Here is a 57318-nt window from a genome sequence, read left to right as displayed (position 1 = left end):
AACGGGTATCGCCCGCCAAAACCTTCCTGCCAGCTGTTCACCACCCGCTGTTGCCAGGCACCGTTAAGCGCCGCTGCGGCAGGCTCCATTACGCTCTGCCAGGCCTGATCCAGCGGTTCGTTGAAGGCGGCAGTGGCAAATCCGCTCCAGTCCTGACCGAGGCTGGCCGCCAGCAACGCTCCCCGGCTGCGGGAGATAGCTAGCACGCTGTCACGGCTGTTCAGTGCCTCTTGCATCAGGGCGAGCATCCCAGCCTGCGGGTCGCTGGCAGTCGTTACCTGCTGCAACATCAGACGCACCTGAGTAACTTGCAGCAGATAATCCTGCAGCGTCAGCCCACCGGGTGGTGCGCTGCCATTTTTTCCGTCTTCAGCAGGCATCAATGCCAGCAGCGGCGCGAAGGTCTGCGCCACCACGTCAGCGGGTTTGCTCTCCATACGGCTAATGCCGAAAACGCCTGCATCGCTGTCACCGATTACCAGCTGTTTTGCCGAATTCAGCAGCGACTCACCTGCGGTACGCCCCTCCTGGCCGACGCCCGCCTGCCAGCGCAGCAGTGTCAGCAACGGCGGCAACGGCGAGCGTTGGCTGTCGCCCAGCAGGCTTAGCTGGTCGAGTGTGTCGCTCAGCGTGGCACCCCGCTGCCACTGGATACTGTTAATGAACGCCAGCCACGCTGCTGCATAATCGGCGAAATAGCGTTCAGTGAGGCGGGTACGCAGGGCCTCCTCACTCAGCACCTTTACGGCGGCAGTTTTGCCGTCGTCCAGCACCCGGTCAGTTGTTATCTGACGGCTGGCGGCCACGCGGGCAATCAGCGAGCGCACGTCCTGTTCCCAGGCCTCGCGGGTGAAAATCCCCGGCAGGGTGGCGTCAGTGTAAAGCAGGCTGTCGCCATCACGTCCGGCCATCAGGTCGCTCAGGGAAACGGCGGCATGGTGCTTCATCGCCTGCTGCAGCACCGACTGGTAGAGCACGTTCTCACTGTTACGCAACCCTTTTTGACTGCGCAACAGCGTGCGTACGGCGGCCACCAGCGGCGCGTCCGCAGACTGACGCCAGTCGGGATGGTAAGGCAGCTCGCGGCTGTAAAATCCCAGCATATCAGTAGAGAGCATCAGCCATTCACCAGGCCGAATGCTGCTATCCGGCGCATGCCACAGCGGGGCCAGTGTCTGGTTAAGAAACGCGGGTTCTGCCTGCTCTGGCTGGGTCAGCATCAGGTACGCTTTCAGTTGGTCATAGGCTTCCGTCGCGCGGGTACGACGTGCCGGTGCATCCGCTGGCAGATCAGCATACTGACGCAACTGCGCAGTGAGTTCTGCCATGACAGGGATCAGCATCAGGCGCTGACTCTGCTGCTGCCAGGCAGACCACAGGCGGCGCAGTTCTCGGGAGTTCTGATCGAGCCCGAAGCGCAGCTGCAATGGCGTGCTTTCGCGGGCGCGGTACAGCAGTGTGTCGGTCCGGCGCTGCAGCTCACGCAACTGGTGTAACTGCTCCGGCGTTGCGGCAGGCGCGGTTATTTGTGCCAGTAGCGCACTGTTCTCGCGGATAAGGCGGGTATTCAGATACGCCGACACCAGCATGCCCGTGCACCATAGCGCCATCGCCAGCAGCAGGCCACGAAACAATCCGTCGCGCAGTGTCAGCCGGTCACGGCGGCCCCGGCGGATGCTGGCCTGATGCAGTACGCCGTACCATGCGTGCGACAAACTGCACTCCCGGTAACCGGCGTGCTGGCCCGGTGGCGCGGGCGGCATCACAAACAATCCAGCGAACAGGACGCCGCTTCGTAAGTTTGCAAGTGGCTGCAGGGTAACGGCCAGCGTCAGCAGCGTTCCCTCGCGAATGTCCTGTGCCAACTGCAGCAGCCAGCTCCAACGGCGGTTGTGCTGCACCTGCACCATGCCGTCGGTTAACAGCGCGGGGGCCAGCGCTTTCAGCTCGTCAGAAAGATTTGTCTGCGTACCGGGCGTCCAGCAGACGCCAGTGCTCTGACGCGGGCGGTCATATTGTTCGTGTTCATCCGCACGCTGTACCACGGCATAGACCGGCAGACGCCAGCCAAGGCGCTCTCCTGTGCGCTTCAGCTGTCGCCAGAGCGTGTGCTGCATCTGTTCATCGCGGGATGTCGCATCGGCAGCGTCCGTGACCCACACTACCGCATTGAGTGCGCGACGCCCGCGCTGGCGCTTCAGCCAGATAAGGTCCGCATCGGCTATCTGACCGGGTTCACCACACCAGAGCAGGATGCCACGCCAGCTCACCTGCCAGCGTTCTTCCATCAGCCCCGGCAGCAGGGCATCAACGTGTTCCGTCTGCCCGGTGACCAGCAGCCACGGTAGCCGTTTTTTGCGCCACAGCCAGAGGGACAGCGGATGTCGTTCACACAGCGGGCCAAAGACCCGTTCTGCTTCCTCTTCCTGCTTATCCGTCGGAAAACGCCAGGCCAGCAGCTGCACGGCAAAGCCAAAACGGGCCACCAGCAGCCAGAGCAGAATAATTCCGGCCTGCACAATCCAGACGGTAGCCGGGTCGGTGAACCATACCGGTGCCTGAACGTGGCACAGCGCCAGTAACAGCAGGGCAACCAGCAGCCAGAACAGTGAAGCCATTTTACTCATGAGAGGATACGTCCGGGTTCAGCCATTCATCGTCCAGGCGGTAGTGCCAGAGTTTCAGCGCCAGCGGCACGGCAAACGTCAGCAGCAGGGCATAAAAGATAAATCCCCCCGCCAGCCACGGCCACAGGGCCAGGCGAACGGAGGGAGGCGGCAACAGGCCGAACAGAGTAACCAGACAGGCGGAAGCCCCAAGCCATGCCAGCGGATAGCGGGAAATCCTGTCCTGCGACCAGGCAACGGGATCGGCTGGACGGACGCTCAGCTGCACGCAGGCGAGGTTATCACCGCAAGGAGTCACCACCAGTTGCCCCTGCTGACCGGTGTCGGTGGCCGCTGCGGCCAGCGTGAGTGCCAGCACAAAACCGGCGCGGCCCTGATCGCCCACCAGAGCGGGCAGCAGATGCTGACCTTCTGCTGGCAGCGGATCCCCAGCGATATCCAGCACGGAGAGCAGCGTATTGCGGGCGCGGTGATCAAGCCCGGCATCCCATAAATGTCGGCGGTGTCCCGGTGGCAGTTGCTGCACGTCCAGCCATGCGTTGAGTTTTTTTTCTGGTGCAGAGGCAGGCGTCAGCAGCGGACGGAAGAGCCAGACCGGGCGAAACGGCAACTGTTCCGGCAGGCGCTGGTTGTGCGGTATGAACAGCAGCGCCGCGCTGAATTCGGCTGCCTTGCTGTCATCCGATATCTGGTGCAGGCACAGCAGCAGGCGTGGTATATCGGCATGTTCATCACACCATGTTTCCAGCAGTTCTGCCCCTGCAGGCTGAGGCAGCCAGTTAAGACGGCTGGCGGAGAGCTGACGGCCCTGCTGGCGCTGCCAGGCCTGCATCAGCGCCTGACGGCAGTTCTCTTCCGGCTGGCCTGCTGCACTGAGCCAGATGTCCACCACCGAAAGCGCATTGAGTGCTGGCTGCAATGGCCCCAGCAACGCAGTAAACAGCTGGCGCAGCGGGGACTCCCCGAGCATGCTGCCTTCTTCCACAGGCAAACGCAGCGTGACCGGCGGGGCCTCAGGTGGCACACCGTTTATACCGGTAATACGCTCCATCAGCTCCGGTTCAGGAGTGACCAGATGCCAGGCCGCAAGCTTCAGGGCGCTGCGGCCCTGCATTTTCCACTGCGCCTGCTTACGATCAAGAAACAGGTGTCGGAAATCAATTTCGCGGCGCTGGTGTAACAGATGGCTCAGCCAGAACAACGCGATCGCACTGGCAATCAGCAACGGTGCGGCCAGCAGCCAGAACCAGAAGCGCAGACTGGCAAAGCCACGCTCCAGCGGCCAGGTGAACAGCAATATCACCCCGGCCACCGCCACACAGGCCAACGATAGTAGTACCCACATCCACCAGGCCGGAAACGCCGGGCGAAACTGACGCGCCAGCGGCGGCAAAATCCATTTCATACTTTACTCTGCTCCCGCATTCGGCAGCGTGGTGCGCAATACGCAGCCACACTTTGCCTGGCATCCATCCACAATCACCGCTTTGCCGGACATAGTCCAGGTCGGGTGTCCTTCGGTGACCGCCACCTGGCCGTGCTGTGGGCATGAAACCATGTCTCCAGCCAGCATCACCTTTTTCCCGTCAAACAACGCTCCAGAGGCAGTGGCAACTTTGCCGCCGTGCGAATGGGGATCGCCTAATCTAATGACTCCACGCATTTCTTATCCTTGTGGCTTTTTAAGTGCATCCAGTGCTTTTGGTGGAAGGCTGGTGGCGATTTTGTTCATTCCCATCACGCCATCTGGCGTTTCATCTGTCTTCAGCACAAAATCAGTTTTGAATGTTTTTTGCCAGTCCTGAGAATCAAAGCGTAGCCTGTAAGCCGTACCTTTAACGTGTGGCAATAGTTGACCAAGATTATCAATACTCAGCGAACAATCGGGGAGTCGGGAATAAGACCAATTTTGTTTTTCTTCCACACTAACAATATGCGCATCTTTGAGCATCAGCGGATAACCCGGTATGTCCAGTACTACGCGATAATTCTGACTATCTTTCTTTTGCAGATAGAGTTGAGTGGAATTAGTTGTAGAGCGATAAGTGCCGTTTAGATCAGGACAATTTTGTTTCTGATCAGACTCTTTCACTTCATCTAACACTGGAAATGGCGAATTAAGCATAATTCGCTGTGCCTGATTAATTTTATTCGCTTTTTCTCTTGCATTACGCAACTGCTGCGATGACATTTCTTTATCAAGAATTGCAAAGTTTTCTTCAGCATCTTTATTGCCATATCTCTTTGCAAACCAGAACCATGCCCAGGCCATTTCGAGATCTTTTTCAACGCCATTGCCTTGATAGTAGCCGTCACCCAGCGCATTCTGAGCCAAAGCTGCTATATGGGGATAATCGCGGGTGTTTCCTGAGGATTTCAAATACCACTCAATAGCTTTCCTCTGATCGGCCTGAACGTATTCGCCTTTAGAATACATAAATGCAATGCTGTAACTGGCTGGTGCAAACTTTTTGGAGGAAGTCGCCGCTTTATAAAACCAGTTATAAGCCGTTTTTTTATCTATGGGAGTACCATCACCAAAGTAATACATTGTGCCCAGAGAATACTGCGCTTCTGGAAATCCTTTTTCTGCGACTTTTTTATACCAGTAGAGCGCCTTGCCGTAATTAATAGGAGTGCCATTTCCGTTGCGGTATCTTGCCGCGACTTCATCCATAGAAAAGACATTACCTTCTTCGGCACCTTCAAGTGCTTCCCGGAATGCCTCAGAATTTGGTTGTGCCTGTTTATCTGATGTTGCTTGCTGAGCCAGCAATACGGGGCAGTAACCTGACACCAGTAAAAGTGCGAGTAGTAAAATCCGTAATTTATTTGTTTTTAACATGATGACTATCCTTGTTTATCCGGTGTAATACCTAAATCCGGATTGCATTGCATACGATCCCAACCGGTGTGGTTTTTAACTTCCGGAACTTTATTGGGAATATTTTTCCATTTGGGATCATAAGCAAATATGGACCAATGTTCCGGCCCAACCGCTGCATTCCAGGATATATACTGTCTACCCCAGTCCAGTCCTGAACTGCCTGGGATCAGCCGGTCTGATATATTTTTTCCTTTAAACATATAGGTGTAAGGAATGCCTTCACCACCGGGCAGCAGACGTGGATCATCAAAGGGCTTTGAGCTCATATAGAGATCGCCTGATTTGGTTTGAATAAAGCCCTGATCGTTTACAACGGTAAAAGATACCACTTCATCTTGTTCCGGACCTGAAGCGCCATATCGCTCTGCTCCGCCACCGGGCATAAAACGGGCATCGTGCCATGTTTTCCCATAGTCTTTAGATACCATTACACCTGAAACATCGTAATAGGTTATCGCAATATATTTTTCGGAAGGGTGAATATATTGCTTAGTAAAAACGCGATAAAACTGCGATGACACTTCGCTATGAATATTACGCTGGGTATCTGTAAACCAGAGTGCCCCTACGCAGTTAAAACCTACCAGTTCCAGATAGCGGTGATCGTCAAAACGGTATATTACCTGGGTGGGGGGGGCTTGAGACGCCGCCTGGCACCCTGCAAGTACAAATAGTCCGCTTAATAAAACCAGTTTCTTTTTCATCATTACACTCCTTGTGATTAAACCAGCGGCTTGGGCATATCCCATTGCAAAACATCCACCATTGTATTTTCGATATCACGCTTCGTACCCGGTTGAATGCGCTGACGGGAGCCGTAATCATTGACCACGCCAAACTCGCCTGTTGGCATGGGTTTGTCTCCGGTTTCCGGCTTGTTCATCAACTTTTTAAAATCATCGGGCAAGACACCTTCCTTGTAGTATCTATTGACTCTAGGCTCCGGATTGCTCGGCCTACGCCAGTCTGCGCTCAGCAGCAGGCTCTCCCAGAAGCCCTTGTCTTCAAATGCATTGTTATGACCAATAGCCAAGTCATAGGCCGTTGATTTTCTGGAAACCTCAATGTTGGCAACAATGGAAGAGTGCTGACTGAAGGCTGTATTCATATTTATCGCTCTTTCAAGCTCCGATTCAGTCATGCGGCGACGGTAAGTGATACTCTGGGGACCGCCTGGATGGCCAACAAAGCGCCCATCAACAATCTCCCGTTTTTCCCCAGGTTCTTTATTAACATCCTCTGCCAGAAAACTAGCCTGAAGATCGGACAACTGTTTGTCATTCAGCGGGCTGTTATTATTTAATCTGCCGTAAAATGCCGGAGTATTGGGGACTGGCCCTCCCTTATTCTCGTCAATAAACCGCTCAGACCTCATCGCGGCTCTGGCGATTTTCGGGTCATTGCCCGTCAGTTTCGCCTTGTAGTTGCCAGCCCCCTGGGCCATCAACTTAAAATTAAAAGGCTCGGGTAAAGGCAGACCGCTCACTGTTACATCGGTAAAAGAATATTTGGGATTATCTTCAGGATCATCCGGCTGATGCGGAGGTATGACAAAGTGGTAGCCGCTTTTTTCCCCAACTCTCTGATCTTTGCAGAACACCCGCTGGCGCAGATTATCCCCCATCGCACCATAAATATTGTCAGGTATCCCCCGCCAGCCAAATCCCTGTATTGGCGACATAGATACCACCTGGTCATTAGGGCAAAAGTAGTTGTACACCATGCCAAAATTGTTACGGCTGTAGCGGGAATCTTTCCACAAGCTGTTTTTCGCTTTTAACGCCAGGCAGCCCGTGTCGGTGATGTCCTGAATATAGGCGGTATCATGAGCCGGATTTCCTGACTGATAGCGAGAGTTCGCCGCCATCAGACGACAAAAATTCGCCAGCGTTTTTTGCCTACCAGCAGAGGATTGTTGGTTTCCGGGAAGCGTATCTTCCAGAATTCGGCTTTCCAGCGAGTAAGGAGAATGGTTCAACACCGCACAATCTGCAGGTGCCGCCCCTTCGGCTTTGACCCACATATTGGCCAGAATGGTAATGAGTGTGCCCTGACTATGAGCAACAATGTTGATGGTATCGTTTTTGGTGGATTCGTTTTGCCGAATAGCAAGAATCAAATCTGCCAGACGCCGGGCAGCGTAAGCCTGGTATATACGATGGGGGTTCTGATAAATCGGATGGCTCCAGTCCTTTTTATTCAGACCGAAGGCCTCCGTTCGAGACTTAAACTTACCGATAATCGCGATGATTTTGCCAGTAGCACCCGGACCAAACATATCCGGAATACAGGTGGTGGCATTAGCAAAAGTTCCACCACCTTTCGCTGAAGCAGGATCTAGCCAGTTCCTCAGGTTATCAATATTGGCATTATCGTGATTCCTTATAATGCGGGCATCATCCTCTTTATACGTATCGTAGGCCAGGTCGGTGGCATTTCTGTTTTTTCGCAGTTCTTCCCGGTAGCGCTGCTGGTCGGCAACGAAAGCCGCGTGATCTACAGGTTTATAACCCCAGTAGAATGGAATTATCGGAGAGCGATTAACCTCACCAATACAGGTCTGATCCGTCACCGAGCAGGTTTTTGTCAAGATACGCCCATTAGCATCCGAGATCATAAACTCATGTGTTTTCCATTCATGAGGATGCAAATCCGTTCTGCCTAAACGGTCATTCAGACCGGCGCAAATCCCAATATCCTGATTTTCATAGGCTTCACCTACATCGTTTACGCCATGTACCAGAATAACAATACAAGGCAGAGGGGGTTTAACCCCACAGTTTTGTATGGTCATCTCACCGCTATCAGCCGGACGGCAAACATCGTTTTTCGATAAAAACTGTGGGTTGCGCTTATCATCTTTCATGGCTTCACTCCTTTGATGAGCTCAAGGGCTGCATTTTCCAGCTCATGCATGCTCAGTAGCTGAGACTCTCCGTTCTCATCCGTAATGCCTTCAAGCACCGAACCGTCCTGACGGTGAATCCGGAACTTTTGATTTTTAAGGATATGTTCGGGATCGCCTTCCATGTGCAATCGGTACTTCAGCGCATACTCACCTTCTTTAAACGATGGCATGGCCTGGTTGATGCTGTCGCCCCCCTGGTACACAAGATTCGGGGTTTTCTGCACGATGCGGGTAGGGCCCAGCTCTTCAATCACACCATCTTTAATGCGAATACCGGCCCCACCGCACATCAGTAGCAATTCCTGTTTGGCATTAAGCACAATCCGGCCATTGGTGCTGGTTATCTGCATATCAGCGAACGAGGTCAGTTCCATCTGATCCTTCTGCGCCTGTATCTGCACCTTGCCTGCAGCGGCAATCAACTTCATGCCGAACTTATGGGCAAACAATGAAACCATCTGACCTGCGGCAACGGAGAACTGGCGGAACACGCTGAAGCTGGCATCCTGCCCGGCGGAGGCAATCAAATTTTTTCCTGCGGTGTGCTGGAGCGATTCTGGCGTGGTTTGTGCGATCCCGGCTTCGCCATGCACCAGTACGCCGGGATCTTTTAAAGTGTTCAGAGAAATGTTTAACGCCTGCTGAGCGGCAGTGTCTGCCGGTGATGCCTGCGCCATACCGGCTGCCTGCTCCAGCGTTTTCGCCAGCGCCAGCGCCTTTTCCAGTTGCGCAATTGTTGCGGCCATATCCAACTGCTGGCCTTCCGCTTTGGGACGGGGCTCGCTGGTGAGCAGTACACCTTTGGCACCGCGCAAAGCAATGTGAGCATCGGTACGCAGCTCGGCTCCTTCACCGCGCAGCGCCTTCTCTTTATCGACCAGGCTGCCGAGATTCAGCTCACTGATACCGGAGTGCGGGGTGCTGAGCCGGATAAACTCATGCTCGCGCCAGTCATCCATCAGCAGAGTGTTTTTCGCCGGGGTCAGCAGAATGTTACGTTTGTGGTTCTGCTGGGCAACATGGTCAGCATGGCGGGAATCGTGCATCACATGGGCGATGTACGGGCGGTCAATGTCACCGCTTTCAAATGCCACCATCACGGCGGTTCCATCCATCAGCGGCCAGTGGAAACCGTATTCTCCTCCTGCATAAGGTTTTGCCAGGCGTATCCAGCAGCTTTCAAAACCCTTCTGCCACTCATCTCGGTCAAGATCGAAGCGAATGCGATAACGGCCCTGAGCATCAATGTGGGAATAGGTATCATTTTCCTGCGTTGATGACACGCGGGCAGGCAACGTTCCGCTAATGGTCGGCCAGGACAATTCCTCGGGTCGCCAGGTGTAATCACGACTCCAGGGAACAGCCGTGAAAGTGATGAAATAAGCGGAATCGCGGGAGATATTTTCACAGTCAGTAGAGACAATAAGCAGCCCTTCGGGAGCATCCGGCCACACCTTCCCCGGCGTAGTGATGATCATCCCTGGACGCAGCGTCATGCAGTTGGATTTACCCTCAAATGTCACCAGCGTACTGAGATGACGTTCACTACGAATACCTGCATACCAGATGCCCTGGCCGGGTTGTTCCTCATACGCTTTTCCGGCATCGGGATAATTTTCTGCCCAACGATTATCAGTGCCACGTAATGCGCGATACTCCTCGCTGGTTCTGGCTTCCGCTTTCATGTCGCTCTGGGCAACACGGTAATTGTCATCATTGACGCTTACTTGCTTCGGCACAGCATTGTGGACGGCTTGCATATCCCAAACTGATTCCAGGCCCCCGTCAAACAGCCCGGAAGGATGGCGGAATGGGATTGCTGGTCCCTTTATCCAGCCCTGTCCGTTGTCAGTGAGGATGATGGCATCCTCATTGCTTTCTTCATCATACTGGCGATAAAACGATACACCAGCATCGGCCAGACGCCGGGCAATATGCGCATAATCGGACTCTTCATACTGCATCATAAAGTCGCGCAGCGGATAGCGAGTGTTGAGCTTCAGGGCAAAGCCCAGCCGGTCAATTAGATGATCTTCCAGCGTCTTTTCAGTCAGGCTGATAATGCTGTCATTGAGGTAAACTGCACTGTTGCGCCCCTGTTTCATGCGCACCATCTTGTGCTCAAGCACAACGCTGTAATGGGTCTGGTCGGCACTGGTATTGTACTGGCGGAATTGCGTGATAATGCCAGGCACGATGCGCGGAGTTAGTTTTTCCCAGGGTTTGCCATCCGGATACATCAGCATTTCAGCAGAGTAGTTGATCAGCAGCGTGGCAGGGATATCACGGGTGGTGCTGGTAAATTCAATCTCATAACGGGGGATCTGACTTAGCGCTTCACTGCCGCTGAACTTCAACACTGAAATCTGAATATCCGGGCGCTCCTGGCTGAGTTTTTTCAGCCGGAGCTGATAATGGTTATAAGCTCCGTATTTACCACTCTCAATGATGTAATCCGCAATGCCCATGGCTTCCTTCCCATTTATCCTTGTTTCAGCTCAGTCACTGAGCCAGTAAAAACAACCTCAATCCACCCCACATTCCCGCAGTGAGTAAAAGCAGTGAAATAAACGCTATCTGCGGCGAGCGCCACCCATGCATTTCTGCAGGGCCGCTACAGAGAATAATGTCCTGATAAGAGGCCGATTCCGCTAGGTTCGGTAACCGCTTATCTAGTTGCTGTAACAGGAACAGGCGGTCATTGTCGTTTTCAACACGATACTTACCCACATAGCCAAACTTCAGCATGCGTTGGTAGCAAACCAGCAACACTTCTGCAGGTGCTGGTTCACGAAGCAGTTTTTTGATGTGTTCGTAGAAATGCTCACCACCATTGAGATGCCCGAGAAAGTGCCCCTGCAAAGGTGTGCGTTTCCACCAGGCTGAGATATCAACTTCCGGAATGGTCATGATCAGTTCGTCGAGAAACACGCAGTGCGCGAATTTAATTTCTTCGCAGAGAGAGGCGGGGGCTCCCGCTGTAGTGAGTTGATCCTGAACCTGTTGAATCGTATGGAAACAGCGCTGGTAGAGCGCATCATCAACCGTGATGGATTGCCCATTGCGCACAGCGAGCGCCAACAGCCAGGTATCCTGCATCAGCACATCGAGAGTATTGGCTGTGATGTTGTGTTGTGAAAACGTCATGGGCACCTTCCTGGTAACGCCTGAACATGGTTAATCCATTAACCCAATCATCATTTCAATCGGGGAATTGCTGTTGCTCACGCGGCTTACTTAGCTGAGCAAAATGTGGTCTATACCTATCAGCGGCACTGATGATATTACATTGAGTGATAGTTGATCAAACTAACAATTTGAGTTTGTGAAACAGGATTCCAATTTTTAACGCGGTTTTACATTCGATATTAAAAGTAGCTTTAACGCGATTCAGTTACTGCGGAAAAGTAATGTTATTAATTGATTTTAATTGGTTTTCATCGTGGTAGATAAAAGGAAAGGCTGCTTCTACTTTAGTCATTATGCGGTGCGAAGATGTGAATGTTACTTATGGAAATATCGATACACGAAACGTGATTACGTTAACAGATGTGGGATGTTTGGGGACGATGCCAAAGTCTATAAGGTCCATTTAACATTTAAGGTCTGAGGTAGGTTTTGCATCGCTGAAATTAGTTGGAAATCATCGCGCCTAAAAGCGCTATTAACCAGCTGGTGAATTATTGCTGCCGTTTGAACTCATTCTTTTTGCACATTAACTTCTCAATCAACTCATCCAACCCGCTTTCAACCAGCATTTCCACCGCATCACTTCTCGTCGTGTCACTCAGTCTTACAACTTGATCAATCTTCCTCAAAACGGACATCCTCAACGACAGCGACACCGCTTTCTTTTTCTCTTTATCCAGAAACACGCGGCTGACGGTTTCGCTGTGTTGCCGTTCGGCGTTGAGCTTTAGCGCTTCATTAATATGGCGCAGGCTTTTCTTATCCAGCTTGCCGGCATCGATTAATTGGTAGCAGTGCGTAACGCGGATGTATTTGATTTCCGCTGACCAGGATTCGCGCAGTTCTTTGAGCGCGCGGGTGAGCGTGGGTTCGGAGCAGTTGAGCTCGGTGAGCATGCGGCTGGAGGCGATGGGTTTGCCGCTGCTGAGCAGTGAGGCGAGCATGAAAACGCGTGTCTGTCGGGTACTGAGTTGCATGGTCGATTGAGGCCTGGTTGGTGGTCAGTGGTCTTTATCGCCCTCCTGGCAAACAATGTCCGACAGTATCAGGGAGTTTCTAAATATCAGGTAAATGGGTTCCGAAAAAGTGTTGCGTTTGATTTTAAGGTCAAAACAACGCGATAAATCGCGCCGCTACGGACTGTGCGGTTTAATGAATCCGTATCAAATCGCGCCGTTACGGACTGTGCGGTTTGACGAATCCGTGTCAAATCGCACAAGAACTTAAGTCACCAACATCAACGCGCCATCGGATCGTGAATCTGGCGCGATGCCGTATTCTTGCGCGCGCGCGAGAATGGCGGCGGCCCAGCGGCGGTGCGTGGCGGGTTCGCACATTGCGCCTTGCGATTTAAATACCGCCTGGCTGGAGTTGAGGATGCGCAGCGCATCGGCGTGATCGCTGGCTGAGACCATCAACATCTCGTGAATCTTGCCAATCTGGCTGGGGTGAATAGCGGTTTTGCCGACCAGGCCGTGCGCGATATCCAGCGCCAGTTCGTGATCCATAATCTGTTGATCATCGATGTGCTCGCACACCGGTGCGGTGAGGGCGAAATCACGCGCCGAGAATACCGCCACCAGCATTTTAATGGTGTAACCCATTGGGCCGTCATACAGCGTGAACTGGCGCGAGCGGCGCAGCGAGAGCACATTCATCAAGTCGTTGCCGCCGATGCGCAGGGCGATAACGCGTGAGCGGCACGCATGGTTTTGCAGCGTCAGCGCCAGTTCGCGCATCGCGGTTACGTCGAACACTTCACTGGTTTCCAGCGTCGGCATCAGGCACAAATGGCTGTGTTCGAGGATTTTCCACCACGTTGGCAGCGAATCGGCGGTGAATTTCGGCAGCACCAAACCGTCTACTGCGCTGAGGTCGAGGTTTTCGACCAGCCACGCGCCCATTGTGCTGTTACGCGGACGGATAAACACCAGCGGCCAATGCGCGTTACCATGGCTGCGCATCGCGGCATTCAATTCACGCAGAATGTGCTGAAGATTGTGCAGCGCTTGCGGCAGATCCGCGTCGCTCACCGCATCTTCCAGGCAGATCACCAGCGAGCGCAGGCCGTTGATTTTATGGTTAACAATCACATCGACGATGTCGCTGCGCACCGCGGGCATGTAGAGCGTGGCACCCAAACGCCACGGCGAGAGGCGGGCGTTCATCACAGCACCTTTTTGATGATGGTCACGGCGCGGTATTGCCCCAAATCGGCGCCCGCGTCGGTGATGTTCAACCCTTTTTGCTGCGCCAGATAGACCAGTAGCGCCACATCGGGATCGTCCACCGAACGCACCAGTACCTGATCCGGCACGCGGCGCAATACGGCGCGCGTGGCTTCGGCGATGCCCGGTTTGATGCGATTGATGCTGTTGACCTGATAACGTGCCGCCAGTTGCGCGATCACCGCGTCACTTTGCGCCACTAACTGTTGTTGATGCTGCGGATCTTGCGGGCAAGCGGGCAGGGCGCTGATATCCAGCGTGCGCGCATATTCCGCAACGGTTTCAACCAGTTGCTGGCTACAATCGAATTGTGCCAGATGGTCGCACTGCACGCAGCCGTGCAAGCCGGTTTCTGACCACAGCGAGCGCGAGATCAATCCCGAAACCGGCGCGCCCATAATGCCAAATGGGATCAGCCAATCATCATCGCTAGCTGAGAGCCACGCGCGGCCGCACGGATCGGCCAGCACCACCAAACGCGGTTGTGCCGGATAGCCAGGGCGCTGTTTGAGGCTGCGGATCAGTTCGCCGGTGATGGCGCCTTTGCCGGTCCAGCCATCGACAAATACAATGCCGTCGGTGCCGTGGCGCGCTTCGATGATCGCCAGCGCGGCGTTATCAATGCCACGATCGCGGATGATGCTGATGCCGTAATGGTAGGATTCGCGGCCCATCGCACGCAGCGCCTGTTGCAGCATTACGCCGAGCGGCACGCCTGCACGCACCAAACTCGCCAGCACAATCGGCGTATCGCCAAACTGTTTTGCCAGCGCATTGGCCAGCATCGCGACTTCTTTCGCCAGACGTCCCGCGCCTTGATCCAGCGCGCGTGCAAACAGATCCAGATGCCAGCGCGTTGGTTCCGGTTCCTGGCTCAACATCTCGGAATAGTGGCGCGCGCCAGACTGAATCAGCTGTTCTTTTTGATCGACCGGCGTCATGTCGATCTCAACCGGCTTGAGCAAGAATTCAACGTCGCCGGGTAGGTACGATCCAGAGAAAGGCTGGTTATTCGCCATGAGTTTGTTCTCCGAAAAGGGATTGGTTGATGCGGTCGGCAAACTGGCTTTGGCGTGGCATACCGTACCAACTGCACAGCTTCATAAAGCGATGATCGCTCAGGCTGTCGCCGAGACCGATCACCGGGAATACGCCGCGCTGTTGGCGCAGTTTTTCCAGCAGGAAACTGACCGCCAGACCTTTTTCCACCACGTTCGGCAGCCACGCCACGTTATTGCTGTTGCGATGGATGTAATAACCGGTAGTGGGGAAGCGCTGTTCGATTTCATCGGCGATGGCGTACAACTCGTCGAGGCGCGTGCTGTCACGATGCTTCATCACTAAGTAGATCGGCGTAACGCCATATTCATAGTTGATGCGCGCCCAGCCGTTAATCGCGCGTTCGGCCATCAGATCGGTGATCGCCTGCTGCATCGAGAGCAGCGCCGGACCGTAGGGATTGAGTTTTTCCAGCATCAGCGCGCGCCATTCGGCGTCTTCCTCGCCTTGCGGATTGAGGATCACCGCGCCGTGCGTAGTGACCGCCCACGAACGGAACGGGATTTGCACGCGCGCGATCTCTTCGGTACCGCGTGCGGTAACCGGGATCAGAACCGCGTGTTCCAGCATCCAATCGACCAGCATGGCTTGTTCTTCGGTCATAAAGCTGCGCGGCTGCAAGCTGAGATCCAGCGCGCCGGTGCGGAACGGCTCAAGATCCAGCTCATCAACCATTTTGCGCCGCGTCTGGAATAGCGTGTCGTCGAGGTCGGAAAAAATCACCGGTTTATTCATCGCAGATCACCTCAACTTGTGGTGCAACCTTGGCTAACGCGGCGGTTAAATGGGGATCGATGCTGCTGAGCGGCGTTTCGATGCATAAAATGATGCGGTCAAATTGCTGGTGCGCCACGTTGTAAACGAAGTTGGCGATGCCGAGGCCGTAGTTATCGGTGAAGGCGATGGCTGATTCGATGGCAAAGCCAGTAGCAATCGGCGAACGCGTGGTTGAGCTGTACTTGACGTCTGCGCCTTGCGCCGCCAGCCGTTCGGCCAGCAAAAACGGTTCCCAGACAAATTCGCTGCTGCCGAGCACCAAAATCTTTTCGCCCGGCTCTGCCTGAATATGCTGGCCCAAATCGCCAGCGGGTGCGGCCATGCCCAGTCGGCCCCAGCGCTGTTTGCCGGTGATCGTCACCGTTGCTGCATCGTTAAGTGCCACGGCGGGCATTGGCGGCAGTGCGGCATCAGGATCTTGTTGCCAATGCCAATCACCTTGCACCAGCGATACGGTGCGTACCGGCAGCGGGCTGCGTATGGCTAACGCGTCGCCGCTCCAGTCAGTTAAGGTCACGGCGATCACCTGTTCGATGTGTTGCAATCCGCCATCATTACGCAGCGCTTCGAGCAAATTAATAAAGGTGTTTCCGGTGGTGGCTTCATCATCAATCATCACCAAGGTGCGCGCGTTCAGCACGCGCTGGCGCAGTTGCGCATCATCGGGCAGATAGATCAGATGATCGGTAGCGTGGCTGTGATTCTCTTTAAATTCGCACAGCAATTCGGCCTGCTGCGGATGGCGCGTTGACGTGAGATAAACCGGCTCGCTGACGCGCTTGCGGACTTCATCAAACACGCCAGCCCCTAAACCAACCGCGGTTTCCGCCATACCAATAAACAGCGTTGGGCCGTTTGACACCGGCGGGAATTGCTCGGCCAGTTGGCGATACACCGCGCGCATTTTGTTCGGATTGACCGGAATGTGGCGGCCCAGCACCTTGCTGACGAACAGAAATGCGCGCTTGGGATTGCGGCGCTCGGCGATCTCAAACAGATCGTCGATGGCGCTGATGCCGCCGGTTGGGGTGACGCTTAATGTGCCGCAGGATAGCGTCCTGCTCCAGAGCGTATTCATGGAGAGTTCCTTATTGAAGCTGGTTGGCGAGGACGGCGTCGTAAGCCACTACATCGCTGATGGCGCGCACGGTGGCAGGAGAGAAATCACGGCGGGATTGATCAATGACCTGTTGCTGATTGATCAAGCCTAGTTGGCGCAGGGCAAACAAGCCGGGAATATTTACGCCGCTGAAACGCGTATAGCCAATGCCGCCAGAAGGGCGCAGGTTAATTTCCAATAACAGCGGATTGCCGCTGGCATCGTTACGCGTTTGCACGTTGACCAAACCATCCGCGCCCATCGCGCTGGCGCAGGCTTTTGCCAGCTCAAACGCCGCGCCGCAGTTCTCCAGATATTGCAGCGCGCCTTCTTTGCGTCGCGCCACTGCTGCCAATACTTCGCCGTTTTCCACCAGCATATCGACAGAGTATTCCGGGCCAGGTAAATACGGCATCAATACCAAAGGCTCCATGCTGGGCGCGGCTTCCAGCGCCTGGAGATAAAACTGTGCATTCACCCGGCGTGCATCGGGATGGGTAAACGCCGCCATCGGCGAGACGCGTTCATCAAACTGCCAGAATCCCATGCCATAAATGCCGGTTACCGGTTTCACGCACAGCGGCAGATCGCCAAATGGTTGTGCGGCGATCAATTCACGCAATTGCGCCGGCGTTTCAACGCGCAGCGAAGGCACCACTGGCAGATTAAAGCTTTGCATGCGTTGGGCGAAGGCGACTTTATCGTCGGCAAGATCGAGCATCGCCACATCGCGTGCGCCGGTTGTTAAGCGCGCACCGCTGGCCTCAATCTGTTGACGATGGGTTTCATACCAATGCGCATGGCGCGCAGCATGAATAGCCTGAATATTATATTTATTAATTGTATTAAGAATAAATTCGAGACGCTGACTATTGTCTACCGGTTCGATTATTGCGTAATCAGCCAGCGAAAGAATTTCATTACGTTGATGTTTATGTGACGCATAAATGAATATTTCGGCCTGGTGTTTTTTAGCCGTTAATTTAATGCCATTAATAATATCGCGTTGGGAGGATAAACCTTCCGTAAGCCAAATCTTGTAAGGCATTTCTGATTATTTCCGCAGGATTTATAAGGCTAGGTTTTGATTGGCGAGTGTAGGGAGCGCATGATTTTAAGTCAATCATAATATGATTCTTTACTTCAATGTAACCTTATGAATTTTAGTGTAAAGAATCGTCAGGTTTGTCTGGCTTAATTCTTAAGGAATATCTGGATAAAATGTCGAAATTCAATGGGTTAACTTGTTTCAAGAAATTGCTATGAAAATAATCTTGTGAGCCAATAACATCATGATATGATTTTGCCCTCATGGAATTAGACGTAAATATAAAAAACCTTTTCAAACCTGTTTGAAGGAATTATGACATGGTTTCACTCGCTAAGAATCAAACGGTATCACTCAGCAAACAAACCGCTTCGCTGAATAAATTACATTTCGGCTTAGGCTGGGATCCCATTCAAAAGAAAGGCTTTTTAAATAAGCTTTTTGGCGGCGGCAGTGATGCTATCGATCTCGATGCCAGCTGCATATTATTGGATCAATCCGGTAATGCCATCGATACCATTTGGTTCCGCGCATTAACCTCCCAATGCGGCGCAGTGAAACACAGCGGTGATAACCGCACCGGCGAAGGTGACGGCGACGATGAAGTGATCAACGTCGAATTGTCGCGTCTGCCTGCCAACGTCGAATACCTTGCGTTCACCGTCAACAGCTTCCAGGGCCAAACCTTTAACGAAGTCGAGAACGCCTTCTGCCGCGTGGTCGATCAAAACGGTAAAGAGCTGGCAACATATCAGCTCAATGAACAAGGTAACCACACCGGCATCGTGATCGCTTCACTGCATCGCAACGGCGGATTGTGGGACTTTACCGCACATGGCCGCGCTAGCGCCGGTCGCACTATCGAAGCGATGCAAAACGACATCGTTGCCGCAGTGGTGCGCTAATGAACATGACGCCGGGGAGCAATGCTCCCGTTCCCGCTAACCAACTGACGGTGCGCGTTCTGTCTGGCGGCGCGGTGGATGCTTCCGCCTTTCGCCTGTTTGCCAGCGGCAAAGTGAATGGCGATGCCGACATGGTGTTTTACGGCCAGCCGGATAACGATGACCGCACCATCAGCCTGAAAAACGAAGGCAATAACAGCGCGTTTACCGTGGATCTCAGCCGCTTGCGTCCAGAGGTGCAGAAAGTTGCCTTCACCGTGACCTGCGACGGCGGCAGAAATGTATCGAGCCTGCAACGCTTAGCGATTCAGGTGGAGCAGAGCGGTGAAGTGCTGATGAACGGCAGCGTTGAGCTGGTGGGACGTCAGGAAGCGGCATTGATTCTCGGCGAACTTTATCGTCGCAACAATGATTGGAAATTCCGCTTTATCGCACAAGGTTTCAACGGTGGCTTAAAGCCATTGGCGGAACACTTTGGCGTGGATGTGGCGGAGCCAGCTCCGACGCCAGCGCCTGCACCGCAAGCTGCACCGGCTCCCGCACCTGCGCCGAGCAAAATCAATCTGAGCAAGGTTTCACTGACCAAAGAGAAACCGGCGATCAGCCTGACCAAGCGCGACAACTTCGGCGAGATCCGTATCAACCTCAACTGGCATCGCGAAACCAGCAGCGGCGGTGGTGGCTTCCGTGGATTGTTTGGCGGCGGCAACAAAGGCGTGGATCTCGATCTTGGCGCTTTTGTTGAACTGCAAGACGGGTCGCGTGGCGTGATTCAGGCATTAGGTGGCAACTTTGGCGCCATGCATGCCAAACCTTTCGTACACTTGCAGGGCGACGATCGTACCGGTGAAGTCAGCGATGGCGAATGGATGCACATCAACGGTCGCGAATGGAAAGAGATCCGTGAAGTGCTGATCTTTGCCTTCATCTACGAAGGCGTTGCCAGCTGGGACAAAACCGATGGCGTGGTGACGTTGCACATTCCCGATCAGCCGCCGATTGAAACACGTCTGACCGAAGGGGAAAACCGTCGCAACATGTGTGCGATTGCGCGTCTGATGAATGAGAACGGCAGCATTCGCGTTGAGCGCATCAACCAGTTCTTCAACGGCCATTCCGAAATGGATAAAGCGTTTGGTTGGGGATTCAACTGGCGTGCAGGCTCAAAATAATTACAGGCAGAGGGTTTACTATGAGTTTCTTCAACAAGGTTAAAGGCGCATTTAATTCTGGCCGCGACGAGTTAACCAAGCAGGTTAGCCGCTTCAAAAATAAAAAGTTTATGCAAGGTACGGTGGCGGTGTGTGCACGCATCGCCGTTGCTGACGGCGGCGTGAGTGCGGAAGAGAAGCAGAAGATGATTGGTTTTCTGCGCGCCTCCGATGAGCTGAAAGTGTTCGATACCAACGAAGTGATCGATTTCTTCAACAAGCTAGTGACCAGCTTCGATTTCGATTTGGAAATCGGCAAGGGCGAAACCATGAAGTACATCATGGCGTTAAAAGATCAACCGGAAGCCGCGCAGTTGGCGATCCGTGTCGGTATTGCGGTCGGTAAAAGCGACGGCGATTTTGATGCTGACGAGCAGAAAGCGGTGCGTGAAATCGCGCTGGCTTTGGGCTTCGAACCAGCAGAGTTTGGGCTGTAATTTTTTGTCCTTAAAGGGTTAATCATGGTTTCTACGCATATTGGCTTCCCGGCTGAAACGGTCGCGGTGTTTATCGCACTGTCAGTGGGCGCTATTTTTATCGACCTGTTTATGCACCGCGGCGATAAGCCGATTTCGCTGAAAAGCGCGGCGTTGTGGTCGGTGTTCTGGGTTGCGGTGGCGATGGGTTTCGCCGGCTTCCTCTATATCCATCACGGCGCTGAAGTTGCCAGCCTGTTCGTCACCGGTTACGCGCTGGAGAAAGTGCTCTCCGTCGATAACCTGTTCGTGATGATGGCGATCTTCTCGTGGTTTGCTGTGCCGGATCGCTACCGCCATCGCGTGCTCTATTGGGGCATCATCGGCGCCATCGTGTTCCGCGGCATCTTCGTGGCCATTGGTACGGGCTTGCTGAGCCTGGGTCCGTACGTCGAAATCGTGTTTGCGCTGATCGTAGCGTGGACGGCGGTGATGATGCTGAAAAGCGGTGATGACAGCGACGAAATCGAAGATTACTCGCAGCATCTGGCTTATCGCATGGTGAAAAAATTCTTCCCGATCTGGCCAAAAATGCGCGGCAACGCGTTCCTGCTGAACCAGAAAGAGGTCGATGCTGAGCTGCAAAAGCCTGAAAACAAAGACGTGACCATTGGCCGTGGCAAGAAAGCCGCGCTGTACGCCACGCCGTTGATGCTGTGTGTGGCAGTGGTTGAGCTTTCTGACGTGATGTTCGCCTTCGATTCCGTTCCAGCGATTATTGCTGTGAGCCGCGAGCCGCTGATCGTCTACAGCGCCATGATGTTCGCCATTCTCGGCCTGCGTACCCTGTACTTCGTGCTGGAAGCGTTGAAACAGTATCTGGTTCACCTGGAGAAAGCGGTGATTGTGCTGCTGTTCTTCATCGCGCTGAAACTGGGTCTGAACGCGTCCGATCATATCTGGCATCACGGTTACAGCATCTCTGCTAGCACCAGCCTGTTTGTGGTCTTGGGTGTGTTGGCGGTCGGTATTGTGTTGAGCGTGATGTTCCCCGGGAAGCCCGAGGAAAAAGAAGAGAACTGATCTTCTTCCTGTGTTGAACCTGAAAAATCATTAACCAAGAGGTAATTACAATGAGCGTTTCTCTATCTAAAGGCGGTAACGTTTCGCTGAGCAAAGCGGCACCAACCATGAAAAACGTCCTCGTTGGCCTTGGCTGGGATGCACGTTCCACCGATGGTCAGGACTTTGACCTTGATGCGTCAGCTTTCTTGCTCTCTGCCAGCGGCAAAGTGCGCGGCGACGCTGACTTCATTTTCTACAACAACCTGGTTTCTTCTGACGGTTCCGTGACGCACACCGGTGATAACCGTACCGGCGAAGGCGACGGCGATGATGAGTCACTGAAAATCAAACTGGATATGATTCCAGCCGATGTCGACAAGATCGTCTTCGTGGTCACCATCCACGATGCGCAAACCCGTCGTCAGAGCTTCGGCCAGGTTTCTGGTGCCTTCATTCGTCTGGTTAACGACGACAACCGCAGCGAAGTGGCGCGTTACGATCTGACTGAAGATGCTTCAACCGAAACCGCAATGCTGTTCGGTGAGCTGTATCGCAATGGCGCCGAGTGGAAATTCCGCGCGGTAGGCCAAGGCTACGCCGGCGGTTTGGCGTCTGTTTGTGCGCAATACGGCATCAACGCTTCGTAATAGCTTTAACGGGCAGCCGCGCGCTGCCCGCATCCCTCAATACACAGCAGGAGCTTTACAATGGCAGTTTCTTTAGTAAAAGGCGGTAACGTTTCCCTGACGAAAGAAGCACCGACCATGAACGTAGCCATGGCGGGTTTGGGTTGGGATGCACGTGTCACCGACGGTCAGGATTTCGACCTCGACGCTTCAGTCTTTATGGTGGGTGACGACGGTAAAGTGCTGAGCGACAGCAGCTTTATCTTCTTCAACAACAAAAACAGCAGCTGCGGCTCAGTTGAGCATCAGGGCGATAACCGCACTGGCGCGGGCGAAGGCGATGACGAGCAGGTCAAAGTGACCTTGTCGAAAGTGCCAGCCGAGGTGAAGAAGCTGGTGTTCGCGGTGACGATTTACGATGCGGAAGCACGTAAGCAGAACTTCGGCATGGTCAGCAACAGCTTCATGCGTATCTTCAACAATGACAACGGCGCAGAGATCGCACGTTTCGATCTGTCTGAAGATGCCTCTACCGAAACCGCGATGGTGTTCGGTGAACTGTATCGCAACGGCAGCGAATGGAAATTTAAAGCCGTTGGTCAGGGCTTTGCAGGCGGCCTGGCCGCGCTGGCTTCGCAGCACGGCGTGAGCGTGTGATTTAGCCAATACGTTAGCTGAGCCTCGGCATGTCCGGGGCTTTTTATTGCGCATTTTCCGGCAGTTAAGCGTTAATCGGTCACCATAAATGGCGACCCTACGAGATTTGGCGTGGATTTCAGCTACACATCGAAAACAGGAGGTTGAAAAGATGATGTTACAACCGGGTCAGAATATGGCGCTGAACAGCAGCGTGTTAACGTTGCGACTCAACTATGAGCTGTCGTCAGCGTTCAAAGGTGAAATTGATACCAGCGTTTTTCTGCTCAATGCCACAGGGAAAGTTAGCGGGGACGACGACTTTATCTTCTTCAATCAACCTGCTACGGCCAATCGCAGCGTGGTTCTGCACAGCACATCGCACGCCAGCACGGTTTCACTGGATCTAACAAAAATCGCTGCCAGTGTGAGCAAAATTGCCATCACCATGGTAATCGATGGTGATGCAACGCTCGCCGCGTTGGACAGCATCCATTTCAGCGCAGAGAATATCGCGCAATTCAATCCTGAAACGCACGGACGCAGCGAGAAAGCGCTGATTCTCGCCGAAGTCTATCGTCACAATGACGGCTGGAAGTTGCGCGCGTTAGGGCAGGGATTCAACGGAGGTCTGGAACCGTTGGCGCGCAATTTTGGTGTCGATGTGGCACAGCCCGCGCCGATTGCTGCGCCCAGCGTGGTAAGCCTGGAGAAAAAGCTCGAACAGAAAGCGCCAAGATTGGTGAGTTTGGCGAAAAACGCCAGCGTCAGCTTGAGCAAATATCAGCTTCAGGGCGTAAAAGCCAAAGTGGCGTTTGTGCTGGATGCATCGGGTTCGATGAAAAACCAGTTCAGCAAAGGCAACGTGCAGGCGGTGTTGGATCGCATTGCGGTGCTGGCTGTGCAGTTTGACGATGACGGTTCGATGGATGTCTGGGGTTTTGCCCAGCAGCACGCCAAATATGCCGATGTGACGCTGGATAATCTCGATGGTTACATCACTAACATTCAGCGCGGTGAAAAGAAATCAGCGTGGGAAATCCTGCCCAAATTGGGCGGCACCAACAATGAACCGCCGGTGATGGAAGAGTTGATTGATACTTTCCGCCACAGCGATTTGCCAGTTTACGTGGTGTTTATCACCGATGGTGGCATCAGCAAAACCCGCGCTATTAAAGACGCAATTCGCCGCTCGGCGAACTATCCGATCTTCTGGAAATTTGTTGGTCTCGGCGGCAATAATTACGGCATTTTGCAGGAGTTGGATGACTTCTTGGATCGCCGCATCGATAACACGCATTTCTTTGCCATCGATAACTTTGCCAGTTTGGCGGAAGACCGCTTGTACGATTTGCTGTTGGAAGAGTTTAAACCGTGGCTGGATGCGGCCAAAGCTGACCGCATCTATTAATCGACTAGGGATCCAGACGCAGCATGCGCAGTTTTTCCATCGGCACGCGGCGTTTCTTCCAGGTTGGATGGAAGTGACGCCAGTGCGGATCTTGCGCGGCGGCGAGCAGTTCGAAGTCGCCGCGCGTATCGCCCCAGGCGCGAAGATGGTAATTGTGCAGCGGGCCGTAGACGCTTTCGAGGCGCTGGACTTTTTGTCCGCAGCGGCAGTTATGTCCGGTGATTTTGCCGGTAAGAACGCCATCAACCACTTCCAGTTGAGTGCCAATCAACTTGATGCCCAAACGTTCGGCAAAAGGCTCTAACACCATCGCCGGGGAAGCCGAACAGATGGTCACTTCTGCGCTGGAATTGACTTCAGCGGCAACTGCCAACAATCCCGCCGGACGCATCAACTTATTCCAGTTGGCGGTGCAAAACAGCTGCGCTTGCTGGCGCAGCCATTTTTCTTCAACGCCGGTTAAGAAGGTGTGAATCAGCACTTCTTTCAACTCATCGCGCGTCAGCTTTTTGCGCATGCAGCGCAGCGTTGGCAGCGCCAAGCGGGCGATTTTGCGTGCGAAGACGCGTTTGCCAAAGCTAAAGCGCAGGAACGGGATGAAGCTGTCGTGAATGGTCAGCGTGCCGTCAAAATCAAACACTGACAGCACCTGATCTGCACGCGCTAGGGATGAATCCATGGACATGTTGTGTCTCGTCTCAATGCAAGCGGTAATCAATGCAGCGATGATAGCAAATTCCACGCGCGGGTTCATCGCACAGCCGCCTTCCCTGGCGGCCTGACGTTGCTTAACCGTTACTCGCGGGCTTTTCCCTCTTCCTCGCGCGTTTTACCTTCTTCGATAAACTCTTCATCAATCTCTTCTGAGTTCTCTTGATTATCGCGGCCGGAAAGCAGATTCCAGCAGGCAATAAACAGTGCGGCGATCAGCGGGCCAATCACGAAACCATTGATGCCGTAAACTTCCATGCCGCCAAGTGTCGAAATCAGAATCAGATAATCAGGCATTTTGGTGTCTTTGCCGACCAGCAGCGGGCGCAGAATGTTATCCACCAGGCCAACCACCACCACGAAGAAGCCAATCAGGAACAGCGCTTTCCAGATAGCGCTGGTGGCGAAGAAGAAGATGGTTGCCGGAACCCAAACGATCGCCGAACCTACCGCTGGAATCAGCGACAAGAACGCCATCAAGGTGCCCCACAACAAGCTGCCGTCGATGCCAGTGATCCAGAAGGCGATACCGCCAAGAATCCCTTGCACCACCGCAACCACTACCGTGCCTTTCACCGTGGCGCGCGATACCGCCGCGAATTTCATCATCAGGTGATGTTTCACGTAAGTCGAAAGCGGCAGCGCTTCCAGCATCAAATTCACCAACCACGCGCCGTCTTTCAGCAGGAAGAACAGCAGATACAGCATCACGCCAAAGCCCACCGTGAAGGTGAAGGTACCTTTGCCGATCAGGAACGCGCTGCCCGCCAAATATTGGCCGCCTTTAAGCGCAAAACCGGACAGTTTTTGCTGAATCTCTTGCGCATTATTGAGGTGATTGTCCGCCAGATATTGCTGTGCCCACGACGGCAAATGCTGCAACAGATCAGCAAATACCGCAGGAAACTGCGCCGAGTTGCTTTGCAGTTTGGTGTACACGGTGTTGACTTCCACCACCATCGAAGAGGTGATCAGCGCCAGCGGTGTGAACACAATCAGGCAGATAATCAGCAACGTAGCGAACGACGCCAAACCGTTGCGATCGCCCATTTTACGGCGTAACAAAGATTTCAGTGGATGGAAGATCACCGCCAGAATCGCGGCCCAGAAAATGGCGGAAAAATACGGTGTCAGCACATCAAAAAATGCGACCGTGACGATCGCCAAAATAACGATAAAGAAGCCGAAATTAAGTCCTTTAATACGCATTACAGTGTCTCGTTTGTCGATAGGGCGACTGAACTATAGAACGCCTGGCGGAGAATGTAATGTTTTTAGGCGAGATCGCTTAAAACGCGGCATATTGGGCGTGATTCGGTCATCCTGGATGGCGATCCTATAAAGCATCATGTCCCGATTTGTCCGTTTGATGTCTTGGTAGAAGTGCGCGCATGCGATGATGATGGTGGCTGAAATTAATGGGAGATCGCCATGCTGGAATTACGTCCTAACTGCGAATGCTGTGATAAAGATCTGCCGCCGGAATCAATGGATGCGCGTATCTGTTCATTTGAATGCACCTTCTGCGTCAGTTGTGCCGAAGGCGTGTTGGCGCAGTGTTGCCCGAATTGTAGCGGTGAACTGGTGCGGCGTCCGATTCGTCCGGCAGCGGCGTTAATGCGTCATCCGGCGTCAACCACCCGACATTTGTCCACAGCGGCTACGCGCTGAACCAGTTCGGCTAATTGAGATTCAGCAAACACCTCAATGCCATGCTGGCGCAACAAGGCTGCGGCCACGCCTTGTCCGGGTAACTGTTGGCCGCTGAAGCTGCCGTCATAAATGTGTTGGCTGCCGCAGGTTGGGCTGCCATCGGTGAGCAGGGCAAATTTGCAATCAGCTGCTTGCGCGGCGTGCAGCGCCAACCAGGCTGCCAGAATATAGTGTTGCGTAACATCCTTGCCGTCAGATTCGAGGATGCGCGCTGTACCGGCTAATACTTGTGCTGCATCGCCGCCATCGATCTCGGCAGGCAAGCGCGGCGTGTGCAAACCGGCAGCCATTTCCGGACAGTGAATGACCAAACGTTGTTCCTCTCTCCAACGTGCGAGCGTATTGGAGATAAGTGCTTTATCGCTACCGTTATATCGCACCGCATATCCCATCAGACAGGCACTGACTAATATTCTCTCCATCTATCCTGATTCCTTAAATATGCAGTCGCGGCCTCTTACACTATTTATGTGTTGCGCAACAACTGTAATATTGAGCGTGATATTAATCACTGTATTGTATTAATGTGCACATTACCTGACTTCTTCTAATTAACGATGTATAAAATGATAAATAACGCTGAAGTTTGAGCCGCAATACGTAGGCCTGACGCAAGGTTTGTTAATGTTTATTTGATTTTAAAGGGTTTTATTTTTTTTGATGGTGTTTTTTGTCATTTTAAATTGATGATTAATTTATGTATTTTAAACAATATTAAGCGCTGGTCAGAGCACGGACCTTATTTGTGGTTAGAATTCGTTGCGCAAAATATTATTTGCATAGCTAGTTTGTTTTTGCGTATTTTTCCGAAAAACAGTGCTTTTAGAAAGCGTTTTTCAATTTTAAATGGTATTGTTTACCGGCAATGCTAGTGATGTGGCGTTGTGTGCTTCAGTTTTACCCTCACTCTTGTAGGGTTTACCCGCTTATGCAATTTATGGAAATTGAATTATCCTCCCGATCCTTGTGATCGGGTTTTTCTTTAATTTCCGCCTCCGATATTCACCTATTTCCCCACGCTTAATTTCGGACCAAGTTATGTCAGAGAATTCACAATCGTTAAGAAAGTGATAATTTGGGGTAATTTCCTGTAAGCTTCCGATTTTTAAGAGTTTTGGAAATGCTTTTTTGCCGACAATTAATTGATAGTGATGCTCAACGGCACAGCAACCGCCGTTATCATTGGAGGCAACATCATGAAAAAAACAACATTAAGTCTTATTGCGTCACTTATTGCATGCAGCACACTGATTTCTAACGTAGCGCGCGCCGATGATCATGGCGATCAGCGCTGGCAGCAGCACGGCGGCGACCAGCATCAGGATCATGGACGTGGCCCTGATCATGGCGGCGACCATGGTCCGGATCATGGCTACAATCACGACCGCGGTCCTGGTCCTGATCGTCACGACCATTATGCAGACCATCGTATGCCGGAAGGGCATCATGGCGGCGATCGCTTTGCCTGGGGCGGCCATGATTTCCGTCGCGGCTATCCCGCACCGCCGGAATTCCGTGGCCCACATTATCGTGTAGATGATTGGCGCGGCCGTGGTTTGTATGAACCACCGCGTGGCGAACATTGGGCCTATATCGACGGTAATTATGTGCTGGTGGCAGCCGCAACGGGTATCATCACCGCCATCCTACTTAACGGCGCTTTCAACTAATTTCCCCGACGGATGGCGATGGCCATCCGTGTTTCTCTCCGCTTTATCCGCTCACCAGGTTATTCTCTATACGACCCGTTTTTCCTTTTGAGACGTTAAGGAGTGATGATGACCGTGGTAAAAATGGTGGCGGTGGATAAGGACGGCACCTTTCTCGACGACAATAAACAGTTCAATCGCCCGCGTTTTGCCGCTTGCTATCAGGAAATGAAGCAGCGCGGCATCAAATTTGTGGTAGCCAGCGGCAACCAATATTACCAACTCAAATCCTTCTTCCCCGATATCGCCAGCGAAATCGCCTTTGTGGCGGAAAACGGCGCGTGGATCATCGATTGTGACGAAGAGTTGTTCTGTGGTTCGTTCTCGCGGCAGGACATTGATGCAGTGCTGGATACGCTGCACAACGGCAATTATCCCGAACTGCGCTACATCCTGTGCGGACGTGACAGCGCTTATTACTTTGAAGGCATTGACGAAGAGTGGCTGGTGAAGATGCGTCACTACTGCCATCGCCTCAAGCCGATTCGCCGCCTGGAAGATGTGGGCGACGATAAGCTGTTCAAGTTCGCGCTGAATCTTTCTGATGATTATGTTGAACCGCTGATGGCAGACATTGAGCGTCTGCATCATGGTGCAGCAGCGGCGACCTCCAGCGGGCACGGTTCGGTCGATTTAATCGTGCCTGGCAATCATAAAGGCCATGGATTGGATCTGCTCGGCAAGCGCTGGGGCATTGAACGCAGCGAGATTCTGGTGTTTGGCGATGGCGGCAACGATCTGGAGATGTTGCAACAATCGGGCTTCAGTTTTGCCATGGCGAACGCACCGCAGAAGGTGAAAGACGCGGCACGCTTCGAAGCGCCCAGCAACAATGAAGAGGGCGTGTTGCAGGTGATTGAGCAGATGCTGGCGGGCAAACCGCCGTTTGTCATCTAATCGTCATCTAAAACTCAATTTATTCTTCGCTTTGCCGATATTCGATTGTGACGGAACGCACAATTCGCCGCTGAGCGGCACTTCTTATCTCAATCGTTAATGCAGTCGGTTAGTAAGGATAAATTATGTTGCCAACCCGTTTGGCTGCCCGAATGACTTTGGGCGGCCTGTTATTACTGTGTGTCACCACCGCCGTGGTGTTCTCGGTGCTGATGTTGCGTGGTCAGCCACGCGTCATCGAGACCAGCCATAAACTGATTGAGCAAGCTGGCAGTAATTTAGTGAGTCAGCTCAATCAGCAATTAATCCGCATTGAAGGCGAAGCCGTTAGCATGGCGCGCCTTGCCGAAGTGTTACCTCACGATGCAGCACTGTGGCAGCAAAGTTTCCCGCAAATCATCAACAGCAGCGGCAATAAAACCATTGCGGGGGGCGGCATATGGCCGGAACCCGATGCGTTTACGGCTGGCGTGCAGCGCCGCAGTTTCTTTTGGGCGCGACAAGCGAACGGCGCGTTGGCCTATTCTGATGATTACAATCTGCCGGCGGGCAACGGCTATCAGCAAGAAAGCTGGTATAGCGCGGTGCGTAATGCACCACGCGATCGCTGCGGTTGGTCAGAGGTTTATCAGGATCCGGTTTCTGCTGTGAATATGGTGACCTGTAGCGTGCCGTACGTGGCGGGCGATCGCTTTGCCGGCGTTGCTACGCTGGATGTGCAACTGGATAACCTCGCCGGATTTATGCAGCAAAAAGGGCAGGTGACCGGCGGCTATGCCTTCGCGCTTGATGGTGCTGGCAATTTGCTGTATTACCCCGGGCAAGATCTCAAATCATTGAGCAGTTTAAATAAGCTGGCGGAAAAATCCCCGTGGTTGGCTCCCCTTGCTGCGCGCATCGCTGAATTAAAAGACGATGGCAAGGTGTTGCAGTTGTCTGATTTTAACGATGATTATTTGCACACTCATGCGCAGGTTTCGCTGTTCCGCATGCCCGGCACCGGTTGGGTGATCGGTTTAGTGACACCGGAAAGTGCCGTTAGCGGCTTGGCTCGCACCATGATGCGCGATATCTTCACCTTCTTAATTCCAGCGATGATCGTTTTGCTGTTCCTGACTTGGGCGTTCACGCAACGCATTGGGCAGCGCCTGAAAGCGACTCACGCTGCGTTGGATGAGATCGCCAACGGCGACGGCGATTTGACACGTCGCCTGACCAAAAGCGGGCGTGATGAATTGGCAGATATTGCCGGCGCATTTAACAGCTTTGTCGACAAGATCGCGGGTGTGATTACGCGGGTGCAGGGCAGCGGCGAAACCGTGGCGGCGAACGCATCCGGCTTAGCCCACAGCAACAGCGCGCTGTCGGAGAAAATTGCCGAACAGGCGGCGGCGCTTGAGCAGAGCGCAGCGGCGATGGAGCAGCTCAACGCCACCGTGCAGCAAAATGCTGAGAATACCCGTCTTGCCGATGCCGCCGCTGAACAAACCGCGCAAATCGCACGCAGCAGCAGCGAAGTGATGAGCGAAGTGGTCAGCACCATGGGCGCGATTCAATCCTCATCGCGACGTGTAGCTGAGATTTTGACCGTAATCGATAGCATCGCGTTTCAAACCAATATCCTTGCGTTAAATGCTGCGGTTGAAGCCGCGCGGGCGGGGGAACAGGGGCGTGGTTTCGCGGTGGTGGCCTCTGAAGTCCGCGCACTTGCACAGCGCAGCGCCACGGCGGCGCAGGAAATTAAGGCATTGATTGCCGATTCAGATAGCAACGTTTTGGCCGGCAGCAAGCTGGTGGAAGGCGCAGGGCAGCAGCTGACGCAGTTGGTTGGCGACGTGCATAAGGTGAAGCAAGTGGTCAGCGAAATGCGCGTGGCGGGTGATGAGCAGAGTAAAGGCATCGCGGAAGTGACGCTGGCGGTTTCGCAGATGGAGCGCGGCATTCAGCAGAACCTGATGCTGGTGACGCAAACCGCTGAAAACACCCAAGCGTTGCGTGATGAAGCCGCGCAACTGGCGCAAGAAATTGCCATGTTTAAAGTGGCCGAGCAGTAAACGAATCGGGCAGCCATAGCGCTGCCCGATTGTGTTAAACAATGCGCCAGGCGGCGGCAATCATCTCTGTCAACGTCGGTGCATCGTAACTGACCCAACCGTTTTTACTGTTGGCGCGTGCCACAATCCAATCCACCTCCGTTGCCGCAAGCGTCGGTCCATCGATCCAGAACGCGGTAATCGCATGGTGCTGAATCCAGGCTTTTAACGCCAAAGCGGGCGGGGCGGGATCGTCTGGCAGTAGCTGTTGACCGAGCTGCGCCATCAAACGTTGCTGCTCAACATGCTCGGTTTCCGCTAATACATCGAGGAACGGGAACAGCAAACGACCACATACTTCGCCGTGATGGAACGGCTTGATGGCGCCTAATTCTCCGGCTATGCCGTGGATTACCCCCAAACCGGCACTGCTCAAGCACACGCCGCCTAACCAGGATGCCATCATCATCGCTTCGCGCGCGGCATCGCCACGCTCATTATCACGATTGAGATCGGGCCACGCTTTGAAGAACAGTCGCAGGCCGTTCAGCGCGGTTTGCTGGGTAAATAGATTACCTTTGCGCGACAGATACGCCTCAAATAAATGGGTAAACGCATCAATGGCGCAGGTGGCTAGCACACTGTCCGGCGCGCCTTTAAGCAAGTCGGCATCCAGAATCGCCACCTGCGGCACAAACACCGGATGACGCAGCGAGGCTTTGACCTGAATATGTTGCTGATCGGTCACCACCGCATTTTGCGTGGCTTCACTGCCGGTACCCGCGGTGGTAGGAATCGCGATCAGCGGTAAGGTGATGGCTTGCACCGGCGTATCGCCAACTTTTTCCAGGTAGCGCGCGGTGTTCAGCGGATGTTGCATCATGGCGCTGAAAGCTTTGGCGGCATCCAACACGCTGCCGCCGCCAATCGCTACCACGCGATCAACGTGGCCGCGCCAGCGCCGCACCCATTCATCAATCTCACCCGGCGACGCTTCATGACTGACGATTTCGTAACCGAGGATCTGATCGTTTAGCGCCGCGCCCAAACGCGCCCAGGCGGGGCCATTTAGAAATGAGCGGCCGCAAAACAGCAATGTGGGTTGCGGATTGGCTGAGAGCAGAGGAATTAACTGGTCGATGCTGCCGCGACCAAACAGGGTTTGTTGATTACTGTACAACTCGATCAGATTCTCACTCACCTGCATGTCCTTTTTGATTGGCGTAAAGAACCTAGTGTAATCAAAAGCCGTGACATTCCAGCGGCAAACATTCTGATAACCCGCTGGCAAAAAGTTGATCACCTTCGCAAAACAGAAATTCCGCCGCCGCGACTGATGCTTTGCCAGCAATGTTACCCTTAACATGATACCCGTAACATTGCGTGGCGGGATAATTTCTCGCTGTGCTCGCTGCTGAATCTTACGTCCTCTGGGATAACCAAAATAAACCGCTGCCGGCAGCTCGCCGTGCGCAAAAGTGGAGAAAAATTATGCCATTACTCTATGTGGCGATTGGCGTAGCGTTACTGCTGTTGCTGATGATTCGTTTCAAGTTAAACGGATTTATTGCGCTGATTCTGGTGGCGCTGGCGGTTGGCATGATGCAGGGCATGCCGGTCAATAAAGTCATCGTCTCGATTAAAACCGGTGTCGGCGGCACCTTGGGCAGCCTGGCGCTGATCATGGGCTTTGGCGCGATGTTGGGTAAACTGCTGGCAGATTGTGGTGGCGCGCAACGTATCGCCACGACCTTGATCGCCAAATTTGGTCAGAAACACATTCAGTGGGCGCTGGTGCTGACCGGATTCACCGTTGGCTTCGCGCTGTTCTATGAAGTCGGCTTTGTGCTGATGTTGCCGTTAGTGTTCAGCATCGCCGCCTCTGCGCGCGTGCCGCTGCTCTATGTCGGTGTACCCATGGCTGCGGCACTTTCGGTTACGCACGGTTTCCTGCCGCCGCATCCTGGCCCAACAGCGATTGCCACCTTGTTTAATGCTGATATGGGCAAAACGCTGCTGTACGGCACGCTGTTAGGTATTCCAACCGTGATTCTGGCGGGGCCGGTTTATGCACGTTTCCTGAAAGGCATTGATAAGCCGATCCCTGAAGGATTGTGGAACCCGAAAACCTTTACCGAAGCAGAAATGCCAGGCTTTGCTGTCAGCGTTTGGACATCGTTGGTGCCGGTAGTATTGATGGCGCTGCGCGCGGTGGCTGAAATGCTGTTGCCGAAAGGTCACGCGTTGCTACCGTATGCCGAATTCTTTGGCGATCCGATCATGGCAACCTTGATTGCGGTGCTGATTGCTATCTTCACCTTCGGTCTCAATCGTGGACGCAGTATGGACGAAGTGATGGGCACCATTACCGATTCCATCAAGATTATTGCCATGATGCTGTTGGTGATTGGCGGCGGCGGGGCGTTCAAGCAAGTGCTGGTGGACAGCGGCGTGGATAAATACATCGCCAACATGATGCACGCTACCAACCTGTCGCCGATTTTTATGGCGTGGTCGATTGCGGCGGTACTGCGTATCGCGCTGGGTTCCGCGACCGTGGCGGCGATTACGGCGGGCGGGATTGTCGCGCCATTGATCATTACCAGCGGAGCCAGCCCAGAATTAATGGTGATTGCGGTCGGTTCTGGTAGTGTGATTTTCTCGCACGTTAACGATCCCGGCTTCTGGTTGTTCAAGGAGTATTTCAACCTGACCATCGGCGAAACTTTCCGCTCATGGTCCGCGCTGGAAACCATCATTTCAGTGTGCGGTTTGGTCGGTTGCTTGTTGCTGGCTAACGTGGTGTAAGTTTGATGGCTGAGGCCTGCGCCTCAGCCATTAACGCCTTACTGTGTTAACGCACGAAACGCAGCAAGTTCCTCTTCTGGCATTCCCGCTTGCAATGCCGCCGTGCAGATTTGCTGCCAGCTGTTGCTATCCAGTGGAATGCCATTGCGATTGCGCTCCACCCGATTATGTTCTTCCCACTCGCCTGGCACCTGAATCGGCGCATCACCGCTTTGTGGCGACTGTTTCACCCAATCAAGGAAGGATTCCGCTTCTTCCTGCATCGCCGGTGCATCAAAAGCATCAGGATTGACGATGATGGTGGTCATGCAGTTGAAAATTGCATCGTGGCAGGTGACTAGCGTTTCATCATGCGTGGTGCGTCCACCGGACAGCGCACCGCCGAGAATTTCACACATCGTCGCCAGCGCATACCCTTTATGCAAGCCAAATGGCATCAACGAACCATACGGTGCTTGATGCATCACGCCAGGTTGGGTGGTGGGTTGGCCTTGATGGTCGATGAGATATCCTGGCGCAACGTCCTGGCCTTTATTCCATGCCACGCGCGTTTTGCCAAATGCGATGCCGCTGGTGGCAAAATCGAGCAACAAAGGTTTGCCATTCTTGCGTGGGAATACGGCGCAAAACGGATTGGTACCGAAGCGACGATCGCTGCCGTTGAATGGCGCGACCATCGGATCACCCATCACGTTAACGAAATGGAACGAGACAAAACCGGCCGCTGCACACTGTTCTGCCCAATGTCCAATGCGTCCGATGTGATGTGAATGGTGTAAACCCACCGCCGCGATGCCCAGTTTAGCGGCACGCTCAATGCCAAGCTGCATCGCCTCAAAAGCGGCAACCTGACCAAAGCCGTTATGGCCATGCAACGTCAGCACCGCACCGGCATCTTTCTCCAGCGTGGTGTGTTGATTCAACTGCAAAAAACCGGCCGACAGCGATGTCATATAGCTGGGAATCATGCCGACGCCGTGCGAGTCATGGCCGGCGAGGTTAGCGGCCACCAAATGATCGGCAACCAATTTTGCCTCTTCGATGCGGCTGCCCGCATGTAACCAGATAGCCTGAACAAATTGATGAAGGTGGGAAGGGGGAATGCGATGCAAGGTACTCACGCGGTCAATCTCCTTATCATGATCAATAACGCATCCTGCGACTAAAACAGTAATAACGGCAAGTCAGTATTTGGCAAGGAAAGGGCCACAAACAGTGGCCCAAAAACTCAGTGCGGTTGTTCAAAACCCGCTTTAACCATCTGATCGCGCAGTGCGCGGGTAATTTCACGGTTCCCACCCGTAATCGGATAAATGACATTGTTGACGACATCGTCAAGATAATGCTCTTCAAACTCCTGCATGGTGAGTTGCGTGCCACCTTCATCGTTAATCGCAATGCTACCGCTGATGTGGTTGCCGTAATCCTTTGCCTTAAGGCTGTAACGCCCCATGCTGGTATTAATTGTGCTCATAAAATTCTCCTTGTTACGTAGGCATTGATAACAATTGAGGCCTGCTTTAGGCGCTGTAAGTTTAGACGCTGGGTGATGGAAAAATGCACGAACAAGGCGAGGGAAATTGATCGCTGCGACCGGTCTCGCAGAAATTCAATGTGACTAAACACGGCGTCATCAAATGGACGTGAACAGCTTCGCAGCGCGCAGCGAAAGCAGAATGATCATCTATACTGATTTGCAGATACGTTATTTTTCATACATGAAGGAGCGAACAATGAAAATAATTCTGTGGATCATCGCCATTATCTTCATCGTCGGATTACTTACGATAACAGGCGTGTTTAAGCTGATTTTCTGATATGAAAAGGCACCTGCGGGTGCCTCATTATTGCTCTGCAAAAGATTTTTCTTGTTCCGCAAAAGCCACTAATCGAGGAATGAGATCGCGCAAATCGAGCGGTTTTTGGCAGTGCGCGCAACAGGCGCCGTGATGATCTGGGTTATCGACCTTTTTCCGTTTGGGGGAAGTGTAAAAAAATTTACCGCTACCGCAGCGGCTACAACGAATTTTCACCTGCTTTCCTTTCCTCTCCGTCCTGGAGCTATGAGAATTAACTTAATCATCGGAAGAGTTCAATTGATAAATTTAATTGAATTATTACTTATGTGAATGATCGGTGGTAAGTGTATGAATAGTCGATTGTTGTCCCGGGTAACCATCACGCAAGGTTTGCACTTATTGTGCATGACATAACATTGCTCATCGGTTTAATAGCCGTTTCGACTCTCTTCCCTGTCTCAAGTACAATTAAGCACTGGATTACATAAAATCCCAGACTTTACCTGGAGTGATCAATGTCGACTTCCAGTAAGCTCCTGTGTGAGTAAAGTAAGACATTTCGCAGTTCAGAAACTTGCAAACGCTGCATCGATGTTGATGTGGCTTTTAGAATGATTTGACGGGAAATTTTGTTGTGAATCGGCACATTTCTGCAGCTTTAATCGGCTGCTTTTTGACTTTAACGGTCTCATTTTCAGCATTAGCGGAAACCACCTCACAAGCCATTAAGTCGGGCTGGAATACCTTTAGCGATAACGTCGCGCAAACGTGGTCGCAACCGCAAAGCTACGATTTTTATCTTCCAGCGATAACCTGGCATAACCGCTGGACCTATGACGATGAGCACATCAAAAAGTACAACGAACGTCCGTGGGGCGCGGGTGCAGGTGTGTCACGTTGGGATGAGAAGGGTAACTGGAACGGTTTGTATGTGATGGCGTTCAAGGACTCATTTAACAAATGGGAACCGATTGGCGGTTACGGTTGGGAAGCCACCTGGCGACCGCTGAATGATCAAAATTTCCATTTGGGTGCAGGCTACACCGTGGGCGTTACCGCGAGGGATAATTGGAAATATATCCCGGTTCCGCTGGTTTTACCTTTAGCATCAATCGGATATGGTCCGGCAACTTTTCAAATGACTTATATTCCGGGTACTTACAATAACGGAAATGTCTATTTTGCCTGGCTAAGATTTGAGTTTTAAGATTTAAACGTGCGCAGAAAGTGTGATCAGCACGCAAAAAATCAATATTTATCACTTTTTCATCAATTCGCACTGGACAAATGTCACCGCAATTGCTGTACTAGACGTCGACACAGTTTAGTGTCCTTTTTTCATGTAAAGGTAATATAGATGTCTAAGATCAAAGGTAACGTAAAGTGGTTTAATGAGTCGAAAGGCTTCGGTTTCATTACTCCAGAAGATGGCAGCAAAGATGTATTCGTACACTTCTCTGCTATCAACAGCAACGGTTTCAAAACTCTGGCTGAAGGTCAGCGTGTAGAGTTCGAAATCACTGACGGTGCTAAAGGCCCATCAGCTGCTAACGTTATCGCACTGTAATTTAACAGTTCGAATTCTGAAAACCCGCCTAATGGCGGGTTTTTTTTATGCTTTTTTCAGGCTCGCCACCAAATAATCATCCAGCTGATGATGGCTAACGTCGTCACGCTCAACGCCATAAATTCATCGAAAGAACGTGGGATGCAATTTTTCATGGTTCTGGCCTCAAAGATTCATTTTCCTCAGCATGACAAAGCCAGATTAAGTCTGCCTTAAGCGATGATGACACTCTGGTGACAGGGCGGATTCTGCGGCACGTCTCACAGATAACTGCCGTAACATCCCCTCAACAATCCTTACTTGCAGATTTTTGTCTGGCAACGCTATATAAATGCTCAGGGAAAAGTGAGGAGGCAGGATGAACATACGTCAGGCAGAAGCAAAAGACAGTTTTGCGCTGAGCGCGTTATTAACCGAACTCGGTTACAGCGCGACAGAAGGATTTATTGATTCACGATTGGAGCAACTGACCAATCACCCGGATGAAGTTTTGCTGGTGGCAGAGCATGGCAGCCAGGTGCTGGGTTTTCTGTCGCTGCACTTCATCCCTCAATTGGCGTTAGCCGGTGACTTTGCCCGCATCAGCTACTTCTGTATTGCCGAAGGCGAGCGCAGCAAAGGCAGTGGACAGCAATTGCTGAGTCATGCCGAACAGTTGGCGCGCTCGCGCGGTTGCGATCGCATGGAAGTGCATTGCCACTCTTCGCGCTTGAAGGCCAATCAGTTCTATGCGCGCGAAGGTTATGTGGAATCGCCGCGCTATCACATCAAAGATCTGGGCTGATATGCAGATCGCGTCCGGTGGCAATCACAATCGCATCGGCGATGCTAGCGAGTTGGGCAAACGGCAGTAACACCGCGCTGACGCGAATGAATTGTCGGCTGATGATGCTGCAGCGTTCACCGGGCAGTACCGCAATGCCGCGGGCGGCCAGCGTGATCATGGCATATTGCTCTGATTCCACCGGAATCCATACGCTCAAGCCATCGCGCTCCTCCAGCAGCAGACCACGCTGAGCCAGCGCGGCCAGGAGTTGTTGCCGACGCTGCGCATAAATGGTTTTCGCCTGCTGAATACGCTGCTGTGTACTCGCATCATTCAGCATCCACGCTACGGCATCCTGCAAAATTCGGCTGGTCCAGCTCACACCAAAATTGCGCCACGCTTGCAGCCGCTTCACCATTTCGCTGGTGCCCGAAAGCACCGCCAGACGCAAATCCGGGCCGTACGCTTTAGAGAACGAATGCACATGCAGCACGCGTTCGGGATAGTGAACGCCCAAACTCCATACCGGCCAGCGCGACAGATCGCCAATGCCGTCATCCTCAACGATGATGGTGGAAGTGTTTGCCAGCACCTGCGCTAGCTCCAGGCTGCGCCGTTGGCTGACGGTGTATCCGGTAGCCGAATGAGTACGCGGCTGATAGATAAACATCACCGGCGATTTTTGCAGATGTTTGGCCAGCACATCGGCGCGCGGACCTTGCTCGTCGCAGGGCAGCGGCAAAATTTCTGCACCAATGTTATCCAGCATGTCCAGTAAGCGTGTCGCGGTGGGATCTTCAATCACCACACAGTCGCCGGGCGATACCAGCGTCTGCACAATCAAATTCATCGCATCAAATCCGCCATCGGTTGCCAGCCAGGCTTCGGCGGGATAAGGCCAGCGTGGCGCCACTGCGGCCTGCAATTGTGGCGAAATCGCTTCACGTTGATAGCTATTCAACTGCGGCGAAACAATACCCGCCAGCATCGCCTCCCGCAAATCCGGCAGCAATGCGGGATCGGGTGAAGCCATTGCCAGCGAAGCCTGAATATTTTCGCCGTAGTTGCCGATGGTTTCGAAGCGAATCGGGCGCGGCATCACGCTATTGCCACTGACCCACACGCCGCTGCGACCTTTTCCCGCCAGCACTTTCTGCTTCTTTAGCTGCGCCCAGGCAGCGGAAACGGTTGCTGGACTGACGCCTAATCGCTCCGCCAGCTCACGCACGGCTGGCATTTGCATCCCTACCGCAATCTCGCCATCGCGAATCAAGGTGGAGGCGACATGCGCGATGCCTTTTACCGAAGCGTCGGTTATTTGTTCACTGAGCCACTCCAAATCGACAATTTGCGTCATAAGAAAAACCTTTGTTCAGTAACAAATAATAGATTGTTCAGATTAGTATTCGCGATTTAGACTCAAATTCAAGCACTATTTGCTGCATAAATAATCACAGCCGCAAGGCTGGCAGAACAGACGGGGAAAGCATAACTATGATAACCATCAGACTGGCGGTACGTGACTGGGATTACTTCACACCGTTGGCACTCGGCGATATCAAGCCGGAAGGGTTTTCGCTGGAGATCGATCGTGTCGGTACGCTGGTGGACAACCTTGCCACCAGCGACAAGTACGATGCCGGTGAAGTGTCGTTCAGCCGCTATGCGCAAGCCCGCGCTAAAGGCGACAGTTCGCTGCTCGGCTTGCCGCACTTCCTGATGCGCGGCTTCCGCCAGCGCTGCATCATCACTACCGCAGAAAGCCCAATTACTACGCCAGCACAGCTGAAAGGCAAAAAAATTGGCGTTACCGGTTGGCAGGATTCGGGTAATACCTGGACGCGCACCGTGCTGCGTGAAGCGGGCGTAGAGATTGATGATGCGTACTGGTTTGCCGGGCGCTTAACCGAGGAGCATCCCATTGTTGATCGTCTGGCCGGTTTTGGTCGTCCGGGCCGCATTGAGCCCGCACCGGGCGAGCACCCACTGATCGAACTGCTGAAGTCGGGCGAGTTGGATGCGGTATTCACACCGTTCATGCCGGAAGGCTTTTTCCTGCCAGATTCAGGTTTACGTCAGCTGCAAGTGGATTTCGCCAGCGCCGAACGTGACTACTTCAATCGTGTCGGTTACGTGCCGGGTATTCATCTTTTGGCGATCAAACCGGCATTAGCCGCAGCGCATCCGTGGTTGCCACAAGCGCTGAGTGACATCATCGATCGTTCGTACCAGATGTGGATGAAGAAACGCGAGAAATACGCCGACACCACGCCGTGGTTGCTCGACGATTTGCGACGCACCGCGCAGGAATTACCTGCCGACTGGAATCAAAACGGATTTACCGCTAACAAAAAGATGATTGCCGACTTTGCTAATGAGTTGTTCCAGCAAGGCCTAACTAAAACGCTGTTGACGCCAGAGGATATTTTCCCGGCGGCGGCACAAGGAGAATGACCATGAAAGTAGCAATGGGGCAATTTGCCGTCAGCCGTGAATGGCAGGAAAACACCGATATTTGCATCGGCTTGATGAACCAGGCGCTGGCGGGTGGCGCTGACTTGTTGGTGCTGCCGGAAGGCGTGCTGGCACGTGACATCGCCGATCCCGATCTGGTCCTAAAAGCTGCGCAGCCGCTCGATGGTCCGTTCGTCACGCAGTTGCTGGCCGTCAGCAAAGGCAACATGTTGACCACCATGATGAGCGTGCACGTTCCTACCGAAGATCAGAAAGCGCTCAACGTGCTGATCGCCATTCGCAACGGTGAAATCATTGCGGAATACGTGAAACTGCACCTTTACGATGCTTTCGCAATGCAGGAATCACAGCGTGTGAATCCAGGCCGCGAAGTGCCGCCGCTGGTTGAGGTGGCGGGGATGAAAGTCGGCTTGATGACCTGTTACGACGTGCGCTTCCCGGAGCTGGCGCGTCGCTTAGTGCTGGACGGCGCGGATGTGCTGGTGCTGCCAGCGGCGTGGGTCAAAGGCCCGCTGAAAGAGATGCACTGGGAATTGCTGACCACCGCGCGTGCACTGGAAAACACCTGCTACATGGTGGCGGTGGGCGAATGTGGGCCGCGCAATATCGGCAACAGCTTAGTGATCGATCCGTTGGGCGTCGCCATCGCCAAAGCGCCGGAATCGGCCGCATTAGTGTTTGCTGATTTAGATCCACAGCGTATTGCTTACGCACGCAGCGTATTGCCGGTGCTGGAAAATCGCTGTTTTGCTCGACCTGAACTCAAATCATTTTGATCACTGGGGAATCTGACTGATGAAAACTATTGCTACCGCCATCGCGCTTTCATTGGGCCTGACGGCCTGTTTCGCTCAGGCAGCTGACGCTATTCCAACGCAAAAGGTGGATCAGGCACTGCACGATCGTCTGCCTGCGGAGATTAAAAGCAGCGGCAAAATGATCTCAGTAAATAACGGATCGTTTCCTCCGTATGAAATCGTCAATGGCCCGAACTCTATGGAAGGTGCCTCGGCCGATCTGACCGAAGCGCTGGCGCAATTGCTGGGTGTGAAGATTGAGCATGCCACCGTCAGCGGCTTATCTGGCGTATTGGCTGGCATTAATTCCGGGCGCTATCAGATGGCGATTGGCCCAGTAGGCGATTACCCGGACCGCCAGCAGAAGGTCGACTTTATCGACTTCGTGCAGGAATTTGTGGTGTTTGGTGTGCAGAAAGGCAACCCAGCAAAAATTAATGGTCTCGACGATACTTGCGGCAAGCGCATCGCAGTAATGGCGGCGGGTTCTGCCGAGCAGGTGATTCGCAAGCAATCTGATGCGTGTGTCGCTGCAGGCAAACCGGCGGTGGTGGTGCAATCCTTCACCGATCAGCCATCATCGATTTTAGCCGTGCGCTCAAAACGTTCCGATGCGTTCTTCTCCTCACAAGCGCCGCTGACCTACTTCATCGAGCAGGCCAATGGTCAGTTGGAATTGTCAGGCAAAGGGCAGAAAAACGGCTTTGGTGATATCTATCAAGGCACCGTAGTACCGAAAGGTTCTGAGCTGGGCAACGTGGTGTTGGATGCCTACAAAGAACTGTTCAGCAACGGCACCTACGCGGCCATCATGAAGAAGTGGAAATTAGACGGCAACATGTTGCAGCAGCCGGGACGTAACCTCGCGCAGGGGGCGGCAAAATGAGTGACATCACCAATAATTCGCGAGCCAGGGATAAGGCCGACGTGCAACAGCGCGATGTGGCTTTTGCCCGCAGTGCGCCCACCTATGGGCGCTGGATCTCATGGATTTTGGTGCTGGTTATCGCCGCTAACTTTTTGTGGTTAGTGGCGACCAATCCGAATTTTGAGTGGAACGTGGTGTTGAAGTGGTTCACTGAAGGTTCGGTGATGAAAGGGCTGCAAGTCACGCTGGGATTAACCGTAGTGTCGATGATTCTCGGCACGCTGTTGGGCCTGTTGCTCGGTGTGTGGCGCCTGTCGGAGAACAAATTGCTGAGCGGGATTTCCTCGCTCTACATTTGGTTTTTCCGTGGCACGCCGCTGCTGGTGCAACTGATCTTTTGGTACAACCTCTCGACGTTGTTCCCGACCATTTCCATCACCATTCCGTGGACGGATATCACTTTTGCCAGTTGGAATACCAACGATCTGATCACACCGTTGACCGCGGCCATCGCCGGATTGGCGCTTAACGAAGCGGCGTATATGGCGGAGATCATTCGTGCCGGATTATTGTCAGTGGATAACGGCCAGGTGGAAACCACGCAAGCCTTTGGTATGAGCCGCAGTCGCGCGTTGCGGCGCGTGATCATTCCGCAGGCGATGCGTTCGATTATCCCGCCAACCGGTAACCAATTGATCAGCATGATCAAAGCCACGTCGCTGGTGAGCGTTATCGCGATGGGCGATCTGCTGTACTCGGTGCAGGCAGTCTACAACCGTACCTTTGAAATCATTCCGATGCTGATGGTGGCGGTGATCTGGTATCTGTTTATCACCTCAATCCTCAACGTGGGGCAATCCGCGATTGAACGTTACTACGCCCGCGGCACCACGCGCACGGTGGTGAATAAACGTCGCACCGCAACAACTGAGCAAGCGCCCGCTGCTGCGCGCCGTCTGAAGGAGGATGTATGAGTCAGGTTCAGCCGCTGGTGTGTGCACGCAACGTGCAGAAAAGTTATGGCGACAATGAAGTGCTGAAAGGCATCGATCTGGATGTGTTTCCCGGTGAAGTGGTGGTGATTCTTGGCCCTTCGGGATCAGGGAAATCGACCTTCCTGCGCTGCATCAACCATCTGGAAGATATGAATGCCGGTTCGATTATGGTCGGTGAGGATCAAATTGGCTATGAACTGAAGCGTGGCATTTTGCACCGACTGTCAGCACGCAAAATTGCCCATCAGCGCCAGAAAATTGGCATGGTGTTTCAGCAGTTTAATCTCTATCCACACATGACGGTGCTGCAAAACATCATTGAAGCGCCGATTGGCGTACATAAGTTTCCACGTCATGAAGCGACAAAACACGCGCGTGAATTACTGGCGACTGTGGGATTGAGTGACAAAGCTGATGCCTGGCCACGCCATTTATCGGGTGGTCAGCAACAACGCGTGGCGATTGCACGTGCGCTGGCGATCAAACCGGCATTGATGTTGTTTGATGAGCCGACTTCAGCGCTCGATCCAGAATTAGTCGGTGAAGTGCTCGCCACCATGCGCACGCTGGCCGATCAGGGATTAACGATGATTGTGGTGACCCATGAAATTGGCTTTGCGCGAGAAGCGGCCGATCGCGTGGTATTTATGGATGGCGGCGTAGTGGTGGAGCAGGGCAGTCCAGAGCAGGTGATTGGCAATCCGCAACACCCGCGGACGCAGGCGTTTCTTAGCCGCTTTATCTGATCTAACGGTCTCACTCTGTTACAGATTGCAGTTGAGAGTGGCTATAAACTGCGCGTTAATAGCTGGGTCCGTTTTTCACAATGATTAAGGTAAATTATGGAAGGTTTCAGCATTGCCAAACTGCTGATCATCGGTGCGCTCATCGTACTGCTTTTTGGCACCAACAAGTTACGTTCACTGGGTGGCGATCTGGGTTCCGCAATCAAAGGCTTCAAGAAAGCCATGAAAGATGATGAATCCGGCGCACCTAAAAGCAACGCTGAAGAAGCACCTGCTGAACGCGTCAGCCACAAAGAGTAATCTCTGCGCCGAACGTCAATAAGTGTAAACATTTATTACGTTGATAAAAAACCAGACTGTTGCCAGTCTGGTTTTTGTTTTTTGGTTTAATGCCAGGTTATGTGAGCACTTTCCCATTCATCGCTGAGCAGCGCATCGCCGTATGAATTCATATCAACTGAACGAATGCCATCCTGCGTTTGCCAGCCTTCAAGCATTTCAGCTGTAAGAGTGACCGAAGCCAGTAATGTTGGCATTTCATCCCGCTGTATCACCAGATCAATCAATCCAATGTCGATTTGCGCCAGATCGCTATCATCAATCAGCGTAAGAGACACATCAGGCAAAGTTTTGATAATAAATGACAAATCAGCGCGGGCAGTGATTGCGCCGTTCTCGTTAGCTACTAAAGCACTGAAGGTGTATGTCGCAGCAGGCAAACTGCTGGGTGGCATAAACTGCCAGTAACCTTGATTATCGCTTTCAGTGCTGCCCACTAAGACTTCATCAACATAAAATTGGACCAATGTCCCGACTGGCGCACTGCCACTAAATTGCACCTTATCATCTACGTTGATGCTTTCCGCGATGAGTTCTTTACTCTCAATTGTCGGCCTTGCTGGTTCGCTGATTACCACCAATTCTGCGGCATCGTTGAAGAAGTGCTGCATAAATGCTGTGGATTCGGAAATGGCTATCGGTTGTGCCGGATGCGCTAATTCAAGCTCAGGTAATGGAATATTGAATTCCATTTCTGGCAGCTTGCTGCTCCATTGAAACTCCGTTTTAGCCGCTTCTGGCACTTGAATACTTGACTGCGCCGGTTGCTCGTCAGTTGCGAAAAAACTCATGCCGCGCAAGGCTTTAGTCGTCGAAGCAACGATTAACGGCGACATTTGGGTCGGCGGGATTTGCATTTCCATTTCGCTATATCGATGCTCAATACTTATCGCAGTCGCAACAAATGCCTGTGCACACGAAGCGTGTGCTGATTTATACGGATTGGTGATGTCCATCGGCGTGGTTCGTGCCTTCAATGCATCCAGACTTTCGCCTGTGCCATTGTAGTTTCGTCCATACGCCTCATCAGGTACTCGCGTGAAAACGAGTCCTTGTTGATGAAAAGTGGTTTGCATGATCTGACCTTTAAAAAACGCTGAGAAATTTAAATAGGCTCTTATGGCCTCAGCGGTTAAAGCGACAGATTTGAGACGAGGATTAAGACATTTAAGGAGATTTTTGCGATTGCGCCCAATTCAGGCGCAATCACGGGCAGGGGTTATTTTACTTCCAGGCCTTTCGCCTGCATATCAGCATGATATGAAGAACGGACGAACGGGCCGCAAGCCGCATGGGTAAAGCCCATCGCCATCGCTTCTTCCTTCATCTCATCAAATTCGGCTGGGCTGACGTAACGCTGTACCGGCAAGTGGTGACGACTCGGCTGCAAGTATTGTCCCAACGTCAGCATGGTGACGCCGTGACGACGCAAATCGCGCATCACTTCGATGATCTCAGCATTGGTCTCGCCAAGGCCAACCATCAAACCGGATTTGGTTGGGATCTCTGGATGCGCTTCTTTGAAACGTTCCAGTAATTTCAATGACCAATCATAGTTAGCGCCCGGACGAACCTGACGATAAACGCGCGGCACGTTCTCCAGATTGTGGTTGAAGACATCCGGTGGCGTGGCGTTGAGGATTTCCAGCGCGCGATCCATACGACCACGGAAGTCCGGCACCAGCGTTTCGATTTTGATTGAAGGGCTCTTTTCGCGAATGGCCGTGATGCAATCAGCAAAGTGCTGAGCACCGCCGTCGCGCAGATCGTCACGGTCAACCGAGGTGATCACCACATAACGCAGCGCCATATCCGCGATGGTTTGAGCCAGTTTCAGCGGTTCGTTGGCGTCAGGCATATTTGGGCGACCATGTGCCACATCGCAGAATGGGCAACGGCGGGTACAAATTGCACCAAGGATCATAAAGGTCGCCGTGCCGTGGTTGAAACACTCCGCCAGGTTTGGGCAGGAAGCTTCTTCACAGACCGAGTGCAGACCATTTTTGCGCATCGCGGCTTTGATACCCTGAATGCGCGTTGAGTCCGCAGGCAGTTTGATCTTCATCCATTCCGGCTTACGCAGAATTTCTTCACGCTCAACGACCACAGTTTTCACCGGGATCAGCGCCATTTTGTCGGCATCGCGATATTTGACGCCACGTTCCATCTGAATTGGTTTACTCATAAATCTGCAGGTTCCGGTCGGGATTGCGATTTGAAAGCTTCCTCACTCAAACTGAGAACCAGGCTTTCAACTTTTTTTGAAAATATGGCAAAAATTATATCATCTCGTCTGCCCATAAGCAGCCGATTAGCCGATGCAAAAGTTACAATTTTGTAAATGCGCACGTACAGACAAGGTCAGATCGCGGCATCATTGCGCCATTGCAGTTCGTTAAAGCCGGTTAAACGTGCAAAGTGCTGCACCAATCGTGGCTGCACATCATTTGGCGTAACCGCCGGCTGATATTGGCTGAGCTGAGTCATTTGCATGCCTGCATAGCCGCAAGGATTGATGCGCAGAAACGGCGCGAGATCCATCGCCACATTCAGCGCCAAACCGTGAAATGAGCAACCTTTGCGGATGCGCAAACCCAGCGAACAAATCTTGTCATCGCCAACGTAAACACCAGGTGCATCCGCACGCGCCCGCGCATTGACGTCGTAATCGGCTAAGGTAGCGATCACCGTCTCTTCTAGCGCTGTGACTAACTCGCGCACGCCCATTTTGCGCCGTTTCACATCGATCAGCACATACATTACCTGTTGACCCGGTCCATGATAGGTGACTTGACCGCCGCGATCGCTTTGCACTACTGGAATATCGCCCGGCATCAGCAAATGTTCAGCTTTACCGGCTTGGCCTTGGGTAAACACCGGATGATGTTCAACCAGCCAGATTTCATCAGCAGTATGGCTGTCGCGTTGATCGGTGAATTGATGCATGGCATCGGAGACAGGCTGCCAATCGCGCTGGCCGAGTTGACGAACAAGAAGCGTATTAGCTGACAAAGCGGAAATCCGGTAGAGAGTGGAGGGCAGAGTATAACGCTGGCAAAGCGGACTTTGCCAGCGCCAGAATTACAACACCATGCGTACGATTTCGATATTGCCCAGCTCTTCGTACAAGGTTTCGACTTGTTCAATATGCGTGGCAATGATGGTGATAGAAACTGAGTGGTAGTTGCCTTTGCTGCTTGGCTTAACATCGGGTTTGTAATCGCCTGGCGCGTGGCGCTGCACCACTTCAACCACTTGATCAACCAGCTCCGGTTGCGCCAAACCCATCACTTTGTAGGTGAAAGGGGTAGGGAATTCGAGCAGTTCATTCAATTTGGTTTTCATACATTCACTCCGGTGCTTAAAAACAGGCTCCCGCCGAGGCGGGAGCAAAGATAGTAGCTTATTTGGGGACAGTTTGGCGTTTTTTCAAGCGCGCCTTAGCCGAACCAATGGTGGAACATCAGTTTGATGTAGTCGATGATGCGACCAAAGAATCCACCTTCCTGCACTTCGTTCAGTACCACTAATGGGCGCTGTTCGATGGTTTTGCCATCCAGCTGGAAGTTGATGCTGCCAACGACCTGATTTTTCTGCAACGGTGCGTGCAGTTCGGTGTTATTCAGTACATAGCTGGCTTTCAGGTCTTTCATGCGGCCACGAGGAATGGTCAGATAAGCATCTTTTTCCACGCCCAGCTGTACGCGATCGCTGTTACCGAACCATACTGGCTCAGAAGCGAACTCTTTACCCGCTTTCAATGGCGCTACGGTTTCGAAGAAGCGGAAGCCCCACGTCAGCAGTTTTTTACTTTCGGTTTCGCGGCCTTTGTAAGTACGACCGCCCATCACCGCCGAGATCAAACGCATCTGACCTTCGGTAGCAGAAGCCACCAGGTTATAACCTGCGGCTTCGGTGTGGCCGGTTTTGATGCCGTCAACGTTCAGGCTGGTATCCCACAGCAAGCCGTTGCGGTTGGTCTGTTTGATGTTATTGAAGGTGAAATCTTTTTCACGATAAACCGCGTATTCATCCGGCACATCACGAATCAGTGCCTGACCGATCAGCGCCATATCACGTGGCGAACTGTATTGGCCTTCTGCATCCAAACCGTGCACGGTCTGGAAGTGGGTGTTTTTCAGACCCAACGCGCCAACATAGTTGTTCATCAGATTAACGAACGCGTCCTGGCTGCCAGCCACATAATCTGCCATCGCCACACAGGCATCGTTACCCGATTGCAGCACGATACCGCGCGTCAGCTGAGAAACCGGTACGCGATCGCCGGGTTTCAGGAACATCAGCGATGAACCCTTGAACACCGGGTTGCCGGTTGCCCAAGCATCTTTGCCCACGGTTACGATGTCATCGTTATGGATTTTGCCTGCTTTAACCGCCTGACCAATCACGTAGCTGGTCATCATTTTGGTCAAGCTGGCCGGATCGCGACGTGCATCGGCATTTTTTTCTGCCAGCACTTTGCCGGAGTTATAGTCGATCAGCACATAAGCTTCAGCATCAATGTCCGGCACGCCCGGAATCATTGTCTTGAGATTAATATCGTCGGCAAAAGCGACATGGCTGAGAGAAAGGGCGACCAGTGATCCCACTGTCAGGCGTTTCAGAAAACGAGAAGGTTTCAGCGTATTCATGTTCAGGACTACAACATCCGTGGGTTTAGAGTGAAAAAAAGTGCCTAACTATAGCAAACGCCTGATTGGGCGGCATCTTGCTTTGCAAATCAGTTTCAGCGGGAAATGTCACAGCCCGTTACATCGACGGGCGGGCGGTGGTAATAAAGGAGCTCATTTGCGCTTCGGTGTTCAGGCGTTGCTGTAACGCGGCCGCTTCAGCGCGGCTTTTATAGCCACCTAACTGGATGCGATACACGTTGCCGTTGGCTTCAACCGCGCCCGGCACGCCAAAGCGTTTACCGAGGCTTTCTGCCAACTGGCGTGCGCGTGCCGGATCGTTGATTGCGCCAACCTGCACCACATAGCCGCTGCCCGCATGGGCATTTTGGCTGCTGCTGGCTGCGGGAGTGGAACTGGCAACCGGCGCCGCAACAACGGGCGCAGCTGCTGCTACCGGTTCGCTACCTTCCAACACGCCATTCGCTAATGGCTGCGGTGCGCCGAGAAAACCGCTGCTTTGCACCGGCGCGCCCATATTGTCATTGCTTTGCAGTGAGCTGTTATCCACGGCGCGCACATCCTGCGGCGCAGGTGCGCTATTGGCGGCGCTGCCTCCCATCATCACATTGCCACCACCCAGATCAGGGCGGGCAGGTAACGCATAGCTCTGTTTAGCAACGGTGGTACCAATGGTACCTGGACCGGAAACAGAACCATCCGGCGCGACTTTGATGTAATCAACGCGTACGCGGGTGTTATTGGAGATATTCAGGCGATCGCCCGCGGCGCGCGACAGGTCGATAATGCGGCCTGGCGTGTAAGGTCCGCGATCGTTCACGCGCACCACAATTTGACGGCCGTTGGCAAGGTTGGTCACGCGCACATAGCTTGGCAGCGGCAGCGTGGGATGTGCAGCGGTCATGCCTTCAGGATCGTAAGATTCACCGATGGCCGTGCGATTGCCTTGCGCTTCATCGCCGTACCATGTGGCTAAACCCACTTCGCTGTAATTCGACGGATCTTTAATCACGCGGTAGGTTTTACCGTTGACGCTGTAATCCTGGCTGGTGGAAGGATTGATCGGTTCATAACGCGGCTCCACGCCGGGGATTTCCACCACTGGGCCGTTATAAGCCGGTTGCGGTGGCGCAGTGTTATTCTGCGGTTCCTGCGTAGAACACGCCGCCAAAACCAATGATGCCAATGCAACCCCAAGCCAATCCTTACGCATGTGCAGCCTCTTAAACGCTTTTAGATAACATTTTTCGATGAGTATGGATCGACATCACGATGCCAAATCCAGCCATTAACACAATCAATGCCGATCCGCCGTAGCTCACCAGCGGCAGCGGTACGCCAACCACCGGTAAGATACCACTTACCATGCCAATGTTAACGAAAACATAAACGAATAAAATCAGCATCAAACCGCCGGCCATCACGCGACCAAAGGTGGTTTGCGCGCGCGCCGCGATAATCAAGCCACGCATAATCAGCAGCAAATAGAGTACCAGCAATAACAACACGCCAACCAGACCGAGTTCTTCCGCTAACACCGCAAAAATAAAATCGGTATGTCTTTCCGGCAAAAATTCGAGTTGCGATTGCGTACCGTGCAGCCAGCCTTTGCCGCGCAAGCCGCCGGAACCGATGGCAATTTTCGACTGGATGATGTGGTAACCGGCACCCAGCGGGTCGCTTTCAGGATCAAGCAGCATCATCACGCGGTCGCGCTGATAGTCGTGCATCAGGAAGAACCACAAAATCGGGATAAATGCCGCGACCAATAACACCGCGATACCAATCAATTTCCAGCTCATGCCGGATAAGAACAGTACGAACAGACCGGACGCGGCGATCAAAATTGATGTGCCGAGATCGGGTTGCGCCGCCACCAGCAGCGTAGGCATGAAAATCAGCACCAGCGCGATGCCGGTATTTTTCAGCGTCGGCGGGCAAACGTCGCGGTTGATAAAGCGCGCCACCATTAGCGGAACGGCTATTTTGGCGATTTCTGACGGCTGGAAACGCACAAATCCGAGATCGAGCCAGCGCTGGGCGCCTTTACTGATGTGGCCAAACGCATCCACCGCCACCAACAATATCACGCAGACAATGTAGAGATAGGGCGCCCAACTTTCATATACGCGCGGCGGCACCTGCGCTAACACCAGCATGATGACAATGCCCATAGCGATTTGGCCGAATTTACGTTCGGTCATGCCGGGATCTTGTCCGCTGGCGCTCCAGATCACAATGGCGCTGTAAGCCAGCAGACTCAAAATGATCAGCATAAACAGCGGGTCGATATGGATGCGCGTCCAGATCGATCGTTTTTGCGGATTATCGCTCATGGACATCGTTATTCACCTTCGTAGCCGGGCGGCGTCGGTGCAGCTTCTGGCAGCACGGTATTATTGTCGCCTAACATAATGTGGTCGAGAATCTGGCGCATCACGGTACCCACTGCCGGGCCCGCGCCGCCGTTTTCCAGTATCATAGTCACTGCCACGCGCGGCTTATCGTACGGCGCGAAAGCCGTCATTAGTTTATGGTCGCGCAGACGTTCGGCAATCTTATGCGCGTTATAAACTTCATTCTCTTTTAGACCGTAAACCTGGGCGGTACCGGACTTAGCGGCGATTTTATAGGGCGCATCGGCAAAGCTTTTATGCGCGGTACCGTTGGCGCGGTTGGCCACGCCATACATGCCATCTTTGGCAATTTCCCAATAACCAGAGTGAATATCGCCAATCGGCGCATCCGGCGGCTGGCGATACGGCACCATGGTTTGGCCTTCACGGGTGGCGCGCAGCAGATGCGGCACCTTGATCACGCCATCGTTAATCAGAATCATCATCGCTTTATTCATCTGAATCGGCGTGGCGGTCCAATAACCCTGACCGATACCGACTGGAATGGTGTCACCTTGATACCACGGTTTTTTAAAGCGCTTCAGTTTCCACTCGCGGGTTGGCATGTTGCCGGCACTTTCCTGCGGCAAGTCGATGCCGGTGCGGTGACCATAGCCAAACTTGGTCATCCACTCAGACAGACGATCAATGCCCATGTCATAAGCGACTTGGTAGAAGAAGGTATCCGCGGACTCTTCCAGCGATTTGGTGACATTCAGGCGGCCGTGGCCCCACTTTTTCCAGTCACGATAACGTTTTTCTGAACCAGGTAACTGCCACCAACCGGGATCGAACAGGCTGGTATTGCGGTTGATCACACCTGCGCTGAGCGCCGACACCGCGACATACGGTTTAACAGTGGAAGCGGGCGGATAGGAGGCTTGCAGCGCGCGGTTATACAGCGGGCGGTTTTCATCGCTGAGCAGCGCTTTATAATCTTTGCTGGTGATGCCGTCGACAAACAGATTCGGGTCATAACTTGGCGTGGACACCAGCGCGAGAATTTCACCGGTGCGCGGATCGCTGACCACCACCGCCGCGCGGCTCCCTGCCAACAAGGTTTCAATGTATTGCTGAAGTTTTAAATCAACCGTCAGATAGATATCGCGTCCGGCCTGCGGCGATTGCTCATGCAGTTGGCGGATGACGCGACCACGGTTATTAACTTCCACTTCCTCATAACCGGTCTTACCGTGCAGCACATCTTCGTAAAAGTTTTCGATGCCCAGCTTACCGATGTCATGCGTTGCGGCGTAGTTCGGCCATTTTCCTTCCTGATCGAGGCGCGTGACATCACGATCGTTAATCTTGGAGACGTAACCGACCACATGCGTCAGCGTTTGACCATAAGGATAGTAGCGGCGTTGATAGCCTTTCACTTCCACGCCAGGAAAACGGTATTGATTGACGGCGAAACGTGCGACTTGTTCTTCGCTCAGCGCAGTTTTGACCGCCACGGAAGTGAAGCGGCGCGAGCGTTTGCGCTCTTTTTCAAACGCGTCGATATCGTCGTCGGTGAGATCAAGAATGGGGCGCAAATCCTGCAAGGTCTGTTTGAGGTTATCGACCTTTTCCGGCATCAATTCGGCCTGGTAAATGGTGCGATTCAGCGCCAGCGGCACGCCATTACGATCGTAAATAATGCCGCGGCTGGGTGCGACCGGCACCAGTTTGATGCGGTTTTCGTTGGAGCGGGTGCTGTAATCGTCAAAACGCAGAATTTGCAGGTGGTACATATTGACCACCAGAATGCTGGAGAGCAGCAGAATGCCGATAAAGGCCACCAACGCTCGGCGGACAAAAAGTTTCTGTTCGGCAGTGTAATCGCGAAAGGCGTTGCTCTGTAATTTCATCCGCTACATCTATTGTCTGGGGGTTGTCAGGCGTTTATTCACGATGATAAGGATGATTGGTGGTAATGCTCCACGCACGATACAGGCTTTCTGCGACCAATACACGCACCAGCGGATGTGGCAACGTGAGCGCGGATAATGACCAGCTTTGTTCAGCCGCTGCTTTGCAAGCCGGTGCCAGGCCTTCTGGACCGCCGATCAACAAGCTGACATCGCGGCCATCTTGCTTCCAGCGTTCAAGTTGCTGCGCCAACTGCGGCGTTTCCCACGGCTGACCAGGAATATCCAGCGTAACGATGCGATTACCTTTACCCACGGCGGCCAGCATCGCTTCACCTTCTTTTTCCAGAATGCGTTTAATATCTGCGTTCTTGCCGCGTTTTCCGGCAGCAACTTCAGTCAATTCAAACGGCATATCTTTGGGGAAGCGGCGCAGATATTCCATGAAACCGGTTTGAACCCAGTCGGGCATTTTGGTGCCGACGGCCACTAACTGCAGTTTCAAGGCTTAGCTCCAGAGCTTTTCCAGCTCATACAGCTGGCGGCTTTCTTCTTGCATCACATGCACAATCACATCGCCGAGATCAACAACCACCCAATCAGCGGCGGCTTTACCGTCAACGGCTAAGGGTTTCAGGCCCGCAGCGCGAGATTCCTGCACCACGTGATCGGCGATGGAAGAGACGTGACGCGTTGAGGTGCCGGTGCAAATAATCATGCAATCGGTGATGCTGGATTTACCCTGAACATCAATGGCAATGATGTCCTGGCCTTTAATATCGTCAATCTTATCAATAACGAAGTCTTGGAGTGCTTTACCTTGCAAAAGGTTCCCCTTAAAAACAGGTGATTACGGACGGGCTAGCGATACAAGAAAGGTAGCCGAAAATGAAGCGGCGCAGTATAGCACGCCACTCTTAAGCGCGATATAAGCCAACGCTATCGATATAGCGGATCACCGCGTCGGGCAGCAGATCGGCACACGAGATATTGTTGTGGCGACGCTGGCGAATTTCCGTGGCGGAAATATCCAGCAGCGGCGTATCGGCCAGCCAAATTCGTCCGGCAGGGGAGTGATGCAGTTGCTGCACATCATCAGCAAGATGCGTTTCTAGCCACTGCTGCATCTCCGGCGTTTCCATCTGCGTTGCGTAACCCGGACGCTTGCATACCAGTAAATGGCACAGCGACAGCAAATCCTGCCAGCGATGCCATCTGGCTAACGTTAGCAGAGAATCCTGACCAATGATAAACCCGAGGGGCTGTTTAGCACCGCGTTCAGCACGTAGCGCTTCCAGCGTGGCAACGGTCCACGAAGGCGTTTCGCGTTCTAACTCACGCGTATCGATATCAAATAACGGACGATCGGCGATGGCGCAACGCAACATCGCCACACGCTGATGCGCGCTGGCTTCAGGTTGCGGACGATGGGGCGGCACGTTATTGGGCAGCAGCGTGACTCTCTTCAAGCCAACCTGCTGAGCGAGCGCTTCCACCGGGCGCAAATGGCCGTAGTGAATCGGATCGAAGGTGCCGCCAAACAATGCGTAAAGTTTAGGCATCGGTAAAGCTCAACGGGAAATTACGGTGACACAGCAGCAGCGACAGCGTTTCCAGTTGCGGCCACAAATTTTGCCCGTAATCCTGCTTCATCGTCAGTTCCAGTTCGGCCAGTAAATGCACCGCGCGTTGTAAACGCCGCGCATCAAGTCGTTGCAAGGCCTCAGTAAACAGCGCGCGGCGATTTTGCCAGATGCGCTGTTGATCCATCAGCGTGCGTAACGCTTGCTTAGCTTGATTACGTTGCAGATGCAGCAAGGTGAGCAGATCACGTTGCAGCGTACGCAGCAAGATCACCACTTCGCTGTCCTCTTTCTCCAACTGATGCAGGATATGCAAGGCGCGTTTGCTTTTGCCGGCTAACAACGCATCAACCCAATGGAACGGGGTAAAGTGCGCGGCATCATTTACAGCAGCTTCGACGCGCGGCAGGGTTAATTTGCCATCCGGCCACAGCAGCGATAAGCGTTCCAGTGCTTGCGCCAGCGCCAGCAGATTACCTTCGTAACAGTAGCAGAGCAGCTGGACGGCGGCGTCATCAACAGTCAACTTCATCGCTTTCGCACGACCGGCCACCCAACGCGGCAACTGTGCTTGTTCGGGTGTCTGGCACGGTACTAGCACGGCTTGCGCACTTAATGCTTTAAACCAGGCGCTGTTTTCTTGCGCTTTGGTCAGTTTCGCCATACGCAGCACCAGCAAAATATCGCTGTGCAGCAGCGTTGAGAGCTTTACCAGTTGCTCGGCGATAGCCGCGTTCGGGCCGTTTTCGGGCAATTGCAGCGTGAGCGTTTGGCGTTGGGTAAATAAGCTAAGGGATTGGCAACTGACAAATAGCGCATCCCAATCAGTCTGCGCATCAACGTTGACGCTGAAATGTTCTTCAAATCCCTGCGCTGAGGCGGTTGCGCGAATCACATCCGCGCTTTCCTGCATCAGCAGAGGTTCATTACCGGTGAGAAAATAACAGGCGCGCAGCCCCTCTCGAAGCTGCGCGCTCAGTTGTTCAGGATAAATCCTGATCATTGCAGACTGGTAGCTGACGAAGAAGGGACTTCCGGAGAGTTCTGTCCCGGTAAGATCGTCTCAGGCTGCGGCAAAGTATCTTTATTGCTTTCCTGCGCAGCATGCACCGTCAGCAGTTTACGCACTAACTGCTCGGAGGCGCGTTGACGCATCTCTTGCACGATCATGTCTTGCTCGGCATCCTTCGCCAGTGCGGCATTCGGGTTGTCAAAGAAAGAGCGATACACGGTGGTGCTGATTGGATAAATACCTTTACCCGGCAGCAGAACCTGTGCGGTGACCGTCATCACCAGCGAATATTCGGCGGTGGTACCGCTGATAAACACCGATGCGGTATCACGTCCCTGGCCCTCAGCGCCTAAACGCAAGGTTGGGTATTTGGCGCTGGCCGCTTTGCTGTCTTCAATGATGTTCACATTGTTGATACGCAATTGCTGACGCACAGCACGCGAGAGCGGGCCATAGGGATCGCCGCTCTGGACGATGAGGGTTTTCATCTCGTTTGGCACCGAGGTGGTGCCGCGCGGGTGGAAACCACAACCTGCGGTGATCATCACCGCAAGCAAGACAAACAGCCTGATAATCAGTTGTCGCACAGTTCCTCCTGAACTTAACCTACGACCAGGTTAAGCAGTTTGCCAGGGACATAAATCACTTTACGAATGGTGACGCCATCCAGATATTTCGCCACCAAATGCTCCTGCGCAGCGCGCGCCTGCACCTGCTCCTGTGTGGCATCCTTCGCAACGGTAATCTTGCCGCGCACTTTGCCATTCACTTGCACCACTACCAGCAGCGAATCTTCAACCATTGCTGCTTCATCGGCTACCGGCCAGCTGGCTTCGTCAATGCTGCCTTCGCCACCCAGCGCTTGCCACAGAACGTAGCTGGCGTGCGGGGTGAACGGATACAGCAGACGTGTTACCGCCATCAGCGCTTCTTGCATCAATGCACGATCCTGCTCGCTCTCTTGCGGTGCGCGAATCAGTTTGTTCATCAGCTCCATGATGGCGGCGATAGCGGTGTTAAAGGTCTGACGACGACCGACATCATCGGCCACTTTGGCGATGGTTTTGTGCAGATCGCGACGCAACGCTTTCTGATCGTCATTCAGATTATCGACGTCCAGCGCCACAGTCGCGCCATTGTTGATATGTTCGTAAGCCAGTTTCCAGACGCGCTTCAGGAAGCGGTTGGCGCCTTCAACGCCAGATTCCTGCCACTCCAGCGTCATTTCCGCCGGGGAAGCAAACATCATGAACAGACGAACGGTATCAGCACCGTAACGCTCAACCATCAACTGTGGATCGATGCCATTGTTTTTCGACTTCGACATTTTGCTCATGCCGGCGTAAACCACTTCGCGGCCTTCGTTGTCGATGGCTTTCACGATGCGGCCTTTCTCATCACGCTCAACGCTAACGTCAACCGGAGAAACCCAGTTACGCTCGCCATTCACGCCGAGATAATAGAACGCATCAGCCAGTACCATGCCCTGACACAGCAGGCGTTTAGC

General features: G+C 53.2%; 58 protein-coding genes (2 of these 58 only partly in view). 22 read left to right on the top strand and 36 right to left on the bottom strand.

Features of this window, described 5'->3' with window-relative positions; all coding sequences use genetic code 11:
• The 14 genes from ACPUC7_RS12410 to ACPUC7_RS12345 all read right to left on the bottom strand — a co-directional run.
• A protein-coding gene (locus ACPUC7_RS12410; RefSeq protein ID WP_494923141.1) for an ImcF-related family protein crosses the window boundary here: on the bottom strand, window positions 1-2618 show its 5' portion. It extends 676 nt beyond the left edge of the window; 2618 of the gene's 3294 nt are visible here — the first part of the coding sequence; its start codon is at window positions 2616-2618; its stop codon lies beyond the left edge, outside the window.
• Between the two features lies 1 nt (window position 2619).
• Window positions 2620-4032 carry a KPHS_23130 family T6SS system protein gene (locus ACPUC7_RS12405; RefSeq protein WP_494923140.1) on the bottom strand — a complete coding sequence of 471 codons (1413 nt, stop codon included), beginning with the start codon at window positions 4030-4032 and terminating at the stop codon, window positions 2620-2622.
• 3 nt (window positions 4033-4035) lie between these two features.
• A complete protein-coding gene (locus tag ACPUC7_RS12400) occupies window positions 4036-4290 on the bottom strand; it encodes a PAAR domain-containing protein (protein ID WP_494923139.1) in 255 nt (84 codons plus the stop codon).
• Between the two features lie 3 nt (window positions 4291-4293).
• A complete protein-coding gene (locus ACPUC7_RS12395; protein WP_494923138.1) occupies window positions 4294-5472 on the bottom strand; it encodes a tetratricopeptide repeat protein in 1179 nt (392 codons plus the stop codon).
• Window positions 5473-5477: 5 nt separating this feature from the next.
• The gene (locus tag ACPUC7_RS12390; protein WP_494923210.1) at window positions 5478-6218 is read right to left on the bottom strand and encodes a T6SS immunity protein Tli3 family protein; all 741 of its coding nucleotides are present in this window, start codon (window positions 6216-6218) and stop codon (window positions 5478-5480) included.
• Window positions 6219-6235: 17 nt separating this feature from the next.
• Window positions 6236-8380 (bottom strand): T6SS effector phospholipase Tle3 domain-containing protein, encoded by a 2145-nt coding sequence (locus tag ACPUC7_RS12385; RefSeq protein WP_494923137.1) that lies wholly within the window; start codon window positions 8378-8380, stop codon window positions 6236-6238.
• The gene (locus tag ACPUC7_RS12380; protein ID WP_494923136.1) at window positions 8377-10890 is read right to left on the bottom strand and encodes a DUF2345 domain-containing protein; all 2514 of its coding nucleotides are present in this window, start codon (window positions 10888-10890) and stop codon (window positions 8377-8379) included. Before ACPUC7_RS12380 ends, ACPUC7_RS12385 begins: the two co-directional genes overlap by 4 nt.
• A 34-nt stretch (window positions 10891-10924) precedes the next feature.
• Complete coding sequence (gene tssL / locus ACPUC7_RS12375) at window positions 10925-11569, bottom strand: type VI secretion system protein TssL, short form (RefSeq protein ID WP_494923135.1); 645 nt, start codon at window positions 11567-11569, stop codon at window positions 10925-10927.
• A gap of 533 nt (window positions 11570-12102) precedes the next feature.
• Window positions 12103-12588 carry a tellurium resistance protein TerW gene (locus ACPUC7_RS12370; protein ID WP_494923134.1) on the bottom strand — a complete coding sequence of 162 codons (486 nt, stop codon included), beginning with the start codon at window positions 12586-12588 and terminating at the stop codon, window positions 12103-12105.
• Window positions 12589-12834: 246 nt separating this feature from the next.
• On the bottom strand, window positions 12835-13779 hold the full coding sequence (locus tag ACPUC7_RS12365) for an HpcH/HpaI aldolase/citrate lyase family protein (RefSeq protein WP_494923133.1): 945 nt from the start codon (window positions 13777-13779) through the stop codon (window positions 12835-12837).
• Complete coding sequence (locus tag ACPUC7_RS12360; RefSeq protein ID WP_494923132.1) at window positions 13779-14858, bottom strand: cysteine protease StiP family protein; 1080 nt, start codon at window positions 14856-14858, stop codon at window positions 13779-13781. Before ACPUC7_RS12360 ends, ACPUC7_RS12365 begins: the two co-directional genes overlap by 1 nt.
• Window positions 14848-15633, bottom strand: a complete 786-nt coding sequence (locus tag ACPUC7_RS12355) for an HAD family hydrolase (RefSeq protein ID WP_494923131.1) — start codon at window positions 15631-15633, stop codon at window positions 14848-14850. Before ACPUC7_RS12355 ends, ACPUC7_RS12360 begins: the two co-directional genes overlap by 11 nt.
• Window positions 15626-16753 carry a phosphoribosyltransferase domain-containing protein gene (locus ACPUC7_RS12350; RefSeq protein WP_494923130.1) on the bottom strand — a complete coding sequence of 376 codons (1128 nt, stop codon included), beginning with the start codon at window positions 16751-16753 and terminating at the stop codon, window positions 15626-15628. The genes ACPUC7_RS12355 and ACPUC7_RS12350 overlap by 8 nt, the downstream gene beginning before the upstream one ends.
• Before the next feature lie 10 nt (window positions 16754-16763).
• A complete protein-coding gene (locus ACPUC7_RS12345; protein ID WP_494923129.1) occupies window positions 16764-17822 on the bottom strand; it encodes an ATP-grasp domain-containing protein in 1059 nt (352 codons plus the stop codon).
• Between the two features lie 320 nt (window positions 17823-18142).
• Here ACPUC7_RS12345 and ACPUC7_RS12340 point away from each other — a divergent pair, with 320 nt between their 5' ends.
• The 7 genes from ACPUC7_RS12340 (at window position 18143) to ACPUC7_RS12310 (ending at window position 24092) form a co-directional block, all read left to right on the top strand.
• Window positions 18143-18727: a TerD family protein gene (locus ACPUC7_RS12340; RefSeq protein ID WP_343552077.1), complete on the top strand. Its 585-nt coding sequence runs from the start codon at window positions 18143-18145 to the stop codon at window positions 18725-18727.
• Window positions 18727-19899, top strand: a complete 1173-nt coding sequence (locus ACPUC7_RS12335) for a TerD family protein (protein WP_494923128.1) — start codon at window positions 18727-18729, stop codon at window positions 19897-19899. Before ACPUC7_RS12340 ends, ACPUC7_RS12335 begins: the two co-directional genes overlap by 1 nt.
• Window positions 19900-19919: 20 nt before the next feature.
• Window positions 19920-20375, top strand: a complete 456-nt coding sequence (locus tag ACPUC7_RS12330) for a tellurite resistance TerB family protein (protein WP_494923127.1) — start codon at window positions 19920-19922, stop codon at window positions 20373-20375.
• A 24-nt stretch (window positions 20376-20399) separates the two neighbouring features.
• The gene (locus ACPUC7_RS12325; RefSeq protein ID WP_343552072.1) at window positions 20400-21437 is read left to right on the top strand and encodes a TerC/Alx family metal homeostasis membrane protein; all 1038 of its coding nucleotides are present in this window, start codon (window positions 20400-20402) and stop codon (window positions 21435-21437) included.
• A 50-nt stretch (window positions 21438-21487) separates the two neighbouring features.
• Window positions 21488-22066, top strand: coding sequence for a TerD family protein (locus ACPUC7_RS12320; RefSeq protein WP_343552071.1), 579 nt, complete (start codon window positions 21488-21490; stop codon window positions 22064-22066).
• Window positions 22067-22126: 60 nt separating this feature from the next.
• Window positions 22127-22702, top strand: a complete 576-nt coding sequence (locus ACPUC7_RS12315; RefSeq protein WP_343552069.1) for a TerD family protein — start codon at window positions 22127-22129, stop codon at window positions 22700-22702.
• 151 nt (window positions 22703-22853) lie between these two features.
• Window positions 22854-24092 carry a VWA domain-containing protein gene (locus ACPUC7_RS12310; protein ID WP_494923126.1) on the top strand — a complete coding sequence of 413 codons (1239 nt, stop codon included), beginning with the start codon at window positions 22854-22856 and terminating at the stop codon, window positions 24090-24092.
• A 4-nt stretch (window positions 24093-24096) separates the two neighbouring features.
• On the opposite strand, the gene ACPUC7_RS12305 is transcribed toward ACPUC7_RS12310, so the two are convergent.
• Both ACPUC7_RS12305 and ACPUC7_RS12300 read right to left on the bottom strand, forming a co-directional pair.
• Complete coding sequence (locus ACPUC7_RS12305; RefSeq protein ID WP_494923125.1) at window positions 24097-24777, bottom strand: HAD family hydrolase; 681 nt, start codon at window positions 24775-24777, stop codon at window positions 24097-24099.
• A gap of 110 nt (window positions 24778-24887) precedes the next feature.
• Window positions 24888-26012 (bottom strand): AI-2E family transporter, encoded by a 1125-nt coding sequence (locus tag ACPUC7_RS12300; RefSeq protein ID WP_494923124.1) that lies wholly within the window; start codon window positions 26010-26012, stop codon window positions 24888-24890.
• Window positions 26013-26234: 222 nt separating this feature from the next.
• Between ACPUC7_RS12300 and ACPUC7_RS12295 the strand changes: the two genes are divergently transcribed.
• Window positions 26235-26474 (top strand): DUF1272 domain-containing protein, encoded by a 240-nt coding sequence (locus ACPUC7_RS12295; protein WP_494923123.1) that lies wholly within the window; start codon window positions 26235-26237, stop codon window positions 26472-26474.
• On the opposite strand, the gene ACPUC7_RS12290 is transcribed toward ACPUC7_RS12295, so the two are convergent.
• Window positions 26426-26938 carry a 2-thiouracil desulfurase family protein gene (locus ACPUC7_RS12290; RefSeq protein ID WP_494923122.1) on the bottom strand — a complete coding sequence of 171 codons (513 nt, stop codon included), beginning with the start codon at window positions 26936-26938 and terminating at the stop codon, window positions 26426-26428. The genes ACPUC7_RS12295 and ACPUC7_RS12290 overlap by 49 nt on opposite strands.
• A 774-nt stretch (window positions 26939-27712) precedes the next feature.
• Between ACPUC7_RS12290 and ACPUC7_RS12285 the strand changes: the two genes are divergently transcribed.
• The 3 genes from ACPUC7_RS12285 (at window position 27713) to ACPUC7_RS12275 (ending at window position 31176) form a co-directional block, all read left to right on the top strand.
• Window positions 27713-28186, top strand: a complete 474-nt coding sequence (locus tag ACPUC7_RS12285; RefSeq protein WP_494923121.1) for an RcnB family protein — start codon at window positions 27713-27715, stop codon at window positions 28184-28186.
• A gap of 108 nt (window positions 28187-28294) precedes the next feature.
• Window positions 28295-29122, top strand: a complete 828-nt coding sequence (locus ACPUC7_RS12280) for a Cof-type HAD-IIB family hydrolase (RefSeq protein ID WP_343552061.1) — start codon at window positions 28295-28297, stop codon at window positions 29120-29122.
• 125 nt (window positions 29123-29247) lie between these two features.
• Window positions 29248-31176 carry a methyl-accepting chemotaxis protein gene (locus tag ACPUC7_RS12275; protein WP_494923120.1) on the top strand — a complete coding sequence of 643 codons (1929 nt, stop codon included), beginning with the start codon at window positions 29248-29250 and terminating at the stop codon, window positions 31174-31176.
• A 34-nt stretch (window positions 31177-31210) separates the two neighbouring features.
• On the opposite strand, the gene ACPUC7_RS12270 is transcribed toward ACPUC7_RS12275, so the two are convergent.
• Window positions 31211-32521, bottom strand: a complete 1311-nt coding sequence (locus ACPUC7_RS12270; protein ID WP_494923119.1) for an iron-containing alcohol dehydrogenase — start codon at window positions 32519-32521, stop codon at window positions 31211-31213.
• A gap of 125 nt (window positions 32522-32646) precedes the next feature.
• On the opposite strand from ACPUC7_RS12270, the gene gntT reads away from it, so the two are divergent.
• Complete coding sequence (gene gntT, locus ACPUC7_RS12265) at window positions 32647-33963, top strand: gluconate transporter (RefSeq protein WP_343552059.1); 1317 nt, start codon at window positions 32647-32649, stop codon at window positions 33961-33963.
• Window positions 33964-34001: 38 nt separating this feature from the next.
• On the opposite strand, the gene ACPUC7_RS12260 is transcribed toward gntT, so the two are convergent.
• Together ACPUC7_RS12260 and ACPUC7_RS12255 are read right to left on the bottom strand one after the other, a co-directional pair.
• Window positions 34002-35084, bottom strand: a complete 1083-nt coding sequence (locus ACPUC7_RS12260) for a malate/lactate/ureidoglycolate dehydrogenase (protein WP_494923118.1) — start codon at window positions 35082-35084, stop codon at window positions 34002-34004.
• A gap of 107 nt (window positions 35085-35191) precedes the next feature.
• On the bottom strand, window positions 35192-35437 hold the full coding sequence (locus ACPUC7_RS12255) for a hypothetical protein (RefSeq protein ID WP_007890717.1): 246 nt from the start codon (window positions 35435-35437) through the stop codon (window positions 35192-35194).
• Between the two features lie 163 nt (window positions 35438-35600).
• Between ACPUC7_RS12255 and ACPUC7_RS12250 the strand changes: the two genes are divergently transcribed.
• A complete protein-coding gene (locus ACPUC7_RS12250) occupies window positions 35601-35780 on the top strand; it encodes a small membrane protein YohP (protein ID WP_494923117.1) in 180 nt (59 codons plus the stop codon).
• Between the two features lie 27 nt (window positions 35781-35807).
• Here ACPUC7_RS12250 and ACPUC7_RS12245 read toward each other — a convergent pair whose 3' ends face one another.
• Entirely contained in the window at window positions 35808-35996 is a 189-nt protein-coding gene (locus tag ACPUC7_RS12245) for a hypothetical protein (RefSeq protein ID WP_494923116.1), read from the bottom strand.
• A 400-nt stretch (window positions 35997-36396) separates the two neighbouring features.
• Here ACPUC7_RS12245 and pagP point away from each other — a divergent pair, with 400 nt between their 5' ends.
• The 3 genes from pagP (at window position 36397) to ACPUC7_RS12230 (ending at window position 38113) form a co-directional block, all read left to right on the top strand.
• Window positions 36397-36969, top strand: coding sequence for a lipid IV(A) palmitoyltransferase PagP (gene pagP / locus ACPUC7_RS12240; RefSeq protein WP_494923115.1), 573 nt, complete (start codon window positions 36397-36399; stop codon window positions 36967-36969).
• 150 nt (window positions 36970-37119) lie between these two features.
• Window positions 37120-37329, top strand: a complete 210-nt coding sequence (cspE, locus tag ACPUC7_RS12235; RefSeq protein ID WP_007890714.1) for a transcription antiterminator/RNA stability regulator CspE — start codon at window positions 37120-37122, stop codon at window positions 37327-37329.
• A gap of 358 nt (window positions 37330-37687) precedes the next feature.
• Window positions 37688-38113 carry a GNAT family N-acetyltransferase gene (locus ACPUC7_RS12230; RefSeq protein WP_494923114.1) on the top strand — a complete coding sequence of 142 codons (426 nt, stop codon included), beginning with the start codon at window positions 37688-37690 and terminating at the stop codon, window positions 38111-38113.
• Here ACPUC7_RS12230 and ACPUC7_RS12225 read toward each other — a convergent pair.
• Window positions 38097-39452 (bottom strand): aminotransferase-like domain-containing protein, encoded by a 1356-nt coding sequence (locus ACPUC7_RS12225; RefSeq protein ID WP_494923113.1) that lies wholly within the window; start codon window positions 39450-39452, stop codon window positions 38097-38099. The two genes, ACPUC7_RS12230 and ACPUC7_RS12225, sit on opposite strands and share 17 nt — an antisense overlap.
• A gap of 137 nt (window positions 39453-39589) precedes the next feature.
• On the opposite strand from ACPUC7_RS12225, the gene ACPUC7_RS12220 reads away from it, so the two are divergent.
• The 6 genes from ACPUC7_RS12220 to tatE all read left to right on the top strand — a co-directional run bounded on the left by ACPUC7_RS12220 (window position 39590) and on the right by tatE (window position 44276).
• Window positions 39590-40549, top strand: coding sequence for an ABC transporter substrate-binding protein (locus tag ACPUC7_RS12220; protein ID WP_494923112.1), 960 nt, complete (start codon window positions 39590-39592; stop codon window positions 40547-40549).
• A gap of 2 nt (window positions 40550-40551) precedes the next feature.
• Entirely contained in the window at window positions 40552-41346 is a 795-nt protein-coding gene (locus tag ACPUC7_RS12215; protein ID WP_494923111.1) for a deaminated glutathione amidase, read from the top strand.
• Between the two features lie 19 nt (window positions 41347-41365).
• Entirely contained in the window at window positions 41366-42253 is an 888-nt protein-coding gene (locus ACPUC7_RS12210) for an ABC transporter substrate-binding protein (protein ID WP_494923110.1), read from the top strand.
• The gene (locus ACPUC7_RS12205) at window positions 42250-43209 is read left to right on the top strand and encodes an amino acid ABC transporter permease (RefSeq protein ID WP_494923109.1); all 960 of its coding nucleotides are present in this window, start codon (window positions 42250-42252) and stop codon (window positions 43207-43209) included. The genes ACPUC7_RS12210 and ACPUC7_RS12205 overlap by 4 nt, the downstream gene beginning before the upstream one ends.
• Window positions 43206-43976 (top strand): amino acid ABC transporter ATP-binding protein, encoded by a 771-nt coding sequence (locus ACPUC7_RS12200; protein ID WP_494923108.1) that lies wholly within the window; start codon window positions 43206-43208, stop codon window positions 43974-43976. Before ACPUC7_RS12205 ends, ACPUC7_RS12200 begins: the two co-directional genes overlap by 4 nt.
• Before the next feature lie 96 nt (window positions 43977-44072).
• Window positions 44073-44276, top strand: a complete 204-nt coding sequence (tatE, locus tag ACPUC7_RS12195) for a twin-arginine translocase subunit TatE (protein ID WP_494923107.1) — start codon at window positions 44073-44075, stop codon at window positions 44274-44276.
• Between the two features lie 86 nt (window positions 44277-44362).
• Here tatE and ACPUC7_RS12190 read toward each other — a convergent pair whose 3' ends face one another.
• The 14 genes from ACPUC7_RS12190 to leuS all read right to left on the bottom strand — a co-directional run.
• Window positions 44363-45391, bottom strand: coding sequence for an Ig-like domain-containing protein (locus ACPUC7_RS12190; protein ID WP_494923106.1), 1029 nt, complete (start codon window positions 45389-45391; stop codon window positions 44363-44365).
• 143 nt (window positions 45392-45534) lie between these two features.
• On the bottom strand, window positions 45535-46500 hold the full coding sequence (gene lipA, locus ACPUC7_RS12185) for a lipoyl synthase (protein WP_343554773.1): 966 nt from the start codon (window positions 46498-46500) through the stop codon (window positions 45535-45537).
• Between the two features lie 176 nt (window positions 46501-46676).
• Window positions 46677-47327, bottom strand: a complete 651-nt coding sequence (lipB, locus tag ACPUC7_RS12180; protein WP_494923105.1) for a lipoyl(octanoyl) transferase LipB — start codon at window positions 47325-47327, stop codon at window positions 46677-46679.
• Window positions 47328-47396: 69 nt separating this feature from the next.
• Window positions 47397-47660, bottom strand: a complete 264-nt coding sequence (ybeD, locus tag ACPUC7_RS12175; RefSeq protein ID WP_008103691.1) for a DUF493 family protein YbeD — start codon at window positions 47658-47660, stop codon at window positions 47397-47399.
• 95 nt (window positions 47661-47755) lie between these two features.
• Window positions 47756-48967 (bottom strand): D-alanyl-D-alanine carboxypeptidase DacA, encoded by a 1212-nt coding sequence (gene dacA / locus ACPUC7_RS12170; RefSeq protein WP_343554051.1) that lies wholly within the window; start codon window positions 48965-48967, stop codon window positions 47756-47758.
• Between the two features lie 118 nt (window positions 48968-49085).
• Window positions 49086-50180 (bottom strand): endolytic peptidoglycan transglycosylase RlpA, encoded by a 1095-nt coding sequence (gene rlpA / locus ACPUC7_RS12165; protein ID WP_494923104.1) that lies wholly within the window; start codon window positions 50178-50180, stop codon window positions 49086-49088.
• A gap of 10 nt (window positions 50181-50190) precedes the next feature.
• Window positions 50191-51303: a peptidoglycan glycosyltransferase MrdB gene (gene mrdB / locus ACPUC7_RS12160; RefSeq protein WP_343554076.1), complete on the bottom strand. Its 1113-nt coding sequence runs from the start codon at window positions 51301-51303 to the stop codon at window positions 50191-50193.
• Between the two features lie 8 nt (window positions 51304-51311).
• Complete coding sequence (mrdA, locus tag ACPUC7_RS12155) at window positions 51312-53216, bottom strand: peptidoglycan DD-transpeptidase MrdA (protein ID WP_343554053.1); 1905 nt, start codon at window positions 53214-53216, stop codon at window positions 51312-51314.
• 34 nt (window positions 53217-53250) lie between these two features.
• Complete coding sequence (gene rlmH, locus ACPUC7_RS12150) at window positions 53251-53721, bottom strand: 23S rRNA (pseudouridine(1915)-N(3))-methyltransferase RlmH (RefSeq protein ID WP_343554054.1); 471 nt, start codon at window positions 53719-53721, stop codon at window positions 53251-53253.
• A 3-nt stretch (window positions 53722-53724) separates the two neighbouring features.
• Window positions 53725-54042: a ribosome silencing factor gene (rsfS, locus tag ACPUC7_RS12145; RefSeq protein WP_343554055.1), complete on the bottom strand. Its 318-nt coding sequence runs from the start codon at window positions 54040-54042 to the stop codon at window positions 53725-53727.
• A 91-nt stretch (window positions 54043-54133) separates the two neighbouring features.
• The gene (gene nadD, locus ACPUC7_RS12140) at window positions 54134-54778 is read right to left on the bottom strand and encodes a nicotinate-nucleotide adenylyltransferase (RefSeq protein ID WP_494923103.1); all 645 of its coding nucleotides are present in this window, start codon (window positions 54776-54778) and stop codon (window positions 54134-54136) included.
• Window positions 54771-55802 carry a DNA polymerase III subunit delta gene (gene holA, locus ACPUC7_RS12135; RefSeq protein ID WP_494923102.1) on the bottom strand — a complete coding sequence of 344 codons (1032 nt, stop codon included), beginning with the start codon at window positions 55800-55802 and terminating at the stop codon, window positions 54771-54773. The genes nadD and holA overlap by 8 nt, the downstream gene beginning before the upstream one ends.
• Window positions 55799-56398, bottom strand: coding sequence for an LPS assembly lipoprotein LptE (gene lptE, locus ACPUC7_RS12130; RefSeq protein ID WP_343554058.1), 600 nt, complete (start codon window positions 56396-56398; stop codon window positions 55799-55801). The genes holA and lptE overlap by 4 nt, the downstream gene beginning before the upstream one ends.
• Before the next feature lie 14 nt (window positions 56399-56412).
• Window positions 56413-57318: the end of a leucine--tRNA ligase gene (gene leuS, locus ACPUC7_RS12125; protein ID WP_494923101.1), read on the bottom strand. Its footprint extends 1677 nt past the window's final position; the window shows 906 of its 2583 coding nt (coding positions 1678-2583); the start codon falls outside the window, past its right edge — the gene reads right to left on this strand; the stop codon is at window positions 56413-56415.

This window comes from Pantoea sp. CFCC18179 (assembly GCF_059412405.1).
This window is presented reverse-complemented; position numbering and strand designations above follow the sequence as displayed.

Bases quoted from the DNA above. Each gene is read 5' to 3' on its own strand.
- ACPUC7_RS12380 (WP_494923136.1), bottom strand. From the start codon at position 10,890: ATGGGCATTGCGGATTACATCATTGAGAGTGGTAAATACGGAGCTTAT.
- ACPUC7_RS12215 (WP_494923111.1), top strand. From the start codon at position 40,552: ATGAAAGTAGCAATGGGGCAATTTGCCGTCAGCCGTGAATGGCAGGAA.
- ACPUC7_RS12200 (WP_494923108.1), top strand. From the start codon at position 43,206: ATGAGTCAGGTTCAGCCGCTGGTGTGTGCACGCAACGTGCAGAAAAGT.
- ACPUC7_RS12330 (WP_494923127.1), top strand. From the start codon at position 19,920: ATGAGTTTCTTCAACAAGGTTAAAGGCGCATTTAATTCTGGCCGCGAC.
- rlpA (WP_494923104.1), bottom strand. From the start codon at position 50,180: ATGCGTAAGGATTGGCTTGGGGTTGCATTGGCATCATTGGTTTTGGCG.
- mrdB (WP_343554076.1), bottom strand. From the start codon at position 51,303: ATGAGCGATAATCCGCAAAAACGATCGATCTGGACGCGCATCCATATC.
- ACPUC7_RS12395 (WP_494923138.1), bottom strand. From the start codon at position 5,472: ATGTTAAAAACAAATAAATTACGGATTTTACTACTCGCACTTTTACTG.
- ACPUC7_RS12385 (WP_494923137.1), bottom strand. From the start codon at position 8,380: ATGAAAGATGATAAGCGCAACCCACAGTTTTTATCGAAAAACGATGTT.
- ACPUC7_RS12230 (WP_494923114.1), top strand. From the start codon at position 37,688: ATGAACATACGTCAGGCAGAAGCAAAAGACAGTTTTGCGCTGAGCGCG.
- ACPUC7_RS12315 (WP_343552069.1), top strand. From the start codon at position 22,127: ATGGCAGTTTCTTTAGTAAAAGGCGGTAACGTTTCCCTGACGAAAGAA.
- ACPUC7_RS12370 (WP_494923134.1), bottom strand. From the start codon at position 12,588: ATGCAACTCAGTACCCGACAGACACGCGTTTTCATGCTCGCCTCACTG.
- ACPUC7_RS12340 (WP_343552077.1), top strand. From the start codon at position 18,143: ATGGTTTCACTCGCTAAGAATCAAACGGTATCACTCAGCAAACAAACC.
- ACPUC7_RS12325 (WP_343552072.1), top strand. From the start codon at position 20,400: ATGGTTTCTACGCATATTGGCTTCCCGGCTGAAACGGTCGCGGTGTTT.
- ACPUC7_RS12335 (WP_494923128.1), top strand. From the start codon at position 18,727: ATGAACATGACGCCGGGGAGCAATGCTCCCGTTCCCGCTAACCAACTG.
- ACPUC7_RS12300 (WP_494923124.1), bottom strand. From the start codon at position 26,012: ATGCGTATTAAAGGACTTAATTTCGGCTTCTTTATCGTTATTTTGGCG.
- gntT (WP_343552059.1), top strand. From the start codon at position 32,647: ATGCCATTACTCTATGTGGCGATTGGCGTAGCGTTACTGCTGTTGCTG.
- ACPUC7_RS12270 (WP_494923119.1), bottom strand. From the start codon at position 32,521: ATGTTAAGGGTAACATTGCTGGCAAAGCATCAGTCGCGGCGGCGGAAT.
- ACPUC7_RS12345 (WP_494923129.1), bottom strand. From the start codon at position 17,822: ATGCCTTACAAGATTTGGCTTACGGAAGGTTTATCCTCCCAACGCGAT.
- ACPUC7_RS12320 (WP_343552071.1), top strand. From the start codon at position 21,488: ATGAGCGTTTCTCTATCTAAAGGCGGTAACGTTTCGCTGAGCAAAGCG.
- ACPUC7_RS12405 (WP_494923140.1), bottom strand. From the start codon at position 4,032: ATGAAATGGATTTTGCCGCCGCTGGCGCGTCAGTTTCGCCCGGCGTTT.
- ACPUC7_RS12220 (WP_494923112.1), top strand. From the start codon at position 39,590: ATGATAACCATCAGACTGGCGGTACGTGACTGGGATTACTTCACACCG.
- ACPUC7_RS12350 (WP_494923130.1), bottom strand. From the start codon at position 16,753: ATGAATACGCTCTGGAGCAGGACGCTATCCTGCGGCACATTAAGCGTC.
- ACPUC7_RS12210 (WP_494923110.1), top strand. From the start codon at position 41,366: ATGAAAACTATTGCTACCGCCATCGCGCTTTCATTGGGCCTGACGGCC.
- nadD (WP_494923103.1), bottom strand. From the start codon at position 54,778: ATGCCTAAACTTTACGCATTGTTTGGCGGCACCTTCGATCCGATTCAC.
- ACPUC7_RS12285 (WP_494923121.1), top strand. From the start codon at position 27,713: ATGAAAAAAACAACATTAAGTCTTATTGCGTCACTTATTGCATGCAGC.
- ACPUC7_RS12250 (WP_494923117.1), top strand. From the start codon at position 35,601: ATGGACGTGAACAGCTTCGCAGCGCGCAGCGAAAGCAGAATGATCATC.
- mrdA (WP_343554053.1), bottom strand. From the start codon at position 53,216: ATGAAATTACAGAGCAACGCCTTTCGCGATTACACTGCCGAACAGAAA.
- ACPUC7_RS12355 (WP_494923131.1), bottom strand. From the start codon at position 15,633: ATGAATAAACCGGTGATTTTTTCCGACCTCGACGACACGCTATTCCAG.
- tssL (WP_494923135.1), bottom strand. From the start codon at position 11,569: ATGACGTTTTCACAACACAACATCACAGCCAATACTCTCGATGTGCTG.
- ACPUC7_RS12190 (WP_494923106.1), bottom strand. From the start codon at position 45,391: ATGCAAACCACTTTTCATCAACAAGGACTCGTTTTCACGCGAGTACCT.
- ACPUC7_RS12280 (WP_343552061.1), top strand. From the start codon at position 28,295: ATGACCGTGGTAAAAATGGTGGCGGTGGATAAGGACGGCACCTTTCTC.
- cspE (WP_007890714.1), top strand. From the start codon at position 37,120: ATGTCTAAGATCAAAGGTAACGTAAAGTGGTTTAATGAGTCGAAAGGC.
- ACPUC7_RS12360 (WP_494923132.1), bottom strand. From the start codon at position 14,858: ATGGCGAATAACCAGCCTTTCTCTGGATCGTACCTACCCGGCGACGTT.
- tatE (WP_494923107.1), top strand. From the start codon at position 44,073: ATGGAAGGTTTCAGCATTGCCAAACTGCTGATCATCGGTGCGCTCATC.
- ACPUC7_RS12400 (WP_494923139.1), bottom strand. From the start codon at position 4,290: ATGCGTGGAGTCATTAGATTAGGCGATCCCCATTCGCACGGCGGCAAA.
- ybeD (WP_008103691.1), bottom strand. From the start codon at position 47,660: ATGAAAACCAAATTGAATGAACTGCTCGAATTCCCTACCCCTTTCACC.
- ACPUC7_RS12295 (WP_494923123.1), top strand. From the start codon at position 26,235: ATGCTGGAATTACGTCCTAACTGCGAATGCTGTGATAAAGATCTGCCG.
- ACPUC7_RS12225 (WP_494923113.1), bottom strand. From the start codon at position 39,452: ATGACGCAAATTGTCGATTTGGAGTGGCTCAGTGAACAAATAACCGAC.
- ACPUC7_RS12365 (WP_494923133.1), bottom strand. From the start codon at position 13,779: ATGAACGCCCGCCTCTCGCCGTGGCGTTTGGGTGCCACGCTCTACATG.
- ACPUC7_RS12290 (WP_494923122.1), bottom strand. From the start codon at position 26,938: ATGGAGAGAATATTAGTCAGTGCCTGTCTGATGGGATATGCGGTGCGA.
- ACPUC7_RS12390 (WP_494923210.1), bottom strand. From the start codon at position 6,218: ATGAAAAAGAAACTGGTTTTATTAAGCGGACTATTTGTACTTGCAGGG.
- ACPUC7_RS12275 (WP_494923120.1), top strand. From the start codon at position 29,248: ATGTTGCCAACCCGTTTGGCTGCCCGAATGACTTTGGGCGGCCTGTTA.
- holA (WP_494923102.1), bottom strand. From the start codon at position 55,802: ATGATCAGGATTTATCCTGAACAACTGAGCGCGCAGCTTCGAGAGGGG.
- dacA (WP_343554051.1), bottom strand. From the start codon at position 48,967: ATGAATACGCTGAAACCTTCTCGTTTTCTGAAACGCCTGACAGTGGGA.
- ACPUC7_RS12205 (WP_494923109.1), top strand. From the start codon at position 42,250: ATGAGTGACATCACCAATAATTCGCGAGCCAGGGATAAGGCCGACGTG.
- ACPUC7_RS12255 (WP_007890717.1), bottom strand. From the start codon at position 35,437: ATGAGCACAATTAATACCAGCATGGGGCGTTACAGCCTTAAGGCAAAG.
- ACPUC7_RS12305 (WP_494923125.1), bottom strand. From the start codon at position 24,777: ATGTCCATGGATTCATCCCTAGCGCGTGCAGATCAGGTGCTGTCAGTG.
- ACPUC7_RS12310 (WP_494923126.1), top strand. From the start codon at position 22,854: ATGATGTTACAACCGGGTCAGAATATGGCGCTGAACAGCAGCGTGTTA.
- lipA (WP_343554773.1), bottom strand. From the start codon at position 46,500: ATGAGTAAACCAATTCAGATGGAACGTGGCGTCAAATATCGCGATGCC.